The organism is Paenibacillus sp. OK003 (assembly GCF_900109515.1).
GTDB classification, from domain to species: domain Bacteria; phylum Bacillota; class Bacilli; order Paenibacillales; family Paenibacillaceae; genus Paenibacillus; species Paenibacillus marchantiae.
Window position 1 is genome coordinate 1 of the sequence record NZ_FOBD01000031.1, and the last position, 41,918, is coordinate 41,918.

The 41,918-nt window shown below is 45.8% G+C and carries 39 protein-coding genes and 1 pseudogene; 11 read left to right on the plus strand and 29 right to left on the minus strand.

Annotated elements, in window-relative coordinates:
• Positions 1–409 precede the first annotated feature (409 nt).
• From BMW94_RS29025 to ssuD, 13 genes are all read right to left on the minus strand, one after another.
• Positions 410–2,002: an FAD-dependent oxidoreductase gene (locus BMW94_RS29025; RefSeq protein ID WP_091002086.1), complete on the minus strand. Its 1,593-nt coding sequence runs from the start codon at positions 2,000–2,002 to the stop codon at positions 410–412.
• Positions 1,992–2,945 (minus strand): ROK family protein, encoded by a 954-nt coding sequence (locus BMW94_RS29030; RefSeq protein ID WP_091002087.1) that lies wholly within the window; start codon positions 2,943–2,945, stop codon positions 1,992–1,994. Before BMW94_RS29030 ends, BMW94_RS29025 begins: the two co-directional genes overlap by 11 nt.
• 28 nt (positions 2,946–2,973) lie before the next feature.
• Positions 2,974–3,801: a MurR/RpiR family transcriptional regulator gene (locus BMW94_RS29035; RefSeq protein WP_091002088.1), complete on the minus strand. Its 828-nt coding sequence runs from the start codon at positions 3,799–3,801 to the stop codon at positions 2,974–2,976.
• On the minus strand, positions 3,788–4,495 hold the full coding sequence (locus BMW94_RS29040; RefSeq protein WP_254790410.1) for an N-acetylmannosamine-6-phosphate 2-epimerase: 708 nt from the start codon (positions 4,493–4,495) through the stop codon (positions 3,788–3,790). Before BMW94_RS29040 ends, BMW94_RS29035 begins: the two co-directional genes overlap by 14 nt.
• Positions 4,496–4,512: 17 nt before the next feature.
• Complete coding sequence (locus tag BMW94_RS29045; protein ID WP_091002089.1) at positions 4,513–6,066, minus strand: DUF4127 family protein; 1,554 nt, start codon at positions 6,064–6,066, stop codon at positions 4,513–4,515.
• Positions 6,067–6,094: 28 nt separating this feature from the next.
• Positions 6,095–6,913 (minus strand): carbohydrate ABC transporter permease, encoded by an 819-nt coding sequence (locus tag BMW94_RS29050; protein ID WP_091002119.1) that lies wholly within the window; start codon positions 6,911–6,913, stop codon positions 6,095–6,097.
• Between the two features lie 26 nt (positions 6,914–6,939).
• The gene (locus BMW94_RS29055; protein WP_091002090.1) at positions 6,940–7,821 is read right to left on the minus strand and encodes a carbohydrate ABC transporter permease; all 882 of its coding nucleotides are present in this window, start codon (positions 7,819–7,821) and stop codon (positions 6,940–6,942) included.
• A gap of 68 nt (positions 7,822–7,889) precedes the next feature.
• Positions 7,890–9,203: an ABC transporter substrate-binding protein gene (locus BMW94_RS29060; RefSeq protein ID WP_254790407.1), complete on the minus strand. Its 1,314-nt coding sequence runs from the start codon at positions 9,201–9,203 to the stop codon at positions 7,890–7,892.
• Between the two features lie 253 nt (positions 9,204–9,456).
• Positions 9,457–10,446 (minus strand): serine/threonine protein kinase, encoded by a 990-nt coding sequence (locus BMW94_RS29065; protein ID WP_091002091.1) that lies wholly within the window; start codon positions 10,444–10,446, stop codon positions 9,457–9,459.
• Positions 10,447–10,601: 155 nt separating this feature from the next.
• Complete coding sequence (locus BMW94_RS29070; RefSeq protein ID WP_091002092.1) at positions 10,602–11,471, minus strand: alpha/beta fold hydrolase; 870 nt, start codon at positions 11,469–11,471, stop codon at positions 10,602–10,604.
• A gap of 195 nt (positions 11,472–11,666) precedes the next feature.
• On the minus strand, positions 11,667–12,329 hold the full coding sequence (gene rnhA, locus BMW94_RS29075) for a ribonuclease H (protein ID WP_091002093.1): 663 nt from the start codon (positions 12,327–12,329) through the stop codon (positions 11,667–11,669).
• Between the two features lie 88 nt (positions 12,330–12,417).
• The gene (locus tag BMW94_RS29080) at positions 12,418–12,915 is read right to left on the minus strand and encodes a HEAT repeat domain-containing protein (protein WP_091002094.1); all 498 of its coding nucleotides are present in this window, start codon (positions 12,913–12,915) and stop codon (positions 12,418–12,420) included.
• A 487-nt stretch (positions 12,916–13,402) separates the two neighbouring features.
• Positions 13,403–14,563, minus strand: a complete 1,161-nt coding sequence (ssuD, locus tag BMW94_RS29085; protein WP_091002095.1) for an FMNH2-dependent alkanesulfonate monooxygenase — start codon at positions 14,561–14,563, stop codon at positions 13,403–13,405.
• A 230-nt stretch (positions 14,564–14,793) separates the two neighbouring features.
• On the opposite strand from ssuD, the gene BMW94_RS29090 reads away from it, so the two are divergent.
• The gene (locus BMW94_RS29090) at positions 14,794–15,396 is read left to right on the plus strand and encodes a TetR/AcrR family transcriptional regulator (RefSeq protein ID WP_091002096.1); all 603 of its coding nucleotides are present in this window, start codon (positions 14,794–14,796) and stop codon (positions 15,394–15,396) included.
• A gap of 225 nt (positions 15,397–15,621) precedes the next feature.
• Here the strand turns inward: BMW94_RS29090 and BMW94_RS29095 are convergent, their stop codons facing one another.
• Together BMW94_RS29095 and BMW94_RS29100 are read right to left on the minus strand one after the other, a co-directional pair.
• Positions 15,622–16,389, minus strand: coding sequence for an ABC transporter ATP-binding protein (locus BMW94_RS29095; RefSeq protein WP_091002097.1), 768 nt, complete (start codon positions 16,387–16,389; stop codon positions 15,622–15,624).
• 2 nt (positions 16,390–16,391) lie between these two features.
• The gene (locus BMW94_RS29100; protein ID WP_217648205.1) at positions 16,392–17,468 is read right to left on the minus strand and encodes a FecCD family ABC transporter permease; all 1,077 of its coding nucleotides are present in this window, start codon (positions 17,466–17,468) and stop codon (positions 16,392–16,394) included.
• A 165-nt stretch (positions 17,469–17,633) separates the two neighbouring features.
• Between BMW94_RS29100 and BMW94_RS29105 the strand changes: the two genes are divergently transcribed.
• From BMW94_RS29105 to BMW94_RS29115, 3 genes are all read left to right on the plus strand, one after another.
• Positions 17,634–18,698, plus strand: a complete 1,065-nt coding sequence (locus tag BMW94_RS29105) for an ABC transporter substrate-binding protein (RefSeq protein ID WP_091002099.1) — start codon at positions 17,634–17,636, stop codon at positions 18,696–18,698.
• 119 nt (positions 18,699–18,817) lie between these two features.
• The gene (locus BMW94_RS29110; protein ID WP_254790408.1) at positions 18,818–19,264 is read left to right on the plus strand and encodes a MarR family winged helix-turn-helix transcriptional regulator; all 447 of its coding nucleotides are present in this window, start codon (positions 18,818–18,820) and stop codon (positions 19,262–19,264) included.
• Positions 19,265–19,316: 52 nt separating this feature from the next.
• Positions 19,317–20,150 (plus strand): alpha/beta hydrolase, encoded by an 834-nt coding sequence (locus BMW94_RS29115; protein WP_091002100.1) that lies wholly within the window; start codon positions 19,317–19,319, stop codon positions 20,148–20,150.
• A gap of 254 nt (positions 20,151–20,404) precedes the next feature.
• Here the strand turns inward: BMW94_RS29115 and sigK are convergent, their stop codons facing one another.
• The 5 genes from sigK to BMW94_RS29140 form a co-directional block, all read right to left on the minus strand.
• The gene (sigK, locus tag BMW94_RS29120) at positions 20,405–21,106 is read right to left on the minus strand and encodes an RNA polymerase sporulation sigma factor SigK (protein WP_064636235.1); all 702 of its coding nucleotides are present in this window, start codon (positions 21,104–21,106) and stop codon (positions 20,405–20,407) included.
• Between the two features lie 129 nt (positions 21,107–21,235).
• A complete protein-coding gene (locus BMW94_RS29125) occupies positions 21,236–21,415 on the minus strand; it encodes a hypothetical protein (RefSeq protein ID WP_091002101.1) in 180 nt (59 codons plus the stop codon).
• Positions 21,416–21,768: 353 nt separating this feature from the next.
• Entirely contained in the window at positions 21,769–22,716 is a 948-nt protein-coding gene (locus tag BMW94_RS29130; protein ID WP_091002102.1) for an alpha/beta hydrolase, read from the minus strand.
• A gap of 411 nt (positions 22,717–23,127) precedes the next feature.
• Positions 23,128–24,378: an MFS transporter gene (locus tag BMW94_RS29135; RefSeq protein WP_091002103.1), complete on the minus strand. Its 1,251-nt coding sequence runs from the start codon at positions 24,376–24,378 to the stop codon at positions 23,128–23,130.
• A gap of 25 nt (positions 24,379–24,403) precedes the next feature.
• On the minus strand, positions 24,404–25,327 hold the full coding sequence (locus BMW94_RS29140; protein ID WP_091002104.1) for an ADP-ribosylglycohydrolase family protein: 924 nt from the start codon (positions 25,325–25,327) through the stop codon (positions 24,404–24,406).
• Between the two features lie 407 nt (positions 25,328–25,734).
• Between BMW94_RS29140 and BMW94_RS29145 the strand changes: the two genes are divergently transcribed.
• Both BMW94_RS29145 and BMW94_RS29150 read left to right on the plus strand, forming a co-directional pair.
• Positions 25,735–26,403 carry an HAD family hydrolase gene (locus BMW94_RS29145; protein WP_091002105.1) on the plus strand — a complete coding sequence of 223 codons (669 nt, stop codon included), beginning with the start codon at positions 25,735–25,737 and terminating at the stop codon, positions 26,401–26,403.
• A 47-nt stretch (positions 26,404–26,450) separates the two neighbouring features.
• The gene (locus BMW94_RS29150; protein WP_091002106.1) at positions 26,451–27,602 is read left to right on the plus strand and encodes a mannitol-1-phosphate 5-dehydrogenase; all 1,152 of its coding nucleotides are present in this window, start codon (positions 26,451–26,453) and stop codon (positions 27,600–27,602) included.
• Between the two features lie 159 nt (positions 27,603–27,761).
• Here BMW94_RS29150 and BMW94_RS29155 read toward each other — a convergent pair whose 3' ends face one another.
• From BMW94_RS29155 to BMW94_RS29165, 3 genes are all read right to left on the minus strand, one after another.
• A complete protein-coding gene (locus BMW94_RS29155) occupies positions 27,762–28,649 on the minus strand; it encodes a hypothetical protein (protein ID WP_091002107.1) in 888 nt (295 codons plus the stop codon).
• 142 nt (positions 28,650–28,791) lie between these two features.
• A complete protein-coding gene (locus tag BMW94_RS29160) occupies positions 28,792–29,445 on the minus strand; it encodes a YkyA family protein (protein ID WP_175480881.1) in 654 nt (217 codons plus the stop codon).
• Positions 29,446–29,486: 41 nt separating this feature from the next.
• Positions 29,487–30,389, minus strand: coding sequence for a polysaccharide deacetylase family protein (locus BMW94_RS29165; protein WP_254790409.1), 903 nt, complete (start codon positions 30,387–30,389; stop codon positions 29,487–29,489).
• Between the two features lie 229 nt (positions 30,390–30,618).
• Here BMW94_RS29165 and BMW94_RS29170 point away from each other — a divergent pair, with 229 nt between their 5' ends.
• From BMW94_RS29170 to BMW94_RS29185, 4 genes are all read left to right on the plus strand, one after another.
• The gene (locus BMW94_RS29170; RefSeq protein ID WP_091002109.1) at positions 30,619–31,563 is read left to right on the plus strand and encodes a DMT family transporter; all 945 of its coding nucleotides are present in this window, start codon (positions 30,619–30,621) and stop codon (positions 31,561–31,563) included.
• Between the two features lie 100 nt (positions 31,564–31,663).
• A complete protein-coding gene (locus BMW94_RS29175) occupies positions 31,664–32,500 on the plus strand; it encodes a sulfurtransferase (RefSeq protein ID WP_091002110.1) in 837 nt (278 codons plus the stop codon).
• Positions 32,501–32,956: 456 nt separating this feature from the next.
• A complete protein-coding gene (locus BMW94_RS29180; RefSeq protein WP_091002111.1) occupies positions 32,957–33,286 on the plus strand; it encodes a hypothetical protein in 330 nt (109 codons plus the stop codon).
• A gap of 20 nt (positions 33,287–33,306) precedes the next feature.
• The gene (locus tag BMW94_RS29185) at positions 33,307–34,032 is read left to right on the plus strand and encodes a hypothetical protein (protein WP_091002112.1); all 726 of its coding nucleotides are present in this window, start codon (positions 33,307–33,309) and stop codon (positions 34,030–34,032) included.
• Positions 34,033–35,143: 1,111 nt separating this feature from the next.
• Here the strand turns inward: BMW94_RS29185 and BMW94_RS29190 are convergent.
• Genes BMW94_RS29190 through BMW94_RS29200 form a run of 3 tightly spaced genes read right to left on the minus strand, consistent with a single transcriptional unit; the run spans position 35,144 to position 37,144 of the window.
• Positions 35,144–35,569, minus strand: a complete 426-nt coding sequence (locus tag BMW94_RS29190; protein WP_091002113.1) for an ASCH domain-containing protein — start codon at positions 35,567–35,569, stop codon at positions 35,144–35,146.
• The gene (locus BMW94_RS29195; RefSeq protein WP_091002114.1) at positions 35,547–36,599 is read right to left on the minus strand and encodes an N-acetyltransferase; all 1,053 of its coding nucleotides are present in this window, start codon (positions 36,597–36,599) and stop codon (positions 35,547–35,549) included. The genes BMW94_RS29190 and BMW94_RS29195 overlap by 23 nt, the downstream gene beginning before the upstream one ends.
• A gap of 11 nt (positions 36,600–36,610) precedes the next feature.
• Positions 36,611–37,144, minus strand: coding sequence for an AAA family ATPase (locus tag BMW94_RS29200; RefSeq protein WP_175480882.1), 534 nt, complete (start codon positions 37,142–37,144; stop codon positions 36,611–36,613).
• A gap of 242 nt (positions 37,145–37,386) precedes the next feature.
• On the opposite strand from BMW94_RS29200, the pseudogene BMW94_RS29205 reads away from it, so the two are divergent.
• Positions 37,387–37,752: pseudogene (locus tag BMW94_RS29205) on the plus strand (sulfurtransferase); the annotation flags it as partial.
• A gap of 68 nt (positions 37,753–37,820) precedes the next feature.
• Here BMW94_RS29205 and BMW94_RS29210 read toward each other — a convergent pair.
• The 3 genes from BMW94_RS29210 to BMW94_RS29220 form a co-directional block, all read right to left on the minus strand.
• Positions 37,821–38,399, minus strand: coding sequence for an imm11 family protein (locus BMW94_RS29210; protein ID WP_091002116.1), 579 nt, complete (start codon positions 38,397–38,399; stop codon positions 37,821–37,823).
• Between the two features lie 136 nt (positions 38,400–38,535).
• Entirely contained in the window at positions 38,536–39,576 is a 1,041-nt protein-coding gene (locus BMW94_RS29215) for an NAD(P)/FAD-dependent oxidoreductase (RefSeq protein ID WP_091002117.1), read from the minus strand.
• A 93-nt stretch (positions 39,577–39,669) separates the two neighbouring features.
• Positions 39,670–41,457, minus strand: coding sequence for an AraC family transcriptional regulator (locus BMW94_RS29220; RefSeq protein WP_175480883.1), 1,788 nt, complete (start codon positions 41,455–41,457; stop codon positions 39,670–39,672).
• Positions 41,458–41,918 lie beyond the last annotated feature (461 nt).

Consider the following 41,918-nt stretch of genomic DNA (forward strand, 5'->3'; position numbering starts at 1 on the left):
ACCGTCGCTCGCATATGGACTCCCGCGCTTAGGGCTTCGGGGAAAAGCAGCTTTTTGTGATGGGCTTGACAAAAACGTTCATAGCAACGAACCTACCGCACCTTAAAAGGCGGATCATCAACGCTTGCAAGATTCAACGAACCTCAGTAACGCTATTTCGTCATAAAACGTTGTCAAAACCTAAAAAATTGACCGAATCGACGAACTAACGTCTCTGTGGTTCGTTAGTTCTCAGATCTGGGCAAATGGGAGCGAATAGCATGTCTCAGGATCATTCAAACAAAATAACACGAATAAGGGATGTCCCCTGTCATATTCATGACTTATGGGACATCCCCATTTTTTTATCTCTCTGGTATCTCTAGTGCTTATGCGTTGTGAAGATAGCAACGTTCTCTTAAAAGTCTGTCTAACACTCCCCTGCCAGCTCCGCATCTGTCCAATGAAGCTGAACACCCTGGCGAATCAGCTGTGCCTGATAGGCGTGAAGATGCTCCGTCGAAGCCCTCACTTCTGAGGGCTCTACTTGCTGTGCAATGGCATAAGCGGCAAGGGTGCCGGCAGCCTCGCCAATATTCCATTCGGTGGGATGCAGACGGTAACAACCGTTCACAATCTGGGTCATGGAGATATTTTTGCAAGCTGGGAGCAAGTTCTTGACTCGCACCGGGATGAGTGCACCCAGCGGAATCTCATAGGGATGGTTCGGAATATAAAAGGTCCGCTGGCTCACGGTTGTTGGATGGAGATCCAGATGATAACTGCCGACCCCCACACTATCCTCGTAACGTTTGGCTCCCTCTGCTCCGCGCAACTCCTTGCTCACATCCTGCTCGGTAATGGTATATACGCCTCGGATTCGCCGTGATTCCCGAATATACGGTGCTTTCGCGAGACCGTCTTCCGTACCGAGCACATCTCCACGCAGCCTTACGCCCGGATAACCCTTTCCGCCGTCCAGGCGGGGAGATGCCGTCTGAAGCCAGTATACCAAGGAAAGGGTTAGTTGCTTCGCCCCTTCCAGATGCCGCTCGCGTTCCTCCGGCGATACACCAATGATCGGCCCGGCGTAATAATCGTTCAGTGCCCAGTTGAGCAGCGTGACTTCACCATCATTCAGTGACTCTGTCCATATAGCCGGGTCAACGATCCGCCGATAATCCCACAGGGAGGTTATGCCCTGATCATTCGGGAACATCGTGAACTCTTTCAGCTTGGAGGTATCATTGGCATCCGAAGCGTACCAGCTCAGGATCGGATACAGTGAGAATGAGGGAACATACTGACGCCAGTAATCATAGTCCCTCGGACGAGGGATCGTGAAGTCTCCACCCGCCACATAATCTACTGCCGCCACATGGGTAATCGACTGCATGTCTAGCGGGTCCGCTTCATCCAGGGCATGTGGTTCACCCGTTTCCCGCCGAGATTCTGCTCCACTTACATGCTCTACTCCGGCGAGGGGAAGCAGATCGCTGCATTCTGTGGCATCCAGATAATAGGCACCCCGGAGTTTTATTAATCCCCCACTCGGCTCTTCACGCACAGTCACGCCAGTCACCCGGTCACCTGCTGTATCTACCTGAACTGGCACGGTATGATAGAGCATCTCAATTCGACCGGTGTTCACGTAAGGTGCAAGCATCTCATGCAAAACGGCAAGCGCGACCTTCGGCTCATGCGCCAAGCGGCTCACCCAGCCATTGCCGGGGTTAAGAACAGGATCGCTCTTGGCGACATCCGTAAGCGGGTAGTTCCGTCTGTAGTAATCTCTGACTCGGCTGCGGAACTCACGATACGATGCTGTACTGCCAGATTGTTCAATCCAGCGGTGTTCATCTGGCGGTACTGCCTGTGAAGTCAATTGACCGCCAAGCCAGTCCGTCTCTTCCGTCAAAAGTACCCGTTGCCCTGCCTTGGCTGCAGCCAGCGCAGCCGCAGTCCCGCCAAGGCCACCGCCAATAATGACCATATCACTGTGTTTCTCCTGTTCAATCCCCATGCTTTGTCTCCTCCCTGTCACTGCCTTCAGACCAGCCAACGCCGTCTTTACGCAGGCGTTCCAAGGCCAGCTGCGCCGCCCCGATACAGCCTGCCCAGTTACCGAGTTCAGCGACTGCAACCCGGTCTGCCAACCCGACACTGGATAACTTTGCGGTAAGCATCGGCCACCATATAGCCTGATCATGGGTCACACCGCCACCAAGAATAATCAATTCCGGATCTATCGAGGCAGATATATTCGCAATAACCACGGCCAAAACAGATATGTAACGCTCTAGAATGTACAACGCTATTGCTTCTCCCTGGCTTGCAGCGGTCATAATCTCTCGGCCGTGAGTATACGTGTTGCCCTTCTGTTCCCGCGCCAGCCGCATCAGTGCACTACCGGAAATGTATTGCTCCACGCAGCCGCGTTTGCCACAATTGCAAGGCCGACCGTCAGGCACCAGCACACTGTGCCCCCAGTCCCCACCGCGCCAGTCTACTCCCCGTAACATCCTGCCAAATGCCATATTGGCCCCACCGACCCCAGTTCCGAGTGTCAGCATAACCAGGTTCTGCTTACCGCGGCCGGTACCAAGCCACGCCTCGCCGAGCAGTGCAGCATTGGCGTCGTTATCGGCAGTTGAAGGCAGGCCAAATTCCGCAGTTGCCCACTGTGTCAGTGGCATTCCCTGCCAGCCAGGTAAATTATTCGTTGCGTGGATAACTTCACCCGTTTCCACATTCACCCTTCCTGCCGAGGCAATACCCAGGGCCTTCACTTCTTCACAGCTAGACAACAGTTCACTTACTAACCCGTGCAGCTGGCCAAGTATAGCCTTCCGACCCAACCGGGCCTCGGTTGCACATGCAGCCTCCACCCGAACGACTCCCGCTTCATTGACTACAAGCCCTTTAATGCCTGTGCCTCCTACATCCACGCCAATGACCTGCGGCATTCGCTTTCCCCCTATTCACACAAGCCCTTCAATAAGTACGGTCGATAACCGCTCTGGCCGTTAATTCCTTCATCTTTTTGGTCTCTTCGCCATGCTGTCGCTCCAGCCCCTGGCAGAGCAAATCGATAATAAACAGCTGAGAGATTTTAGCTCCTACAGAACCGCCTTCAAGGGGAGACTCCTTCCCGGCGGTCAAGAGCAAGATATCCGCAATAGAAGCAATAGGGGATTTGGCATAGTTCGTCATGGCAATCACCTTAGCCCCGTTTTGTTTGGCCTTCATCAGCATGTCGTTGGTGTCCAGCGTACTGCCGGACACGCTGATGCCAAAAGCCACATCACCTTCTCCCATCGTTACCGCCATCATGGACTGGATATGACTGTCGGAATTTGCTTCCGCACGCCGCCCGATGCGCAGAAAACGGTTTTTGGCATCCATGGCGGTAATGCCTGACGAGCCCACGCCGAAGAATTGCACATGTCGTGCGCTATCCAGACACTTTACCGCCTGCTCCAACTGGCTGCGATCCAGCATACCCAAGCTGGATTGCAGCACCCCCACCATCGAGGCATATAAATGGTCGGCGTAATCATCCTCTCCCTGCTCGCCGTCTAGCTGGTTCTGCCGTTTTGGCAGCTCTTGAGCCAGCATCAGCTTGAAATCCTGATAACCTTTAAATCCGATTTTACGGCAGAATCGCATCACCGTGGTCTCTCCGGTACCAGCAAAATCAGCCAGCTCCGTCACAGAAAAATAGATTATATTATCCGGATTGTCCCGCACGCACCGGGCCACCTTCTGCTCCGACCTGGTCATGGAAGGATAATACGTATTCATTCGGTCATTCATCTCCATTACTCTTCATCCTCGCTTTTTTGGTCACTGCTGCGAACTGTCGGGTAATTAGCTGTGGCCGAGTTATTGCGGAGCCCACCACAACAGCGTATGCCCCCAGATCAAGCGCCTCCTCTACCTGAGAGGGTATACTAATCCGCCCTTCGGCAATGACCGGAATCTTCAACCGCTGTGCGCACATCCCCAGCAGCTCCAAATTCGGCCCTTCCTGCTGTCGGGAATACGGTGTATAACCCGATAGGGTAGTCGAAACACAGCTGACTCCAAGTGACTCAGCATATAAAGCTTCCTCCAGAATGGAGATGTCTGCCATGGAAACCACCTTATTTGCGTTCAGATAGGCGGTGATTTGCTCCAATGTATAATTTTCCGGCCTGCTCTGGCGGGTCGCATCAAATGCAATGATATCCGCTCCGGCCTCCAGCAGCTCATCAATTTCTCTGAGGGTTGGGGTGATATATACAGCAGAATCCGGGTAATTGCGCTTTACGATGCCAATAACCGGCAATGAGACGGTCTGCTTGATCGCACGTACATCTGCTGCCCCATTCGCCCGAATACCCGCGGCGCCTCCTTCCTCTGCAGCAGCCGCCATGCGGGCCATCATCTCTGCGCCATGCAGCGGTTCGTCAGCCAGCGCCTGGCAGGAAACAATCAGCCCCAAATGCAGTTTCTCCAGCACTACCTTTGTCAGGGTTCTCACCCTCTCTCTTATATTCTGTTTTCCTTACCAGGGTTGGATGGTATGAATCTTACAGATAAGCCCACTTCAAACATCCGGTTCCATGGCATATAACAGTCGGTAATTTGGATACTCCCTGCTGCAGTATCGATCCGCACAGCAAGCTCTTGACGCAGCCTCTCCTCTACTCGGGCGGCAACAAGGCCACGAGATCCATCCAGCAAGTACTTGCCATAACCCATCTCCTGCACCGGGCCATTGCTAAGTTCTCCCCGAACGACTGAACAATAGCAGACATCCTCAGCATAGCGGAGAGCGAGGAAATCAAGATGCGATTGTGTACGACCATAGAGCAGATAGATCATGGCCTGCGAAATAACGGTGCCAAGTGAGTTGGAGCTGGTATTCCAGGCTGCGTATCCAGCCAGATCAAATAACATGTCTTTTTGCCGCAGCATCTTGACCAGCTTCTGATCCCCACCATTGGCATATCCCACATCCGCTACAGCCACCGGCTTCTTCTTGCTCCTGAGCAGAAAGTGTCCATATTCCACCAGTTCCATCAGGTTTCGGTATACATCATAGCTGTAAAAAGAATGCTGCTGCGACACCGCTTCCGCCATCGTCTCTCCAGGTGTGCTAATCAACAGCACCAGATCTGCTTCAGTCTCACTGGATGCAATCAACCCACCTGCAGCCAAAATCTGATATTTGAGCGTCTCATAGAAAAATCGATCCTCGAATAATGGGGTAACAAACGCCCCCTGAACAGATGATAATCGTGGGTACACAAGCGGCATCCGGCCTCGAGCCTTGTTCATCATTCTGGTGAGCAGTACGCAACCAACTTCGTCCGCACCAGGGTACATGTAGACTTTAAGTTCCAGATCCAGGGCCGTAATCCGGGCTCGCACGTTCTCCTGATCCTTGGCTGTATGTCCATAAGGCGCCGAATCATCCTGTGGCACAATCATGAACTCGATAATTCCTTCCTTGACCAGAGCCAGCACTTGCTTGTTTGCTTCAATATTTACGGCCCTGCGTCCCAGGTAATCTTCCAGCACTTCCATTGGTAGACGGTTATCGATATCGGCCAGCTCGCGGATCTCCTCTTCCGTCGCAATCCCTAGCTCCAGCCGATGGCTGATGAAACCTTTGCGAAAAATCTCTCTTCCCCAGTCGGCGTAATAATCCGGCTCCTCATCGGACAAGGAATATTGCGGGCATCGCATAATCAGTTGAAACGTATACAGGGTTAGCTGCGGGTACCGCTGCTTGATCCCCCGAAGGAGCTCCAGACGGGCCGCCAGTTCATCGGGCTCCAACTGATGTAGCCGGGAAGGAATAATCCCGCCGTAGAGCAACGTATCCAAGGCAACGATTGCTCCATCTGCCCCTGCACAGCTCTCCTCAAACCAGGTCCATAACTGCTCGACATCACCCGGACGCTTTTTCAGACCCATGATTTCAAGTGGCGGACGCTCCACTGTGAATTCCGTTCCCTGTGCCAACAAATAAGGGAATTCATAATTGCAAGGCCGTTCATCTAACGGAACAAAGGTTAGCATATACTGCTTCGGCATGAATGCCATCACCCTTTCAGTCGTTTTTCTATCCTTTTATCGCTCCGGCGATGCCTTCCATATAATATTTTTGGGTGAAAAGAAACACGATGATAATCGGCAGCACCGAGATCATGGTTCCAGCGGCAATCCAGCCGAAGTTATACGAGAACTGACCGTTCAGGTACGTCAGGGCCGCAGCCAGTGGATACTTCTGCGGATCATCCAACACCACAATCGGCCACAGGAAATTGTTCCAGAATGCCATGACCTCAAGCAAGCCAATGACAGCAACCCCTGGTTTCACCAATGGCATGACAAGCTGAACGAAGATACGGAATTCGGAGGCTCCATCCATTTTGCCAGAATCCCGAATATCTGTCGGTATGCCCAGAAACGTTTGTCGCATCAGAAAGATGTTAAATACCGACACCGCAGCCGGAAGCACAACACCAAGAAACGTATTGCCCAAGTGAAAGGCCTGAATGGTTAAATAATGCACAATCATCGCCGTTGCCGAAGGGATAATCATGGTCGAGATTAGCAGCGTGAACACCAGATTACGTCCCCTGAACCGAAAGGTGGCGAGTGGATACGCCGTGAGGCAGGACAAAAAGATGTTAAATGCCACCCCAAGGAGTGTAATCACCACCGTATTTATGATGTAGCGTGGAAAATCCATGAACTCCCACACCTGCACGTAGTTATCGAAAGCAATGAAAGTAGGGAGAATTGCTGGTGGATTCGCGAACACATTACGACCAGGCATCAGTGATACACTGAGCAGCCACAGAAAAGGACCCATCATAAACAGGGCAAGCAAAATCAACAGTACATAAATGATCAAATGACGAAGGCCTTTTTTCATTTTTTTAGACGAAAGCGTACGCCGAATCAATAGGTATTCACCCCGCCTCTCCGGTTCAGCCGGAACACCAACACACTGAGCGCTGCTACCATCACACTAACGATCAGCCCAAGCGCTGAGGCATAACCAAAATTGAATTGCTCCAGCCCTTTTTGAAAAATATATACGCTCGAGGTCAACGTGGACGTTCCCGGCCCGCCCTTGGTGAGAATATAGACCTCATCAAACACACGAACGGCACCCATCACCGAAATTACGGTGCAAAAGAGAATATGCGGCCGCAGCAGTGGAAGCGTCACATGAACAATCAGTCTCAGCGGTCCTGCTCCATCCACTCTGGCGGCTTCGTACAGATCTGTCGGAATACCCTGTAGTCCAGCCAGGTAGAGCATCATGTAATAGCCGAGACCCTTCCACATGGTGATGAACATCAGCACATACAGCGCCGTACTACTCGTGGAAAGCCAGGAGACCTGCTCACTAAGAATGCCAACCTTCAGCAGCAGGTAATTGACCACGCCGTTATTGCCCAACAGCCAGCTCCAGATCAACGCCACCGCGACCATGGAAGTTACAACCGGTATGTAGTAGGCAGCCCTGAACATTTTGACACCCGGAATCCGGCTGTTAACCAGAATGGCCATGAGGATCGAGATGATTTGAATCACCGGTACAACCAGCACATACACCAACGAATTCCACAGCGAAATTAGGAAATTGTGATCTTGAAAGGCCCGGGTAAAGTTATCCAGACCAACGAAATGTGTCTCTGTAATGACAGAATAATCGGTTAATGAGAGGGGTATTCCGTAAATAATCGGCCAAAAGGTGAAAACCGCCAGAAACAACAATCCCGGTGCCATAAACGCCCATGCAGCAAAAGATTCGGATCGAATCGCCTTGTACACGGCTACGCCTCCCTCTCTTCTAGGATCAAGGGGGAGTACTCCCCCTCATCAGACTGTACCGCACAAGTTCAGGAATCCTGGTTAAGAATTTGGTTGACTTCCTTCTCCACTGCGTTCAGCGTTTCTTTAATATCTGCTCCGTTCATCAAAATTTCCTGCAAGCCCCGTGCCAATGCGGAGTTGATATCTCCTGCATTCGGTACGCCGACCATGTAATCAGTTGCTTTATCTAGACTTTGAGAGGAGGCTACCTTGGCTTCGGCTTCCAGCGATCCGTCGGATTGCGTAAAGAACGGATCTTCAATGGAGGCTTTGCTTGATGGCAGCGTGTTGGCTACCTTGGAGAAGGCAGTCTGGTTCTCTGCATTGGTAATAAAAGCGGCAAATTCCACCGCTTGTTCGGGGTTTTTAGATTTCTGAGGCACAACGAGATCCATGGAATTGGAGAGCCGCAGGTTCGCTTTGCCCGTTGGGAGTGTTACCGCAATCGTATTCTTGTAAACATCCGGTGCAGACTTCTTGATGAAGTTGATAAAGGTTGGACCGGACAACTGGAAAGCGACCTGCTCCCCGGAAAAATACTGGATCTGCTTGCTGAATTCCGCATCCTCCTTCAGCACCACACCTTCGGCCATCAGATCACGCATTTGAGCGATCATCGCCTCTGCTTCCGGCGTATTGAAAGCCGCGGCCGTTTTGTCCTCATTTAGAATGGGGATGCCGTCGATTGGAAATAGCTTGGAGACAAGCTGCTGCGCATAACCGGCCACTCCTGTCTTTTCATGGACCTGACGGGCCCACTCCACGAGTTCCTCTCGGGTCTGCGGCGGATTTGCCGGATCAAGACCTGCCTCCTTCACCAGCTTGGTATTCATGAACAGCACTTCGGTACCTGTGTACCAAGGAAGCGCGTAAGCTTTGCCATCCAACACAGTAGAATTATAAATGCCTTCAAAGTAACTCTTCGCTTCCTCATCTGTCAGGTATGAATTCAGATTCAGCAGCGCCCCCTTACTTCCCAATTGACTGGCGAATTCGGTATTGAGATTCACAACATCAGGGCTTTTGCCACTGGCCGTACTGGTCAATAAACGCTGTGAAATAGCATCATATGGATAGTCCTTCCACTCGACTTTCACGCCAGGATGACTGCTCTCATACTTGGCAATCAATTCATTGAAGTAATCGTTGAACGTTGGCTGTAAAGCAATCGTCCAAAACTCCAGCGTCACCGGCTTTCCAGCTTCCGTACCCGTCTCCCCAGTGCTTCCCGGACTCGGCGTACCAGCCGTATTGTCATTTCCTCCGCAGGCGGCAAGCAGCATAGACATCATAACGACTAGCAGCAAAGAAACTGTGAAGCCCTTTTTGTTGGTGGTCACACAACATTCCCCCTCAGTTTGGTGTAAGACGGGAGCCGGCGCTTACGTCAGATTTTCTGGCTAATTACTCCATCTTTCCAATGGAGTATATGCAGACCCTGGCGTTAGAATGAAGTATTCTTCCATAAATAAATTAAAAAAAGAAATAATTTTTCTTTTAGGCTAAAAAAACACAAAAAATAAGCCAGTTCGATCCGTGAAAGGACCAAACTGGCTTGTTTATTACGACTATATGTATAAGACAAGGCTGCCATCAAGCCGTCTCATGCTGTTTCTTTGGCTCTGCTTCGTAGATTTGGGTATGTTCATTCTCAGCCAAAGCCCATTCTACCGTACCAGGTTTGCGTATTTTCCACATCCAGGCTTGTACTTGAAGTGATCTCTTAACCCAAGCGAGAGAAGCACAACGTTGCTCGGAACGAACCGATAATCCCCAGTGAATAACGCGTGCGAGCCACCGGTTCACATACTCATTATGAGAACGCACAGATGGCAATTCATCGCGGAACAATCGCTGTTTTACATCCATAGGGGGCTGCCCGCATGTCCAATAATGAAGCAACGCTGCCAGGCTATATATGTCTGACATCGGTCCCTGAGTGGATTTCTCCGAGTAGAACTCAAGGGGTGAGTACCCTGTCGATGTAAAGATCGCCTGTTTTTCCCCGGATTGTACAGGCCAGCGAGCTGCTGAACCGAAGTCCAATAGTTTGGGCGTACCGTCTTCCATCACCATAATATTGGATGGCTTCACATCACGATGGAGAATTCCCTGCTTATGAATATAGTCCAGTGTATCTACCAGCGGAAGCAATGTCTCCGTAATAAATACCGCGTCCAGCGCATGATTACGCTCACTGAGATATCCGGTTAAGGTTACCCCTGTGCAGTATTCCATAACAAGATACCCTGTGTCATTTTCTTCGAAATGATCCACGTACGACACAATATGAGGATGATTCAACGTGGATAACAGCTCTCCTTCTACCAAAAATGCAGCAAGAAGTTCCTGATACTGACCACTGAACCCCCGTGAAGAACAGAACACTCCCCGTTTGTCGGTCTGACGTGCTGCCAGCCTCTGGGGGAAAAACTCCTTGATTGCTACCTTTGCACCTGTATTCCGATCTCTTCCTGCATATACAATAGCCAGCTCACTGCTGGCCATGAGATGTCTTACCTGATATGTATCATTTAAAATTACATTGCGCTGCAATGCCATTTTGCAATTGTCCTTTTTCATAACAGACCCTCTTTTCAACCTTGTCGATCGGAAGACTTGCCGCATGTTGCATCATTCAGTCCAACCAGACAGGCGTTTTATCGCCAACCATCTATATAAACCAAATGATGCAATTTGAATCACAACCATGCGGAAATATTGAAAAATTCCTAAATTTAATAATTCTGCTGTAAGAATTGCTGAATTTCTTGGTTCATCTGGATCAACACATCTTGAGACGGGAAATGACCTGTGTCGTATTTGATTGCTTTGACATTCGGAATAATCTTCTGAGCTCTTTCAATGACCTTATCTGCCGGGAAAAAGACATCCTTCTCTCCCACCAACAGCAGTGTTGGCGATGTATAATTCACCAATTCCTCCTGCTCCGTAAGCTTGGGCATATCCTGTTCCAGACTGACGTATTTGAAGATTTTCCCGATTATATTTTTATCTATTTCTTTCATACAACTGCATGACATGATATCCGCGATCTTTTGCAAAGAAGTTGGAGAAGAAGTCATTTTGTACGTTACGAGTGGCAACACGATATCCTGAGCCATTTTAATTTTGGATCCCACGGCCAGTCCAGCGGGTGCTACCAGAACAGAACATGCAATTCGGTCCGGAATGTAAGTTGCCAGTCTTAGGATAATTCCGCCTCCAAAGGAAGGACCGATAAACGCACTCTTTTCGATCTTGTAATGGTCCAGCAAATCAGAAATCCACAAAGCCAAACTATCAAACCTTGCCGAAATTCGTGTTTCTTCACTGTAGCCTGGATGACCGATCGTATCCGGCGCGATAATCCGGTAATCTTTGAAAAGAGAAGAGAACCATGACAACGTCATCGGATTCACACAATTTCCGCCCTGGAGAATAAATAGCGGCTTACCGTCTTCTGGACCTGTTAATAAAACATGCGTTTGTCCAAAACGTGTCTCGACGTACTCTCGTGTAAAACCTTCGCCCAATTGCTCAACATACGCTTCGTATTCCTCAAGTATGCTGCTCTTGCCTTCTTCACTTCTATAAATGGAACCCATGTCTGCCTCCTGCAAAGTATACTCTTTCAACATGTTATGGATTTTAAGGTCCATAAATATAAAAGAGCCCGCTGATGACAGGCTCCTTCATATGTGTAACTTATCATAATGAACTGATTATAGAATGGAAACTGGAAATTGTAAACATCGTTTCTCATAGAAAATTAATAATACAGAAATTGTAGAGAATTAGGGCTATTTTCGGCCGTAATCTGCCTTGATTTCGCCCCACTGCTTGGTCTGCCATTTTAGCACTTTATTGCTATACGTATTCGTTCGGAGCCACTGCTCTGCACGGTCAATCATCAGCCAGATCTCTTCGGTGGAAGCATCCCTTGCGAGTGTGGTGGATACCGCTTTTTGTTTTAACCATTTCATCGCATTGACGGAGTCCGTATAAACCGTCTTGTTACTGCCCTCTTTTTTGAGATACGCCAAGGCATGTACGATGGCCAGAAATTCACCCAGATTATTCGTACCTTTGGAAATTGGCCCAACGGAGAAAATAATCTCACCCGTGCGGGTATCCACACCTTTATATTCCACGGGTCCCGGGTTCCCCCTCGTACCTACATCAACCGAGATGCTGTCATAATCGATTTCATTCGAGGTTTCCATACCCGCACTTCTTCCAGCACTGCCAGACTTCGTCTTTGAGGAGCTACCTGATCCACTGGCACCTGTCCCCCAGTTTCCTTTCCATCCGGCACGATAGGCCTCTTCGGCGGCAGCTTTTGATTCATACGATTTATATTTTGCTCCGGTATAATGATCTGTTTGTGCTTTGCATTCTGCCCATGTGCTGTATACGCCTGGCTTCTTGCCTTCCCAAACGACATAGTATTTCTGCTTTGCCAATATGACCCGCTCCTTCGTTTGCTGCATTCCATTCCTTATTGTAAACGATAGGGAGGTGAGATTGAAAGAAACGTGTTCATCTTAATTGCTACACTTGATACCTCCATTTCTTCAACATGTCTAATGCTACTTCCAGAAGCTTGCTTTGGTTATGTGAGAGTTGCATTTCAATACGTTGTTGACACCTAAGGTTCTGTAAATCCGATAACTTATCCATCATTTGCTCCAGCAACATGAATGACTGCGCGCTCACTTCCAGACTGGAATCACCGATAAATGGAATAATGTTCTCTATATGTACTATGTAATTCAGGTTTTCAAGAGCGTATAGTAATGTGCCTCTGCTTCCTAATGTCTTGGGGTCTGTGATGACTTCAATTAATGGCTCGACTGCTCGATCATCCCCAATGTCCGATAAAGCAATGGCAATTTTGTTGCGTAGTGTTGTGTTGTCCGTAGATTTCAGGAGTTCAATCAAGAAAGCGAATTGGGTGGTATCCTTTTTTTCGCCAATATATGCAATTTGTTTAACAACGCCTTCCATATCTCCTTGGGAAAGATGCTTTTGGATCATGTTCGTATACATTGTACGTTATATCACTCCTCATTTTGTTAGTAGAAAACTCTCCATAATAATATCGGTCATTTCCTTATTTTAGGATGTAGTATAATGGTCCTTATCACATCGGGACTATTTTCCTTATCCACATCTCTTGACCTAAACAATTGTATATTTCAACCAGATCAAGAACAGGCTATGAACTACGACACATGATTTAGTACAGAAAGGAATACAACCAATGGACTGGATATGGAAATCCATCTTGCTTGTACTGATTTGGAAGCACTCCTGAAGCAAGGTACGTGGCCCACGAAATCCAAGGAACTGTTCCAGGAGGTCATTCAGGATGGACACTCGCGTCCGATTGACTCCAAAATACAGTAAATAATTTGAATAAAATATAGAGATGGCTGGCCACAGGTGGCCCTTTCTAGCGCATGTAAAAAGACACCCGAATGCCGAATGCCTTCAGGTGTCTTTTAGTTGCCTTAATCCGAAATCCGTTATGAAATTAGGATTTGGAGGAAACTTTGGTTTTGACCATGTGGTCCGGGATGTTGTTATTGGCAATGATTTCTCCAAATGGACCAACAAAGGAATGATCGCCGCTTTCTCCATGTTGCGAATACTGAAGCTTTGGAAACAGCAGCTCCGCGGTACGATAACATTCTTCCAGATGCGGATAACCGGATAAAATGAACGTCTCGATCCCCAGTTCTTCATACTCTCTGATTCTGGCTGCCACCTGATCGGGATCACCGACAAGTGCGGTTCCGGCACCACCTCTAACCAAGCCAATGCCCGCCCACAGATTGGGGCTAATCTCTAGGTTCGAACGATCACCATTATGCAGCTTGGCCATTCTCTGCTGTCCTACGGAATCCATGCGAGCATAGATCTTCTGGGCAGCGGCTATCGTCTCCTCATCCAGATGGGAGATCAGCTCATTTGCGGCCTTCCATGCTTCGTCTGCTGTCGGACGCACAATAACATGCATGCGTATGCCAAAACGAATGCTTCTTCCTTTTTTCGCAGCCAGCTCCCGCATTTGATGAATTTTGGCTTGCACCTGACCCGGAGGCTCACCCCACGTTAAATACACATCGACATGATCCGCTGCCACTTCCATTGCGGCTTCCGAGGAACCTCCAAAATAGATTGGTGGATATGGCTTTTGGATGGTCGGATACAGGACGGAGCCACCCTTAACCTTCAGATATTTGCCTTCATAGTCAACCGCCTCTCCCTGCAATTCCTTGCGCCAAATGGTCAGAAATTCATCGGCCAACGCATAGCGCTCATCGTGGTCCAGGAACAGCCCTTCTCCTTCAAGCTCAATTGGATCTCCCCCAGCCACCACATTGATTAGTAGTCTTCCTTTGGAGAAACGATCCAGGGTTGCGGCCATGCGTGCAGCTGTGGTTGGCATCATCAGACCTGGACGCGCCGCGACAAGAAACTTCAGCCTGTCCGTGGAAGAAATCAGCGATGAAGCCACAATCCACGCATCTTCACACGACTTTCCCGTAGGTAACAAAACACCGGCATATCCAAGTTCATCCGCGGCTTGTGCCACCTGCTTGCAGTAATGGTAACTGACTGCCCGGGCCCCTTCTTTTGTTCCAAGATACCTGCCATCCCCGTGTGTGGGAATAAACCAAAACAGTTCCATAGGTATGACCTCATTCCTATTTTTATATTTTATTTTTCCGATTGATTTGGTGTGTTTTATTTATTATGATAGCTATTATCCGTTGGATATCAACGATCAATTAGGCAGAATCTGACGGTTAAGCAACGCATTTTACCGATGTGTTGCGAAATGTCTTGTTATTCTACATTCCCAAACCATTTGAAGGCTCAACAAAGTTGATCAATCCGTTGTTTTCGAGGTGATGAGAAGTGAATGAATCCCGTGGAGTGGATCGAAGAATTTTACGGACCCGTGTGATGATTTCCGAAGCTCTCCTGAAAATTCTGCCACAGAAAGCCTTTACCGAAATTAGTGTCGTAGACATCGCGGACCAAGCGAATATCAATCGCTCTACCTTTTACGCCCACTTTCTAGACAAGGATGATTTATTGGATAGCATGGTGAATGCGAAGTTTCAACTGCTTGAGCAGTTACTGGCGGAACGGAATGCTCACCTTGGGAATCTACCTTCATTTAATGAGCCAGATCCCATTTTTGCAGTATTGTTCGAGCATATATTGGAGCATGATGAATTCTATCGGGTGATGATACTGATCAATCCTCCTGGGAATTTCAACAGCCGGTTGAATCAAGTGATTAGAGAGATGTTTTTGGATCGGATATCCCAATTAGGCATGGAGCAAAAAGAAGTGCCTCTGGATATTTTACTGGATCACATCAGCTTCTCCACCATTGGAATTATTCACAAATGGCTTGCTGACAGTAAGGTATACTCACCTCATCACATGGCTCTTCAACTAACCCGAATTGCCCTGTTAGGAACATATAAAGCGATGGGAGCATCGGTTTAGAGTGAGTAGCCCATCCTCTCCAAAAAAAGTGATACATGGCATCTGAATACACGTGACATGTGACACTTGACTTTAGAACAAAAAGAACTGTCATTTAAGCATATATTCCGCTTAAAGACAGTTCTTCTTTTACAACTTACTCCACAAATGCCTGTGTAACCGGAGTTATAGTGGAAGAGATAACGAGAGAACATGTGTGAGTTTCAGCTAAGACGGTTCCTTGTCTCATCGCGTACTCAAGTAGGCAATGCCCAGGCCACCTGTCACTGGATTTTCGTATATTTCACATTCCACGTCGAATACTTCACCAATCATTTCACGAGTCAGGATATCGGCGGGTTTGCCATGAACCACAATCTGTCCCTGCTTCACGACATAGAGGTAATCGCAATACGCTGCGGCGAGTTCGAGATCATGAAGGGCAGCCAATATGCCGATATCCAGACTCCGCACAATATTGAGGATCTGAAGCTGATATTTGATATCCAAATGATTGGTAGGCTCGTCCAATATCAGAAATTCGGGCTGCTGGGCCAGCACTCGGGCGAGGACCACACGCTGCTTTTCCCCGCCGGACAGGGACACATAATTGCGGTCCGCATGTCCGGTCAGATGTACCTTTTCCAACGCCTGTTCCACGATTTCATAATCCCGTTCATTATCCGTCTCCAGCAGTTTCTTGTGAGGGGTGCGACCCATCATAACCATTTCACGCACCGTAAAATCAAAGCTTAATTCGTTAAATTGACCCACAACGCCCATATGCCGGGACACGACCTTGGGACTGGATTTCAGAATGTCCGTGTCATCGAGAAATACTTTGCCTTGCTGCGGTTTGATCACTTTATAGATGCTCTTAAGCAGCGTTGATTTGCCACAACCGTTTGGGCCAATCAGGCCGACGAATTGCTTGGCATTTACCTGTAATGAAATGTCCCGGATAATATCCGTGTTCAGCACCGATATGGATACATTTTCTACATTCAATTTCATGTTTATTTTCCTCCAAAACCGTAGCCTTTTTTGACTAACATATACATAAACATCGGCGCACCAATCATCGCTGTAATGATCCCGATCGGCAATTCAACGCTGGAAATCAGTGATCGTGCAATAATATCCGTCCAGATCAGGAAGATGGCACCGAACAGAACGGATACAGGCATGACTTTACGATGATCCGATCCGACCAGCCCTCTCACGATATGTGGAATAATCAATCCGACAAAACCGATCATGCCGCAGCTTGCTACCATTACACCGGTGACAAGAGCTGTTAACAGCATATACAATCTGCGATATACACTGAGATTAATTCCGAGTGTAACCGCGGCTTCGTCACCCAACAGCATCGTATTGAGAACCCGGGACTGCAACAGGAAGAACACAATGGCTACGAGCACAACGATGCTAATCAGCGGAAGCTTGTTCCATCCGGATGAGGCAAGACTGCCCATGGTCCAGAATGTTACGGTCTTGATGCCTTCGGCATTGTTGGCAAAATAAATGATAAAGTTCGAAAAGGCACTGCACAGCGCATTAATGACCATTCCGGCAAGCACCAGCTTGACCGATGTCATTTTCCCCCGAATACCTGCCAGAGCCAGGACCAGCAAGGACGCCCCCATGGCACCGGCAAATGCCCAGAAAGCCACCCCGGTCTGACCAAGCCAGCCAATCGCGCCGAATCCGATCAGAATGGCAAACGTGGCCCCGAGTGAAGCTCCTGAGGAAATCCCCAGTATATACGGGTCTGCAAGTGGATTCTGCACGGCAGCCTGCATAACTGCACCACATAAAGCTAGCCCGGCACCGATAAACATGGCCATCAGTACACGCGGAAAGCGAATCTGCCAGATAATATCCGTAAAAGACCCCGCCTCAATCGGCGTAGAGCTGAACTGAAATCCAGTTAATTTGTACAACAGAATGCGATAAGACTCAGCGAGTGGAATGCTCACCTGTCCAATGGATACTGCAATTCCAACCGAAATAACCATTACGATGATTAAAGCGGCAATCAATACTGCAAAACCGGATTTGCTGTAAATCAGGTACTCCCTTTTTCCCATACGCTGCTTCTGAATCTGAGCCGTCTGTGCCATCTCTTCCCCCATCAATTTCACTTGAATTTGAATAATAAAAATTTAGCTATTTACAAAGTATTTTCTCGGATTATAATTGAGAATGATTATCTTTGTCAATTTAAAAACATATAGAAAAGGGGCTCGTCGCTAGTGAAATTCAAATTCAGAATCATTTTGTTCGCTTCTTTAAGTCTCCTGTTGCTCTTGCTTGCAGCATGTTCCAATTCATCCTCTTCCACCACTACCACCCCCGCTGCGGAGGGAAGCAATTCATCGGAAACAGCAGCACAAGTAGAAAATACAAGCAAAACATCCTATCCTCTCACGATTGAGAATTTTAGCATCTCAGGTGAAGGTGGCGAGTGGAAACCAAAATCACAAACATTCGAGAAAGCCCCCGAGCGTGTCTTGGCAAATACCCAATCTGCTGCAGAGATGCTGATCAAGCTTGGGCTGACCGATAAAATGGTTGGAGTCGCCGCATTGTATGGCACGGTTACTCCTGATGTCGCAGATGATTTTGCGAAAATCCCTGTCTTGTCCAAAGATTATGTCGGCAAAGAGCTCGTTGTAGGCGCAAGTCCGGATCTGGTGCTGGGACGTGGAGATCTCTTCGCAGACGCAGACTGGGGTGTTGGTACCGTGGATGGCTTGAATGACATGAACATCCGCACCTTCCTGCAAAAGACGAATCATCAAGGGACATTGGACAGCCTCTATAATGATATTGCACAGTTGGGCCAAATCTTCGATGTACAGGACAACGCCGCAAAATTCACGGAAAGTCTGAAAGCTCGGGTTGAAGCCATCAAGTCAAGTGTGGCAGATCAATCTGAGCACAGTTTTGCCTATATCGTCCCTGCTACGGAAGACACGATCACTGTAAGCAGCATGCAAAATGATACGTATCAGTTGGATGCACTGAGCCTGTTGAAACTGAAAAATACATTTGATGGCGTGCAAGGTGAAGTCAGTGTGGAACAACTAATCACTGCAAACCCGGACTACCTGCTCTTATCCGCCTATGCCGGTTCCCCGGATATCGACAAGCTGATTCAGAATCTGTATGCCAACCCTGCATTGCAAAGCATGAATGCCATTAAAAACAAACAAATTTACGTAACAGATTTCAGTCAGTTCTGGGGTTATGGATATCAAATTCTGGACGGCATTGAGAAGATGGAACAGGAAATGAAGGCAAATCCGATCAAGTAATTGCAGGGCATCTACTTCCAAATTCAAATAAAAAATAGAAAGAGCAGGAGAAAAGGTTTCTCGCTGCTCTTTTTCGTCCGTTTATGTGTCCATAATTGAAATCCGAGCTTGACATTAGTTTGATAACAAACTATATTACACATATGAAAACGACAGACGCTATATCACTCGTATCCAAAATTAAAGAGAAGGTCAACCGCTTCATTTTATCCGAGATGGCTGAACAGGGAATCCAGGATCTGGCCACGTCGCATGGGGATATTATCTACGCCCTGTACAACCATTCCCGAATGACCATGGCTGAAATCGCCAAAAAAATTGGCAAGGATAAATCCACGGTCACAGCGCTTGTCGACAAATTGGTTCGCAACGGTTATGTCGTCAAAGAGCGCGATGCAACTGATTCACGGATTGTCCATGTGACATTGACTGCAAAAGGAGAACAACTTAAACCAGCCTTTGAAGATATCTCCCAGCGCTTGCTAGACGCATTTTATGCGGATGTTACTGAAGCGGAGAAAAAGGAACTGCTTCGAATTTTGATGAAAATTCACGGCAACTTCTAATTTTTTTTGGAGTGATAGTTTGATATAAAACTAATTTTGGAGGGTTGTCCTAATGATCGATTTTACTCAATTGCTACCTGAACATGAAGTCAAAACGATAGGAAAACATGATTTGCACCTTGAAATATATGAAGGTCATACGGCTCCCCCCTCGGTAAATTCAGCAAAAAGGCCTCCCCTCTTGTTTGTTCATGGCGCATATACAGGCAGCTGGATGTGGAGCAAATATATACCCCACTTCGTTAAACTAGGCTGGACCTGCTACGTCATGAACCTGAGAAGTCATTACAAAAGCCGGGTAATGGACATGACGAAAATTACGTTTGAGGACTATTTGGAGGATATCCGGGAAGTTCTGGCGGAGTGTGATGAGCCCCCTGTTCTCATCGGTTTCAGCATGGGCGGAATACTCAGTCAGAAGATTGCCGAGGCGACTGCTTTAGCTGGATTGGTCGTGATTGATTCCAGTCTAAGTCAGGAAGTTCATCAATTGATTCCCTATCCTGAGAGTGATCGAATGATACCTGACATTGTCATCCCTCCCCCGGCCCGCGAAGAGCACAGCAGTATTGACGAATCAGCAGAGGATATTGCATTTCAGCGTAAATATTTGCAGATGGAGTCAGCGAAGGCATTTCTCACGTTCTCGGCGGCATTTGGGTCAAGCGGCGGTGTATCCATCAACGGCAATTTAATTACATGTCCGAGTCTGGTCATCAAAGCTGTAGAATCCGATGAGGAGGAACGGAGAGGTCAACTGACTTCAGAACAGCTAGGCGCTGAATATGCAGGGCTGTGGGATACAACCCATACCGGATTGCTCGTTGGCCAGCGTTATTTGGAAGTTGTGGAGATCATCCTGAAATGGTTAAATCGGGGGAATTAAAATTAAAGCATGCAAAAAAACGCTCGCTACTCCATGCGTGATACATGGGAGCCTGAGATACCCGCTTCCTTGGTAATCTCGCGTTGGATAGCTCTCCTCCCCGCCTGTTTCCAGGCCGAATCGGTCAAGCAAAAATTCCCTATCCTGATCTTCTAAAATGTCGAGAGCAACTAAAACAAAAAAGCAACTCATCCACAGACAAGTTGCTTCCTATGCACTCTATTGTTCTCCGTACTACCTTGTAGCTTGTAATCTCACTGCTTCGCCTTATAAAACTCGTGATACAGCTTCATTAGCGCCCGCTTCTCAATCCGTGATACATAGGAGCGTGAGATGCCAAGTTCCTTGGCTATCTCGCGTTGGGTGCGCTCTTCCCCACCTGCCTCCAGGCCGAATCGGCCAATAACAACTTCCTTTTCCCGATCATCCAAGATGTCGAGATTGCGGTAAATTTTGCTTTTTTCAATCTTGAGTTGCACCTTATCTACAACGTCGTCGGCTTCTGTTCCGAGAATATCAATTAATGTAATTTCATTGCCCTCTTTGTCCGTTCCGATTGGATCATGTAGGGATACGTCTTTACGTGTTTTCTTCAGGGAGCGAAGATGCATAAGTATTTCGTTTTCAATGCAACGGGCAGCAAATGTAGCGAGTTTGGTCCCTTTGCCTTGTTGAAAACTTTCGATCGCCTTAATCAAACCAATCGTTCCAATCGAAATCAGGTCTTCCTGGTCTTCGCCAGTATTGTCAAATTTCTTGACGATATGCGCGACGAGGCGCAGATTGTGTTCGATAAGCAAATTACGCGAATGAGCATTGCCTTCGGCCATGAGGCGTAAATGTTTGGCTTCATCATCCTCAGCGAGGGGCTGAGGAAAGGCGTTGTTTTTGACATACGAGACAAGTAACGTTAACTCTTTAATGAACAGGGCAATTGCGGTAAACAATCCGGGCACAGATGACACCTCCTGCAGTTTTACAACGATCTGGCCTGAGCACATGTGGGAACAGGGTCGATTTATTGTATGTAGGCGTGTGCCCAGAAGTGCACGTACACTTCAAAAAGGAAATGTTTCCGCAGGATTTCATACACTCACTGAAACGATGGCCCCCACCTTCTGAAGGATGAGGAATTCTTTCTCAACACTTTCGATAAAATACTTCTTCTCGCCAAATATCACGACATCATTCTCGGCTAATTGAACTTCGCTTTTGAAATAAATAAAATTGTCCGTTTCTCTGAACGCACCTTTATAGTAGTACATGTCATCAACTCCCTCTAGCTCCACCCCTTGATGCGAAGCAGTAATGTTAGCCTTGGCCGTGCTCTTTATCTAAAGAACCCAGTACGTCTTATTTGGACACCTAACCTTCTTTTTCAAACGTAAGGAACACCAGACATGTTATTTCCTCAAACTATTATAAAAAACGCTACAAACGGACCCAAAATCCGAAATAACGTGTCTTAAATTCCTTAGCCTGCTGGATTCGCTTCAAACCCTTAAATAACGTGTCTCAGATTCGGCAGCACTCACCACGCACATACCAAAAACCTCAGCTCTGTACAATACAGAACTGAGGCTGCTGCTCATTACTACCTTTTATGAAGGCTTGCTGATTACTTGAAAATGCGTTGAGAGAACTGGTACAGTCCACTGTTCCAAACAGACGGCTCATGCCCCCCTACATCCTGATACCAGGTATGCGGAATGTTCATGCTGCTCAAGCCGTTTTTGAAATTCTGGCTGACCCATAACAGACCGTCACTCGAACCACAAGATAACCACAGCAATTTAAGTTTACTTGCGACTTGTCCCGGATTCGTGACCAATTCCGACACCGATTTTGTATTCGGTGCTGCGGAGAAAGCGCCGACCCAGGCGAAGGTATCCAGATTCTTCAACCCGAAGTTGAGAGATTGTCCACCACCCATGGACAGACCCGCCAGCGCACGACTATTGCGGTCTTTGTACACTGGATAATTGGCTTCGATATGAGGAATCAGATCCTTGAGCAAGTCTTGTTCAAATCGTTCAAATGCAGCCACTTTGTCCGGGGCATAAATGTCACCGATCGGACGATCATCCTTCATGGCGCGGCCATTCGGGAAGACTACGATCATGTCTGACAGCTTGCCTTCGGAATACAGGTTGTCCAGAATGTTCTTCGGTTTCATGGCGTTAACCCACTCATACTCATCCCCGCCAATGCCGTGCAGGAGATACAGGACGTTATACTTTTTATTCGGAGAATATCCTGGCGGTGTATACACCATTGCTTTGCGTGCATTGCCAACCGTTGTGGAATAATAGGAGATCAGATTGGTATTTCCATGCGGAATATTGTTCCGATATGAATCATAGCCTGGTGGTGCAGGCACAACCGCACTTGGAGTCAGGGCATTTTGACTTTCGAAGCTTGAGGCATTCACAGTTCCATGATTTCCAATTTCCTGGAGAGAGGTTGCGGTGACCCCTTCATTCGACTCAGTGGCAAAAGCCATCGTTGGCACAAGTAATGCAGCGGTTATTGAAAGACTCAAAATAGAAGACAAACGTTTTTTCATATGATTACTTCTCCTTTACCCATTTTATTTTGGAGCATTCAAACATAGTTTGAAACAGAACTTTCATAGAACACACAATTTGAAAGCCCTTACAAAATAAACGTGAACTTCACCCCCTTTCAGCATATATTGCCTGTACCCTTACGATTTCTCGGGTAAAAAAGAAAATGCATTTTGCATATATTTACAATTGATTCCATTATAACGTGTAAAATAACTTATAATACTTAAATATCCATTGTTTTTTCTTTAAAAAGTATATCTCTTTTATCCTTTACTCTGAGAATCTGAATATGTAAACAGGGCTATGTGCGACTTAACTGAGCTTGAAATCTATTAAAAATAGTAGAGTAAAAAAAAGCCTCAACTCTCCGTGTTACACAGGAGAATTGAAGCTTTCTGACTTTCTTTTCAGTTTACCGGCGCTGCCTCAGCGACCTCTACGATTTCCGGCAACCTTGTTTTGCGTTCCATAGTCACGCTAATGAGTAATCCCACAAGTCCAAGTGCTGCAATAACTGCTGCATACAACGGTACTGAGATAAGTCCCGTATGCGTAATTGCAAACCCGCCCAAATAGGCACCACCTGCGTTGCCCAGATTAAAGGCCGAGTGACTCGACGTTGTCGCCAGCAGCGGTGCTTCACGAGTCATATTCATAATTCGAATTTGCAGACCTGGCATAATCCCAAAAGCCGCAACGCCCCAGCAGAAGATGGTGATTACCGCTAGATACGGATTGTCCAGCGTCAACGTTAAGGCCGCCAACAGAACAGACAATATACCGAAGTTAACCATCAGGGAAGGCATCAGCTTCCAGTCTGCCAGACGACCACCAAGCATATTCCCCAATGTAACGCCGACACCGAACAGCACCAGAATCCAGGTCACGCTCTGCTCAGCAAAACCACTAATATCGACAAGCATTGGTGTGATATAAGTAAACACAGCGAACAGACTTCCACAGCCTAGCGCACCAATGAGCAATATCAATAACACTTGGGGGCGAACCAGATTTCGGAATTGCTGACCCAAGTTTGCTGGTGGTCCCTGCTGGATCTCCGGAATGAAACGAATGATACCAATCAATGAGATAATGCCCAGAATGGTAATAGCTCCAAACGATGACCGCCATCCGAGCTGTTGCCCGATGAAGGTACCAAACGGCACACCGATAATGTTGGCAATCGTTAATCCAGCCAGGACTACGGATACCGCTCCTGCCCTTCTCTCCGGCGCAACCAATCGTGTTGCCAGCAGCGAGCCTACTCCCAGAAACGTACCGTGGGCGAATGCCGTTAGAATACGTGCCGAGATGAGCAGTCCGTAAGTTGGTGCAATAACAGACAATGCGTTACCGATGATAAAAATACACATCAGCAGTACGAGCAGTTTTTTCTGCGGAATCTTGTGCGTGAACACGGTTAGTACAGGCGCGCCCACCGCCACCCCAAGCGCGTAACCCGTAATTAACTGCCCTGCTTGGGGGATACTCACATTCAAATCCGCCGCCACATTAGGCAGAAGGCCCATAATAATAAACTCTGTCATGCCAATGGCAAAAGCCCCTACCGTCAGGCATAACAGGGATAAGGGAAACGCCCCTCGTTTAGCAGATTTCGTAACTTGCGATTCCGTTTGAGATAATTCTGTCTTACGCATATGATGTTCTCTTCTCCTGTCTCTTCTATCTTGCTTCCGCCTTTGACCACAGTGCCTCTGACAATTCGCTCAACGTATCCTGCATGGCCAGCTTCTCTCGCCAGTGTGCCGGAATGCAGCTTAATCCATAATACGCCCCGGCGATTTGCCCATATACCGCTCCCGTGGTGTCCGCATCATCGCCCAGATTCACTGCCAGCAGCGCACCCTCTTCGAAGGTCGATGATCGATGGAATGCCCATAACGCTGCTTCAAGTGAACGAACAACATAGCCGCTTCCCTGAATATCAGGCGGTGTTTTATCACGGTATGACCCTTGGACAATTTCTTCAATGGCTGGCGAAAAAGATTTCTCTTCCCTCCACTGGCGGCAGGTATCAGGCCGTAATATGACATCCTTGTCCGCTCCGCGCAGTCCTGCCACCAATATTGCCGCCAGCACTTCGCAAGCTTCCACACTTTCAACAGCGGCATGTGTCGTTCTGGAACTCAACCCAGCATACCTCACTGCTTGATCCGGCTGGTTGGCATATGCCATGGCTACAGGTGCGAGCCGCATAATTGATCCATTTCCCGCGGTCATCGGGTTGGTTGAACCACTATACGCTTCACCGGTTGCTGCAAACCGTTCTAGGGCATTTCGAGTCGCGCCGCCAATATCAAAGCAGGTTCCCGTACTGCTCATATAACCCACCTGATACCAATTCGTATATCTGCGCATCTGATCCTCGGGATCAAAGTTTTCTTTTCTCACCAAGCTTTCTGCCAGACACAGGGCCATCGACGTATCATCCGTCCACTGTCCTGGCTCCAGATCGAATACCCCGCCGCCCACAATATCGGTAACAGGCTCAAATGTGCCGGGACTGCTGAATTCCACTGTGGTTCCCAGTGCATCTCCTGCGGCAAGCCCAATCAAACAACCTTGGAAACGATCCTTAAGCAGCATCGTAGATTCCCTCCCCGCGATTTAACTCTCAAATAACTTCTTTCATTCTCCCACATGGCTTGATCTGGCGTAAAGAATTTTAATACGTTTAAACTGAAAATACAGGTTTTCCATTACACCGCTTACACACAAAAGGTATAACGGTTTTCCACTTTTCTCATTTTCTGAAAACACATCATCCATGTGCAAATTTTCCATGTAAACATTCATGACGCGCTTGACCCTTTTGTTTGTCCTATGTTACGGTTTTATTAGCTTATACACCTGTTTTTTCCCAAATTAATAATTTAAACTCAGCTTTCGCGTCAACTAATGTACCGCAAGTTAAAAAATTCACGGTGTGTATTTGCAGAGAAATTGATTTAGCTTTATCCCAAAACTAATTCTGAAACAGGAGGAACAAATTTATGATTAAGGCACTGATTTTTGATTTCGATGGAACGATTATTGATACGGAGACAGCATGGTATGTTGCTTTTCGTGATGCCTACAAGGAACACGGCGTGGACTTAACCCTGGAGATGTACTCGCAATGCATCGGTACCAGTCTGAAAACATTTAATCCTTATGAGTACCTCATCACAGATTTGAATCTTCCGATCGATCGGGAAGCGTTCAGGGAATCCGTTCAGCTGCATCATGCAGCATTAATGAACAAAGAACAGGTAAGACCCGGTATCCAAAGCTACCTTGAAGCTACACGCAAAGCTGGATTGAAACTTGCTGTCGCTTCAAGCTCCAAACGAGAGTGGGTTGAACAGCATCTGGAGCAGCTCAAGCTGAAGGATTACTTTGAAGTCATTCGCACCGCAGATGATGTTGCCCATGTGAAGCCTGATCCTGCACTGTACAATCAAGCACTTGAAGCCCTTGGAGTAACTGCAGACGAAGCCGTAGCGATTGAGGATTCACCTAACGGCGCGTGTGCAGCTGCTGCGGCTGGTATTCACTGCGTAGTCATCTCGAATACCATTACCGGGACACTTGATTTCGATATGCCTCACCAACGGCTGTCATGCCTGACCGACCTCGAATTTAACGATTTGATTTCGAAACCACTCGTCACTACGGTCTAAAGACTGAACGAATTTCGCATTTCAAACTTTAAAGGGGGAGTTCACACTTGAAAGCTGTACATTTTGGTGCGGGCAATATTGGCCGCGGATTTATCGGTCATATGTTGTCCGCTTCCGATTATGAAGTCTGCTTTGTCGCACGTAACCCGAAGAAAATCGCCATGCTTCAAAAGAGGCAGGAGTATCCCATTACCCTCGCAAATGCGGAGCAGGATACAACGATTGTAAATAACGTAACCGCCATTAATGTCGGTGAACAGGATCGCGTTGCTGAAGTGATTGCTTCAGCAGATCTGATCACAACAGCCGTCGGTGTATCGGCGCTGGAAGATATCGCTGAACCCATCGCCAAAGGCATCTATCTACGTATGAAAAATAATAATTCTGCACCACTTCACATTATCGCTTGCGAAAATGCCATCGGAGGCAGCACTCGGCTGAAAAAACGGGTATATCCGTTTCTGGATGAAGTGACCCGGGAAAAAGCGGAACGTTCTGTCTCATTCCCCAATGCAGCAGTAGACCGCATTGTTCCTGTGCAGGATCATAAAGATCCGCTACAAGTTACCGTTGAGCCTTTCTATGAATGGGTGGTTCATCGCCCTGCACTGCTGGAAGGATTTAAGGAAATTGAAGGTGTGCACTACGTGGACTCTCTTGAGCCTTATATTGAGCGCAAAATGTTTACGGTAAATACCGGTCACTGCGTTGCCGCACACTTCGGATATCTTGAAGGATTCAAGACGATCCGGCAAGTAATGGGCCATGCACCGCTACGTGCCAAGGTACACAAAGTGATGGAAGAAACCGGAGCCATGCTCATTGCCAAGCACGGTTTTAATCCACAGAAACACAGCAAATATATCGATACCATTCTCGAACACTTTGCCAACCCAAATTTGATGGATCAGGTAACCCGGGTCGGACGTTCACCCCTTCGCAAGTTATCGCCTTACGACCGGCTTGTTCGCCCAGCGATGCAGGCCAGCGAATTCGGAATTGAAACTCCTCATTTAACTTCCGCTATGGCAGCCGCGATGCTGTTCAATTATGAACACGACGAGGAAGTTATGAAGCTCCAACACCTGATTCACGAAGATGGCGTCTCTGCCTTCATTCGTGAGCGCATGGGAATTCCCGAAGAACATCCCGTTCATCAGCATGCCGTTGCCCGTTATGAAGAGCTCAAAGGGCGATAGGAATCAACCATGTTAACCTGATTAACAATAGGTCAAAGAGTTTGATCCCGCAAACTGAATAGACATACGAACAAAAAGCCGGGAGGAACCTATGCTTATCGCATCGTTCCTTCCGGCTTTTTCAAATTCACGACATACATATTTATTATCGAAACACGCTTACTCGTTCATGATGGAATTGATGGAGGCATAAACCATAGGCAGGAAGCCCTCTGAAGGTTCGCCAACCGGTGCATGGATATGGAAAGCGAAGCCATTGCCATCCAGCTCTTTCACGATGAAATACTCCGTTTTCGTATTGTTTTGAGACATCATGAACAATTTTGCCTCTTTCATCGGGCCGTTGCTAAGCTTTTCCTCACTTAATTGCTTGACCGCTCCGGTTTCTGACAGCTCTTTCTTCGCATCCACTTTCAGTTCCTTCAGGTTATAATCCGAAGGCAGCTTTTCAATCTCCACCTCGTAATCCGGATCAATCTTCATGGTCAATTCATGATCATCCGCATCGTAAACCATCGGTTCAAACACATATAATGAATACCCTTTGCCTTGAGCCAGTGTAACCGGGCGCTTTTCGGTCATGCCTTCCACAGCCACTTCCAGCTCAGATGTTTTGGCACGATCCGTTGTAACATTACCACCTGCATTCGTACCGTTACCGTCATTGGACTCGACCTTGGCGATTTCCGTAAGCACCAACTGTTTGGTCGTTGTATCGCCTTCAATGGCTTTCTCTACATATTTGAATTGAACGGAATCTTCATCGTCAATATCATCCAAAGATTTCTGCAGATCTTCACCCACCTGGAAAGACATCGGTTCCTCTTTCACACGAATTTCAACCGTGTGCGGATCTGCCCATCCGGTCAAAATGCCTTCCGCTTCAATCACAGCACTTTCCTCAGGCTGCTTCCCTGGTGCCGGTGTCTGTTCTTCTGTATTATTCGCGGGCGGCTGAGCAGTAGGGCTACTATTGCCACAGGCCACAAGCGAGAATCCCATAACCAAAACAAGTAATGATGCACTAATATTCATCGTATTTCGCATATGAACACCTCCGTTAGCTTATACGCAATGATGTTTGTCCATGTTGCCTGACTTGTTAACTTGACAGCTTAGTATTACTTACACGGCTGACCCGTCGCTCAATCATAGAAAGTGTTCAATGCTTCTTTGACACCATGAATACTCAGCCGGCTTGCTCCATTTTCACAAGCTTCGCGTTGGCTCCGTTAAAAGCTTTTGTCTGCTTGTTAAACTGCTGTCTTAACTCGGCAACTTTGGCATATTGGCTGTTCCGTTCCCGAATCGCACGTTTGATCTTGACCAGATTAGGCTCCACATTGCCTCTCATCAATGCATATAACTGCTCGTCCGCATCGAGACTCTGCTTGTAGGAGGCAACAAAGGCTGCAAACGACGCAGCTCTCTGCTCATATTGATCCAATACCGTGTGGGCCTGAGCCAGGTTCTCTTCCTTCTCAAAGGATAACTGATCCAACGAAGTTCGCAGCTCTTCCATCTGTTCTTTAGTCCGGCTCATCACCGCTTCAGCTTGTTCCAGCAGTGTTCTTCGCTCGGCAATATGTCCGTCTGCCTGATCAAGCAAGGCCTCCAGATTACTGTTTTTGTTCTTTCCTTTACTCAGTATCGATCCGTATAATTCCATGTCTTCCCGTTCATGATGAACAAGCTCCTTCAGGCTCTGGTTCATCTCCTGATCGGTAAGAATTAATTGATTGACTTGATTTGCCGCAGGTTCCTGCGGCTTTCCGCAAGCACTGACAAGCAGAGCCAGCAATATGCTGACCCCGGCCAGAGCTATCTTTTTTCTTTTAAGCACCTCGGGGTGCCTCCTCTCTTGCAACTGCTATGTTGTTATTCTTACAGGCGGGTGTCTGCGCTAAAATTGGATACCCAATGTGCATTCGGATCGTAGACCTCAAACTCATAACCCCGATCTTCGAGCAGTTTCAAAATGCGTGGCAGTGCCTGTACCGTTTGCTCGCGCTCATGCATCAGAATCACTTCCTTATCCCGATGTACACTGCTGCTAACCCGTTCCACGATTTTGTCCGGCTGACCGGGAAGATTCCAGTCGAGGGAGTCAGTGGTCCAATCCCACATTTTGAATCCAGCCGCAGCAATGTCGCCCCTGAAGTCTTCTCCGATCTGGGGACTACTGCCGTACGGAGCACGAATCAGATGCGGCGTAAAACCGATCAGATCCTTGACCATCTTCTGCTCCTTTTTGAACTCCTTCACAAAATTAGAGGAGCTTCCGCTCTTATACAATTTGTTATAGTTATGTGTCATGCTGTGAAGCCCCGGATAACTGCCCTCTTTGACAAGCCGCTCCACTGCTTCCTTGTGTTGATTCAACTGACGTCCAATCATGAAAAAGGTTGCCTTTGCCTCATGCTGTTTCAAAATATCCAGCAGTTGATCGGTATATACACTTGGTCCATCATCAAACGTTATGTATGCCAGCTTGCGCACCTGACCCTGGAACCGCGCAGGTTCCTCTTTGGACTCCGGTGTCATTTCAATCATGCCAAGCTTGGTTGGCTGTTCAATCGCAGCTACTGGCGGAGGTGCTACATAATCCTTGATCCAGTGCGTCATGCCAATGAATGCATATGTTAAACCGATAATGAGCAGTGCCAGAAGCGCCAGCGCAGCACTCAGTCTCCCATACCGGATTTTTCTTCTTCCATGCGTCTTGGTTCGGCTTGTTCTATGCGGAATGCCGCCACTCTCTCCCGCTCTCTGTTGTTGAACTCTCACTTCCAGGCCACTTCCTTACTTTCATTTTTTCCCGATTATTGGTACATTATATCGTTTCATGTCTCTATATAGAAGATTAATAGAAAAATGGCCCTGGAGAATGACAGAATAGTTACAAGCCCGGTTACAATCTACTTATCTATTTCTTCTCTTAACCTTTTCCTGCAGATGCATTCTCCTGTATAATAAATTGATTTACGCCATTTGACTTCAAGAAGGAGCTACATCCATGACTAGCTTGAACCGTGCCGGCAGGTCGATCTATCTGCTATTCTTTGTCGGCATTATTGCCATTTCGTTTTCTTCCATCTTTGTACGTTGGTCCACAGCGGACGTCGCCGTCATTGCGATGTACCGATTGTTCCTCACCAATCTGCTAATGCTGCCTTTTGTGTGGAAATACCGGCACGAGATGATGCGTTTAAACTTCAGACAGTGGGCTTTACTGCTGGCATCCGGCGTGATGCTTGCAATGCACTTTCTGCTCTGGATGGGATCGCTTCGGCTCACGAGTGTAGCCAGTTCAACGGTCATTCTCGCTTTGGAGCCTATATTGATTCTTGCGGGTTCCGTCTGGCTGTTCAAAGCCAAAATCAACCGCATGATGATCATCGGTATGGGCGTTGCTCTGCTTGGGTCAATCGCTATTGGAGCTGGAGATTTCCAGTTGGCAGGCACAGCGCTGCGAGGGGATATCCTTTCTTTGCTCGGAACGATCGCTGTGGCGGTACACATGCTGCTTGGACAGTTTTTGCGTGCCGGACTGAGTGCATTCTCCTATAACTTCTGGGTATTTTTCGTAGCTGCCTGTACGCTTGCGGTATATAATCTGGTTAATGGTCACCCGTTTGGCGGTTATGCGGCTTCCGAGTGGGGAATTTTCCTGTTGCTCGCAATCGTGCCAACCATCTTTGGGCATTATCTTTTCAACTGGCTGCTTCAATATATGAATGCTACGACGGTATCGATGGGGGTACTGGGGGAACCTGTATTTTCCTCTCTACTGGCCTGGATGCTACTCGGTGAATCCCTCAACGGGCTTCAGTTGTCTGCCGGGGTTGTCATTATTTTCGGGGTATGGATCTTCATTCGATATGGCAAAACCAAACCACAGCCCATCCCCTCAGATGCTCCTGTATCTGGAAAAGGACCAATCGAACCTACAGCGGTGTAACTTGCATTTGTATTCAGATATTTTTAAATAAACAACTGGGACCTGCATCACGCAGATTCCGGTTGAATCCATCCCACTACATATAAGGCGGTGTGTTTTCATGAAAAATATTGTATCCATGCGCTGGCTGCTCGCCAGAATGTATGAACCAGATGTCGTCATTGCCGATTGCCGATTCCTGCTCGGTCAACCGGATGCCGGAAGACAAGCTTACGAAGCTGGACATATTCCAGGTGCCGTTTATCTCGATCTCGAAAAAGATCTATCTTCTCCCGTCTCTGCACACGGAGGACGTCACCCGCTCCCTGATCCGGCTGTGCTCGCAAGTCGTCTCTCCAAAGCTGGCATCGGCTCCAATAGTCGTATTGTTGCCTACGATGACCAAGGCGGCATGAACGCATCGCGGCTGTGGTGGTTACTTCGTTATCTGGGACATGAACAGGTGTATATCATGGACGAAGGCTTCTCTGCCTGGCAGAATGCCAAGTTTCCAGTGACTACGGATGTGCCGGTTCAGATCCCGGCTTCGTTTGAGGTGAATGTGCAGCCAGAACTGTTGGCTAGTGTGCAAGATGTGCAACAAGCCTCTGCCAATGGCAGTGCCGTGCTCGTCGACTCCCGGGATGCCCGCCGTTATTCGGGGCTGGAGGAACCGATTGATGCCAAAGCCGGACATATTCCGGGTGCGGTGAATTATTTTTGGAAAGATGTGCTGGATTGGGATGGACGTTGGACAGATACTGGGGTGTTAGAAGAGCGTTTCAGCAAGCTGGACAAGGATGGTGCAATTATTGTGTATTGCGGCTCCGGCGTGTCGGCTTGCCCGAATGTGATTGCGCTGGAAGAAGCGGGATACACGAATGTGAAGTTGTATTCCGGAAGCTGGAGCGACTGGATTAGTTATGAGGAGAATCCGGTGGCTACTGGGGAAGAATAGAAAACCGAAAGATAAGTAACAGTCTATAAAGTTTGGATACATCACCATGCAGCTTTAATTCCTTGGTGGTGTATTTTTTTGGCCCGAAAGTCAACTAGAAATGAGTAAAGCAGCTTAAATTAGATAATAGATTATGCTTTGAATATATCCAGAAATCTTTGAATTCATTCACGCAGATGTTCACTTGATTGCTTCCCTGTAGATGTGTTTGACAAACGTGTAATCATAAAGACTACAAAACTTTCAAAGATCCTACTCTATGTTCTTTCTTGATTAACTACCAGCAAAAGCAAGAAATAAAGCCCCAGAAAAACACTATTTTTTTAACATATAATGATGTAATATAGCAAAGAAGGGTATATTTCCCACAAATATAGAAAGGAGGATTATTCTTTTTGTATTCCTTACAAGTAATACATCATCGCAGAGTCTATATTGGAGTAAGGAGGAGAAAGAGTGCTCACTTTAAGAAAGCATGAACTTAAAGGACATGATGTTTTTGAATTTATGCAAGGGGAACTACTTGATGATCACTGGCTTGATAACTCGATTTATTTAACAGAGGAAGTCTTAAATGAAACGCAATTAATAGAAGTATTTAACAATTCTACAGTAAACTTCAATTACTATGGTCCAACAGTAGTCAACAAAGAAACTTGGGAGTGCATTAAACAAGAGGTTCTAACTTCCAAATCAATTAAGACGCAAAAACTCCTTCTAGAAATTGATACATGGGCAAATATCTGCTTTAAAAATCATTATTGTTTTACAATCTGCGGAATATAATATAAAGGAGAGTTCTTTCAATGAAAAAAATTTTCAGTTCTATTCTAGCATTTCTCACAATACTTTCTATTAGCACATCTGCATTTGCAGATGTCGAAAGTGCAAAAACAACCGACCCTTATGCTCCAACAATTACATATGAACAAAACCTTGTCCAACCTAATGCTGTAAGCCTTCCTAATGGAATACCAATCACTGTATCTCCATCCTACACTAGCTTAGGAGTTTGGGTGGGAAATATTGGGGCAGACTCTTTGGATAATGTAACTGTAAGTGGCACTGCAACTGCTTATGGTACCTTGGCACCTAAATCAGGAAGTGTTCCCCCAGTTGTTGGAAAGACATTTGTTTGGAATGTACCTATGACTAAAACGCAAATGGTGTACAACGTTACTATAAGAGTTGTTGATGGCAGTGGCACAAGAAATTTAACTGGTAATGCTAGATTAGAGTATTCCGAAGCGCAACTTGCCACGCTAGGATGGAACAAAGGAACTTTTAGCACTCGCGGTGCTTCTTTAGAGTATCACTTCAACAAACATAAAGGTGAAGTACTTGTAAATAATTTGTATAACTATTTGTTAGCTGCTGGGACTTTGAGAGATGACATAATAAACAACCCTTCGAATTATACAAAAACTGTAAATTCAGGTTCTATTCCTGCACACAAATATAAGCACAAAACAAATGGAAGATTCGCAATAATTACTGATTCTGGAAATGAAATTTTGAGTTTCGGTAGATAATTTCTTACTCACCTTTCAATTTATCAAGTGTTGATTAGAGGAATTTCCAAACCAAAGCCCGTAATTATTCACGGGCTTTTTTGACGTTTTATTGGGTAAGGGTACACTTAATGTTTCCTAAGTTATAATTTACTCGAAATCAAAATTGGAGTGAGCATGAGGATAAAAAAAGTAATTTGCAGGTCACCTGATAAGAAGCAGTCTTCAAAGAAAGAATCAACAATTCACAGTGATTCAAACAACAATCATGAGGTTTGGGGCAAAACTGTTTCACTCCATCCCATCTGGCCCATACACATCCTTTGCACTTCTCCGGCTGCTTGTTGGGGCGAATGCGTATCTTTTTCTTCTTCTGCTGATCACTTCAATTCCTCCAATGAAAAAAAGCCGATCCAGTGTAGGAACGACTTTGGCTGTAATATGTACTTTATTGATTTAACCTGCTTTGATATGCAATCTCGAATTGAGGAATTCCTTTGTATATAAAGAAATATACGCATACGAGAAATAAAATGCTAAATGTGATTTTGAGATTTGATCCTCTCAATCTTAAAACAAACTTTAAGATAATTGTTATTGCTACTGCTGGTAAAATTAAATATAAACCAAACGTCTCAAAGATTGCATAAGCCATGGCGTTAAATGTGTTTTTCCCCGTTTCTCTTATTATGTCCAGAATATCACCTCCTGCGTAATTAAAAGAATGGCGTCCGTATCATTCGCAGCAAAAACGTTGCGCTCTTTGCTTTAAATGCATACATACTATGTAACTATAGAGGAAGAACAAGACCATTTTACTGAAGCTACCAAATGCGGGTCAAGGAACAGAAAACGGGTGAGTCCCGATGATCTGGAACAAACCCGTCTTTTCCTGCTTAATCCTTGCTTTTTCGCATTTGGACCACATCGAGCATTACCTCGACATGATCATATCGGTGAAGCCAACGGAATGATACTCAATTAATCCTGAGAATAGGAAAAGACGAGAAGAGGAACACCCCAGTCCTATGCCGCAATGTGCGGCTGCGCATTTCATTCTCGCTCGATTTCCACAATACAAATATAACACTTAGAAAGTCTAACAAACTCTCTATTAACAGTCAGAAATCAGTCAAAAAAGTACTGGTTCAATGAATTCTTGTTTCTGTGAAATTGGGCGAAAGTCATCGTCCACATAAAAAAATGATTGAGGAGCTGTAAAAGGAAAATCAAAATCCTTGGGATTTATTGGCTCCTCGTATCGCTCAATTTCACCAATTTTTATTGCATATGCGTTTTCTTTATTATTGAAGTACTTCTTGAAAAAATTATGAGTTATTCCAGAGTATCGATTGGTAATATCCCAAATACTATCTGGATCATCACTTAAAATCTTATCAATGCTGAATTCCCCTACGATTCTTCCTTCAGGCATTGTGGAGTAGATGACAACGGAATCTACTTTTTGCTTGAATATAATCTTTCGATATTCATAGCGTTTTTCTTCGCTAAATATCTTCTCGACAAACTCAGGTTTAATCGATAATAATACCTTCACTTACTCCACCTTCTTTAAGAATTTGTTTGAACTGATTATCTGTCAGTCCAAAGAAAGACCACCGCTGTTCTCTTTCTAGACCAATTTCATTAATCAATTTTTGACGGATTAACCTTTTGCTAAGCGCTGCATTGTAAGTCATCTTAATAGTATAACAACGGCCTTTATTATACCAGTGTCTTAGATTATTTTTGTCAAACACACTATACGTACTTGCGTACGAATAAAAACTCTCGAAGTCTTTAAACTCATCTTGGTGTCTAACTTCCTCAACAACACAAATAGAGGTCGCCACCGATGTGTATTCTGCTGCTTGACCAGGAGTCGCAGTTCTATACATCACCACAATATCTCCACGAGACGTTCTATTTACAGGCATTGTAGTCACATAAATCTTGTGAATACTATTAGTAAATGATACGTCCTCAAGTATATCAACATTCTCATTATTCAGAATAGAATCAGGGAACATAACAGAATGATACTCAGGATAGATAGCCAACAAATACTTATCAGTCTTACTTGTTTTGATAAGTGGATAATCTCTAAGAATATCATCTTGAGTTTTCACCAGAGTTTTTACTAGAACTAGCTCAGTTCCATTTGGTGTATCCTTTTTTCCGTGATCATAGAATCCATATTTCCTCATTAACCTAATCAGTCCACTCGTAGCTTCTTTATCAAAAATCGTTACATAACAATATTCAGCTTGATTTACTATAGCGTAGTCAAGTGCCTTTTTAATGAAACGTTCTCCTAATCTTGTTCCATGTGGATTAATTTTAAAAGTTCCAATTTTCAAAGCAGAAGAGCAATCAATTGAAGGCTCAATATCCTCAACCGAACCATCTTCCATTTTAAAATAAAGAAAACCTTCAACTAATTCATCCTCGTAGAATAAGTAAGCTTCCGAATCACTCTTTCTGTTAAACCAGTCCTCAAATTCTTGATAATCTGCTTTAAGTGAATCGAAAAATGGGTCATCTAAATTAATATCTCCAAAACGCTTTTTTACCAAGTAATCATTCATAATGTTTCCTCCTAAGAATTAATATATTTTTTCAAAAAATCATACAGCTTATCTTCATGCTCCTTATTCTTATGTATAAGTAACGGAACCATCAACGTCTCAGAGAGTTGTTTGGCATACGCAATCTCCTCAGTTTGAAACTCATTGAGCAATTCAACTGAATAGTCTGCAGAGTCACGATTATCAAGTCGAATTTTAATTGCCTTTGGCTCATCAATTAACAACAACAAGCATGCAATATTCATACGTCTAAATGTATCTTCTGGTATTCTTTCTATTTCACCATCTTTATTTAGGATACAAAAATGTCCGTCCATAAGAAACAATGGTATTTCATTTACTTGAGTATTTATGGCCATGATTAAAGCGTCCTGGTTCCTTTTTACGTCTGTTACATTCTTTAACGTTCTTTTCTCCTCTTCTTTCTGCTTTTGAATAAGTTCACTTGCTGAAAAACGTGGAACATCGAAATCTTTGCAAATTGATTTACAAAGATAAGTCTTCCCGACTCCATGGATTCCACCTACGAATGCTATCTTCTTCAAAATTTAACCACCTCTTGAAGTTTTTCGGGTTACATCTTCATAATTCAACAAATTTTAGGTTTTACCTGCAAATTCCCCCTCTATTTTTGTTATTCTGACAAAAATAGAGGGCGGCTTTCTCCGACCTCTATTTCCTTAAAATTTTCAAGTCTTAATGCAGCATCAAGGATGCTGATTGCCTCGTTCTTCTCTCTTCGATAAGTACTATCCCTGATACCCATTTCTCAGTAACTAGTGTGTAGGAGGTCCAACAAGCCTCTGCTGATGGCTCAGCTGTACTGATCGACTCCCGGGATGCCCGCCGTTATGCGGGGCTGGAGGAACCGATTGATGCCAAAGCCGGACATATTCCGGGTGCGGTGAATTATTTTTGGAAAGATGTGTTGGATTCAGAGGGGCGCTGGTCTTGTGCCGAAGCGTTGGAAGAACGTTTCAGTAAGATGGACAAGGAAGGCGCGATTATTGAGTACTGCGGTTCCGGTGTCTCCCCTTGCCCGAATGTGATTGTGCTGGAAGAAGCGGGATATTCGAATGTGAAGTTGTATTCCGGGAGCTGGAGCGACTGGATCAGTTATGAGGAGAATCGGGTAGCTACCGGGGAAGAATAAAGACTAAGAGCCCACGTCAAACGTGGGCTCTTTTGTGCTTCATTATATCCATGTAGAATTTTAGATGCTTACATTTCCGACTTTGTAACGTTCAGATTCAGTTTATGTTTTCGGCATACTTCGTAAAAATCTTTTGAAATAATGGGTTTGAAGATATTTATATAATCCAGCATAAAAAATTCATGCTCGCCAATTCGCTCTTCATGAAGGCAGATTCGAGCTACAACTTTGACGATCTTACGTGCAGGCTGTTGTACAGATGCAGCAATGACCGCTTTGCGCCCATATTCCGAACGTTCATAATCGAAAACATCCAAACGATCAAGCTGATGTGCAGTCCAATAGGTTTTTTCAACCGAACGACCGTCGTGGTAACACACCGTTGTCGGAATAAACTGTGTATTTGTTTTAGTTTCCTCCAACAGCGTTTTAAAACGATCTGATACGTGTCTCGTTCCTGTGATCGTCTCAAAATAATCTACATTCAGGTTGCGCACCGTAGACAGTAACTCAACATCTGCCGTTGTCCCCTCTGGCAGCGGATTCTCTATCGCCAAATAATTCATATCTAATTCGGGAGTGAAGGTCGTTCCGCCACTAATAAACCCTCGACGTGGATATTGAGATTCCAGAAAATAATAGTTCATAGAATGATGTCTCCTTTCCAAATGAAGTGCTTTTCAATCAATTATACGGGTCAAAAGAATTAAGCAGCTATGCACTATGTAATATAGAGTACATCGGTCATGTGGCGATGTACTCTTTTGTCGTTTTCGTTTGGTCCTAAAATCGGGAGAGTCGACAAGGGTCTAATTCAATTCTTGATTCCCCATCGATAATTTCACTTGCAGCCAGACGTGCAATCAACGGTGCCAACGTAATTGCAGAGTGCATCACTGTTAGATAAAGTCCCTTTATGTGATCTTGGAAGCCCACAATCGGATAGCCGTCTTCAGGCATAGGTCTCATCCCGACCTTTATACTTTCCAGTTCCAGTTGATTCCCATCCTTCAGACTGCGACGCAACGTTTCGAAAGCTCGCTTACCAACCGCCTCTGGTCCGTTTTCCTGCGACTCGTCGATATAATCTTCCGCAGCAAACAGGGTATAATCCGTCAGTTGACGCGCTTCAAACTGCGAATTTGAGATTAATGTATGGATCAGTCTATTCGTAGTTTTCATCCGAATTAGAATGGAAGGCGACACCGTTACTGGCACCAGACAACCTAACGGGTTGCAAAGTTCGGGGACGCCTGCACCTGCGGCCAATACCACGACATCCGACTCCAGAAAACCGTTGGACGTATGCACGCCGACCAAGTGGGAACCTTCTTGCTGAAGCTGTGTAACGTCGGTATCGAACTGAACCTTTGCTCCGTACTCCCTCGCTTTGTTCAACAACAGCTCCGTTACCCCTATAGGGTCTACTGCACCTTCTTCACTGACATACATCGCTTCATCCGGATAGTCCAGCAGATTCGGCTCCAATGCCTCAAGCTGCTCCCGGTTTAATTTTTGAAAGTGGGGTTGCTCCCTTAGGGGTGGAGTGTCCCAAGTTAGCGCTCCGCGCCAATGAATTTCCAGTTCGGACAGCTCTTGCTGAAGTGCATGATATTCTTCCAAAGCTGCATCGTACAAATGCCAGTATTCAGGTGCCACCCTATGAGTCGTATGTATCCAGGCAAAAGATTTTTCCGTGACGTCACGCGCCGCAGCAGGATATCGTTCAATAACGGTTACATCTTGATTTCGTTTGGCCAGATGATAGGCCATGGACGCCCCGACAATCCCTGCGCCAATAATCACAATTTTTTGTTTAATCAATAATGACTCCTCCTTTTTCACCCTATTGTAACATAGGCGTTAATGAGTTCTGGCTCTATTCACCTTATCCAACAGAAAGATGATTTTCTCCAATTAATCCACGGTTTTAAGCAAGCTATCCACAATAAAGTCAAGCTGTTTGTCTAGCGAATATATATCATTGTAGAAAAATAAACCAAAGCTCATATCAATCAAACGTCCTTCTTTGACTGCTGGGAGGTTGTTCCAAATGGTATTGTTAGAAAGATCTATCATTCCTTCAAAGCTAGAACGGAATATATAATCACCTACATATTCATGTAATACTTCATAAGAAACGTCCTTGCTAGTCGCATCGTTCCTTGCGTTTTCAATTTCGCGTTGCAAGACTTCAGGTGCTTTCATCCCTAAATATTGATAAATAATCTGCGAACCCCGTCCATAACCCAAGCCTGTCATTACAGCCATAGAACCTTTGTTGCTTTCCATAATAGTCGCGGTTTTATCCAAAATACCTGCTTGTTTAAGTTTTTCCTTACTTTGCTCAACCTTTTTGCGAAAGTTATCCAGCATTTCCTGAGCTTGTCCCTCTTTACCTAGAATTTCTCCAAGCAATTTCATACGTTCTTCTACTGGCAGATCATAAGGAATGTATACTGTAGGGGCAATTTTTTTGAGCCCCTCATATATTTCTTCATTGGTAACGATAATGAGATCGGGATTAAGCGCAGTTACTGCTTCCGGGTCTGGTTTGAATGCACCCAAGGAGGTAACACCATCCAGTTCGCTCGCAAAAGCTGCTCCTTCTTCTACAGAAGAGATCCCAACAGGATTTACACCTAATGCAAGTAAATCACCCATTAAATACAGGACAACTACTCGTTGTGGATTAACCGGCACTTCAATATCCCCTTTTATGGTGGTTACGGTCTTCGTTTGAGATGTTGTAGCTGTAGGATTGGAGTTGTTGGCCTCTACCTGGTTCGTTGACTTTCCGGTGCCTTCATTTGCTGAAGGACTCCCTGCCCCACCAGTTGAACACGCGCTGAGCAATAGGGTTAAACAAAGTAATAATGTGATAGCTAAGGGTGTCTTTCTACTTCTGTACATCAATAATTCCTCCTCAAATATATGCTGATTATGATAATCATTATCAATATATAAGGAAGTCTCATCCTCTACAATACCTAATCGTGCCACTGTGGATGGTACATTAGGACTTACATGCTGCTTTCGATAACGAATGGGTGCAATACCCATATATTTTTTGAACATTTTAGCTAGATAATATCCATCCGGATAACCAACAGCCTTGGCAATTTCTTGTAAAGTAGCATTTGTAGCAAGCAGCAGTTCCTTCGCTTTGTTCATACGGATTTGAATGACAAAATCAATTGGACTATGACCTGTCTGGCGTTTGAATAGTCTTGATAAATGTCTTGGACTGGTGTCCATGAGCTCTGCTAACAAGTCCATTGTAATGGGTTCAGCATAATGTTCCTGCATATAGTATTTCATTTGTGCAATCAGGTCTGGCTTTATTGTAGGTACGCGCCGATTGTGGATTTGCCATAGCAACTCGTATACAAATTGATAAAATAATGACTTCACATGGAACTGTTCCAATGGTCCTTGCTCTTCCCATGCTGTCATCATGTATTGTACTTTGTCGGACAAGGAAACAGGATGATCTGGTGCAAAGCCATATTGAAGACGGAAGGGATTACGGTGTTCCATCATGTCCAGAATGTCTTGACGTTCAGGAAGTGGGATGCTGGCTTTGTAATAAATCATATAATAATCAAGGACTTCTTCAACAGGCAAAATATTCAGGCAACAGCCCTTTCCACCATGCAAAATATGGAATCGTGTGACTTGATGATCATTTCCATCCAGCTGCATAACTGCATTGCCACGCACCGTGTATAAGAAGCAGCTAGCAGGGAACCGGTAGGCGTGAAGGTCTTCCTTCATTTGCATCGTGATATGGCGAATATCCATTATTTTAATAGATGCCTTGTTCCATAGTAAAAGATGTTCATTTAAATGTAAGATGGCTTTTCAGCTCCTCAAATGCAGTAAGTATATTATTATTATAACTATAACTCTCAACGATCGTAGTATGAGGTCGAAAAATAAACCTTGATGTAGTTGGGTAGGTACAACTCTCCCCAAGACATTATAATCATTCCACGAATATGTAAAGTACAGCGAAAATTTACAAATAGCTAAAATGAATCGTTTTGGTTTAATCTGAGTATTTATTCGGAAGTCCAGCGGTATGATGTCAAGCTCCTAAATGTGTTGAATTGGAAATTCTCCTTAGGAAAAGCATCAGTAGCCGAAAAAAATGGCATCAGCAA

Excerpts from the sequence above, each read along its gene's own strand:
- BMW94_RS29025 (WP_091002086.1), bottom strand. The coding sequence starts at position 2,002 with ATGGGGATTGAACAGGAGAAACACAGTGATATGGTCATTATTGGCGGT.
- BMW94_RS29030 (WP_091002087.1), bottom strand. The coding sequence starts at position 2,945 with ATGCCGCAGGTCATTGGCGTGGATGTAGGAGGCACAGGCATTAAAGGG.
- BMW94_RS29035 (WP_091002088.1), bottom strand. The coding sequence starts at position 3,801 with ATGGAGATGAATGACCGAATGAATACGTATTATCCTTCCATGACCAGG.
- BMW94_RS29045 (WP_091002089.1), bottom strand. The coding sequence starts at position 6,066 with ATGCCGAAGCAGTATATGCTAACCTTTGTTCCGTTAGATGAACGGCCT.
- BMW94_RS29050 (WP_091002119.1), bottom strand. The coding sequence starts at position 6,913 with ATGAAAAAAGGCCTTCGTCATTTGATCATTTATGTACTGTTGATTTTG.
- BMW94_RS29065 (WP_091002091.1), bottom strand. The coding sequence starts at position 10,446 with ATGAAAAAGGACAATTGCAAAATGGCATTGCAGCGCAATGTAATTTTA.
- BMW94_RS29070 (WP_091002092.1), bottom strand. The coding sequence starts at position 11,471 with ATGGGTTCCATTTATAGAAGTGAAGAAGGCAAGAGCAGCATACTTGAG.
- BMW94_RS29080 (WP_091002094.1), bottom strand. The coding sequence starts at position 12,915 with ATGTATACGAACATGATCCAAAAGCATCTTTCCCAAGGAGATATGGAA.
- ssuD (WP_091002095.1), bottom strand. The coding sequence starts at position 14,563 with ATGGAACTGTTTTGGTTTATTCCCACACACGGGGATGGCAGGTATCTT.
- BMW94_RS29095 (WP_091002097.1), bottom strand. The coding sequence starts at position 16,389 with ATGAAATTGAATGTAGAAAATGTATCCATATCGGTGCTGAACACGGAT.
- BMW94_RS29100 (WP_217648205.1), bottom strand. The coding sequence starts at position 17,468 with ATGGGAAAAAGGGAGTACCTGATTTACAGCAAATCCGGTTTTGCAGTA.
- BMW94_RS29115 (WP_091002100.1), top strand. The coding sequence starts at position 19,317 with ATGATCGATTTTACTCAATTGCTACCTGAACATGAAGTCAAAACGATA.
- BMW94_RS29125 (WP_091002101.1), bottom strand. The coding sequence starts at position 21,415 with ATGTACTACTATAAAGGTGCGTTCAGAGAAACGGACAATTTTATTTAT.
- BMW94_RS29130 (WP_091002102.1), bottom strand. The coding sequence starts at position 22,716 with ATGAAAAAACGTTTGTCTTCTATTTTGAGTCTTTCAATAACCGCTGCA.
- BMW94_RS29135 (WP_091002103.1), bottom strand. The coding sequence starts at position 24,378 with ATGCGTAAGACAGAATTATCTCAAACGGAATCGCAAGTTACGAAATCT.
- BMW94_RS29140 (WP_091002104.1), bottom strand. The coding sequence starts at position 25,327 with ATGCTGCTTAAGGATCGTTTCCAAGGTTGTTTGATTGGGCTTGCCGCA.
- BMW94_RS29145 (WP_091002105.1), top strand. The coding sequence starts at position 25,735 with ATGATTAAGGCACTGATTTTTGATTTCGATGGAACGATTATTGATACG.
- BMW94_RS29155 (WP_091002107.1), bottom strand. The coding sequence starts at position 28,649 with ATGCGAAATACGATGAATATTAGTGCATCATTACTTGTTTTGGTTATG.
- BMW94_RS29170 (WP_091002109.1), top strand. The coding sequence starts at position 30,619 with ATGACTAGCTTGAACCGTGCCGGCAGGTCGATCTATCTGCTATTCTTT.
- BMW94_RS29175 (WP_091002110.1), top strand. The coding sequence starts at position 31,664 with ATGAAAAATATTGTATCCATGCGCTGGCTGCTCGCCAGAATGTATGAA.
- BMW94_RS29185 (WP_091002112.1), top strand. The coding sequence starts at position 33,307 with ATGAAAAAAATTTTCAGTTCTATTCTAGCATTTCTCACAATACTTTCT.
- BMW94_RS29195 (WP_091002114.1), bottom strand. The coding sequence starts at position 36,599 with ATGAATGATTACTTGGTAAAAAAGCGTTTTGGAGATATTAATTTAGAT.
- BMW94_RS29210 (WP_091002116.1), bottom strand. The coding sequence starts at position 38,399 with ATGAACTATTATTTTCTGGAATCTCAATATCCACGTCGAGGGTTTATT.
- BMW94_RS29220 (WP_175480883.1), bottom strand. The coding sequence starts at position 41,457 with ATGCAGCTGGATGGAAATGATCATCAAGTCACACGATTCCATATTTTG.